Consider the following 56056-nt stretch of genomic DNA (forward strand, 5'->3'; position numbering starts at 1 on the left):
GGCCCCGCGCCCGCCCTCCCGGGGGGCCCCGCCCGGCGGCCCCGGGGGGCGCGCCCGGCCGGGTGGGGGGGATGTGGGGGCCGGCCGGGGCGCGCGCGGAGGGGATGGTACGAGGGATCCGGGGCCGCGGGTGCGAAGGATCCGCGGCCTCGGAAGTACGGGGGTGAGCGGACTAGCCGAAGGCGCCGAACGCCTTGGTGAAGGCCAGCGGTTCCTGGACGATCGAGCTGCAGGTGGCGTCCGCGGTCGGCTGCGCACCACCCGCGCACTGCACGTCCCGGGTGCCGGACCACATCGCCAGCCTGCCGATGCCCTTCTCCTGGGCGAAGTCCACCAGCTGCTCGGCGTCCTCGACCGTGAAGATCTCGGTGGCGACGTCGTTCACGCCGATCATCGGGGTGACCGCGACCGCCTGCCAGGCCTCCGCGTCCGACAGCCCCAGCACACCCTTGATCTGGGCCTGGGTGGCGGTGGCCGCCTGGGTGGCGTAGTCGCCCATGTCGCCGCTGTAGGAGGCGCCGTAGTCCATCGCCATGATGTTGACCGCGTCGACGCGCACGCCGTTCTCCTTCGCGTCCACGATCAGGTCCACGCCGGGCTGGGTCAGGCCCTCGGGCATGACCGGCAGCGTGAAGGACACGTCGAGTCCGGGGTGGGCCTCCTGGAGCTGCGCGACGGCCTGCGAGCGGCGGGTGTTGGCGGCGGCGTCGGGCAGCGCCCCGCCCTCGATGTCGAAGTCGACCTTGGTCAGTCCGTAGGCGTCGATGACCTTGCCGTAGGCCGTGGCGAGCTCGGACGCGGAGGAGCAGTGCAGGGCCAGTTCGGCGCCCGCCGCCCCGCCGAAGCTGACCCGCACGTCGCCGCCCTCGGCGCGCAGCGCGTCGATCTGTGCGGCCACCTGGTCGTCGCCCAGCCCCGTGACCCCGCCCCACAGCGGGGTGCAGCTCCCGCCCGAGGTGATGAACGCCAGGTTGAACTCCTTGACGCCGGTCTTCGACGCGGTGTCCAGCAGGTCGTAGGCGGGGTGGAGGGACGTGTCGACGTACGGGGCGAATCCCGCCGGACCGCCGGGCGCCGCGGTCGGCTCGGACGTCGCGCTCTCCGAGGGCGTCGCGCTCTCCGTCGGCGTCGCCGCGTCCGTGGGCGCCGCCGTGGGCGCGGACGTCGGGGTCCCGGTCGGGCGTCCGCTCGGTTCGGGCGCGGTGCCACCGTCCGCGGAGCACGCGGCCTCGTTGATGAGGCAGCCGCGCGGATCGGCGGCCTTCTCCTCGGAGGAGGCGACGAAGCCGACCGTCACGGACCCGCCGGGGGCGATGTCCTTGTTCCAGCTCTCGGGCTTCACGGTCACATGGGTGCCGTCGACGGTGTGCTCGCCGTTCCAGAGGGAGTCGATCCTCGTGCCGGCCGGCAGGTCGAATTCGAGCGTCCACCCGGACTGCGTGCTGCCGGTGTCGTTCGAGACGACGTACTGCCCGGTGTAGCCGCCGGTCCAGCCGCTGGCCCTGGTGTAGGCGGCGCCGACGGCCGCCGCCTGGGCGGTGCCGGTGAGGGCGAAGACCGTGCCGCCCACGACCGCTGCGGCGACGAGGGCGCCGACGGCCTTCGTGCGGGTGCTCGCCGTACGGCGGTGCGTGCTGGTGCCCATCGCGTGCCTGCCTTCGTGGTGCTGCCGGGGGGTGATTGCGCCTGAACGCTAGCCGCCGCGAACCGGGCAAAAGGCACGCATGCGAACCTGGCCGGAGTTCTTAGGGTTCGCTTAAGGAGGACATCGGTACGGGTTAAGACCGGGACGCGGGAGCCGGTCGCGGCCGGGGTGACGCGGCGTCAGCCGTCGGTCCGGCGCTCCGCTCCGGCTCCCCGGGCGCCACGGGGTCCGGGGGTGCGCGTCCGGCCCGCCCACGGCCCCCGTGCGCCGCCGCGGCGCCCGACCCGGTGCCCCCGGCGCGGCCGTTCGGCCGGACCGCCGTCCAGCCCGATCCAGATGCGCACCTCGGTGCCGCCGAGCACCGAGCGCCCGATCCGCAGGTCACCACCGGTGGACTCGGCGATCCTGCGGACGATGTCGAGTCCCAGCCCGGTCGATCCCACCCCGCCGCGCGCCCCGCCCCGCCCGCTGGCACCCCGGGCGAGGGCGGACGCCGGATCGGGGATGCCGGGGCCGGCGTCCGAGACGAGCACGAGCACCGCGTCACCGCTGTGGTGCACGTCGACGGCGAAGGCGGTGCCTTCCGGCGTGTGCCGGAACACGTTGCCGAGCAACGCGTCGAGGGCGGCGGCCAGTTCGGCCCGCGCCACCGGGATCCGCACCGTGCGGTCCACGCCCGCCAGCCGTACGGTGCGGCCCTCGTCCTCGGCGAGTGCGGACCAGAACCCCATGCGCTCCCGGATGACCTCGGACGCGTCGCACCCGGCGCCCGTCTGCCCGCCCTGGGTCTGCGGGCGCTGCTCCCGCGCCGTGCGGATGATGGTGTCGACCTCGTGCTCCAGCTGCTGGACGGCCGCCCTGGTCTGCTCCGCCGCCGGGCCCTCGCCCAGCGAGGCCGCGTTGAGGCGGAGCACCGTCAGCGGGGTGCGGAGCCGGTGCGAGAGGTCGGCGGCCAGCTCGCGCTCGTTGGCCAGGAGCTGGACCACCTGGTCGGCCATCGAGTTGAAGGCGACGGCCGCGGAGCGGAGTTCGGTGGGACCCTCCTCGGGGACCCGGGTGCCCAGGCGCCCCTCCCCCAGGTTCTGCGCGGCGCCCGCGAGCTGCCGGGCCGGTCCCACCATGCGTACGCCGAGCCGGTCGGCCACGGCCACCGAGCCGACGATCAGCGCGACGCCGACCCCGGCGAGCACCAGCCAGGCGGTGCCGACCCCGTGGGAGACGTCCTCCTCGGCCACGAAGACCTCCACGACCGCGGTGCCCCGGGAGCCCAGCGCGGTGGGCTGGAGCAGCACGGAGCCGCCGGGGACGTCGGCGATGGAGGCGCGCCCGGACGTCCGTACGGTCTCCAGGTCGTCCTGGGTGGCGCGCCGGGTGCCGATCTCCAGCCGGGGGCCGCCGGTGCCGGCCGCGGGCACGTGCACCGCGAGGCGGCCGCGGCCGCCGGGTTCGGTGGACAGGACGGCGCGGGTCAGTTCCTCGCGGTCGGTGGTGATGGTGAGGGTGGGGCCGATGGTGGCGGCCTGCCGCTCGGCGTCGGAGAAGGCGCGGTCGCGGGCCATCTCCTTGATGACGAGCCCGAGCGGGACCGCGAAGGCGATCACGACCATGGCGGTGACGGCCAGGCAGACCTTGACCAGGGCCCATCTCATGCGGTGGGGTCCGCGGCCGGTGGCTGGAGCTTCACGCCGACCCCGCGCAGGGTGTGCAGATAGCGCGGCCGTGCGGCGGTCTCGCCCAGCTTGCGGCGGAGCCAGGAGAGGTGGACGTCGATGGTCTGGTCGTCCCCGTAGGACTGCTTCCAGACCTCGGCGAGCAGTTCGCGGCGGGGGACGACGACCCCGGGGCGGCCCGCGAGGAAGGCCAGCAGGTCGAACTCGCGGCGGGTCAGGTCCAGTACGGTGCCGTCCAGTTCGGCCCTGCGGCGCAGCGGGTCGATGGAGAGTCCGCCGACCTGGAGGACGCGCGGCGGGGGCGCCTGGGCGCCGGCTCCCCGGGTGCGGCGCAGGACGGCCGCCATGCGGGCGGAGAGGTGCTCCACCGAGAACGGCTTGGTGAGGTAGTCGTCCGCCCCGTCGTTGAGGAGCCGGACGATCTCGGCCTCGTCGTCCCGCGCGGTCGCGATGATCACGGGTACGTCGGTGATGGAGCGCAGCATCTTCAGCGCCTCGGCGCCGTCGAGGTCGGGCAGCCCGAGGTCGAGGACGACGACGTCGAAGCGGAAGTGCGCGACCTCGCGCAGCGCTTCGAGGGCGGTGCCGACACTGCGCACCGTGTGCGAGGCCTCGGTCAGGTGGCGGATGAGGGCGGAACGCACGAACTGGTCGTCCTCGACCACGAGCACACTAGGCATGCGCCGCACCGTAACCCATCCGGAGGAACGGGGTCCCCTCCAGGACAGGGCCGGTGCGGGTGGTGCAGGATGTGCCCGATGCAACGAGGACTCGTACACGTGATCGCGTGGTCGCTCGCCACGGGTGGGGCGGCCACCCTGTCCTGGTGGGGCGTGCACACGGTCATGTCGGGCACCGTGTACGACCCTCCCCGCGCGGTTCCGATCACGGTGGGGACCGGGGGCGGGCAGGGCACGGAGGAGCCGGTGTCGTCCTCGACGCAGCGCTCGCTGCCCTCCGCCTCACCGAGCGCGACGGCCTCCCGCGCCGCCCCCACGCCGTCGCCCGAGCCCTCCCGGCAGCCGTCCTCCCGCGCGCCGGAGCGGAGCCCGGTTCCGGCGCCGTCCTCGTCGCCCCCGGCGGACACGGGCGAGGTGAAGAGCTACCCGACGCGCGGCGGCAGGGTCGTCCTGGAGTTGGCGGACGACTCGGCGAAGCTGGTCTCGGCGACCCCGGAGCCGGGGTGGTCGATGCAGGTGTGGACGAATCCGGAGTGGATCCGGGTGGACTTCAGCGACGGGGCCGGCGCGACGGTCTCCGTCTTCTGCACCTGGAACGGCCATCCGCCGGTGGTGGAGACCGTGGACCCGTAGCCCGGCGACCTCGCGACCTGGCGACCCGGACCTGACGGAACGGACGGCCCCGGCGACCCGGCGACCCGGCGACCCGGCGACCCGGCGACCCGGCGACCCGGCGACCCGGACCGAAACGTCCGGCCCGGACCTGACGGAACGGGCGGCCCGGGCGGCCCGCGGCGGGGGCCTCAGCGGAAGAGGCCGGACGCCGGATCAGAAGAAGGCACCGGGCGGCGGGACTTCAGGAGAAGGCACCCGGTGGCGGGACCTCAGGAGAAGGCGTCGGGGCCTCAGGAGAAGGCGTCGGGCGGCGGGGCCGGCGAGGCCTTGGCCGCCGCGTCGGTGACGACGGCGGCCCCGCCGGTGAAGTCGGCCAGCGCGCGGCCCTGTTCGACGCGCCCGGGGTGCGGGTCGCTCGCGACCCGCCGGGTCAGTTCGGCGACCGCGATCGGCAGGTCGGAGGCGACCAGGACCGCGTTGCCGAAGCGGCGCCCGCGCCAGACGGTCGGATCGGCGGCCAGGGCCAGTTCGGGGAAGAGCGAGGCGGCCGTGGCGACCTGGCCGCGCAGGTGGGTCAGCGGCGGGCCGTCGGCGAGGTTGGCGGCGTACTGCCCGCCGGGCCTCAGCACCCGGCGCACCTCCGTGAGGAACTCGGCGGAGGTGAGGTGCGCGGGAGTGCGGGCGCCGCTGAAGACGTCGGCGATGACGAGGTCCGCCCAGCCGTCCTGGATCCTGCCGAGTCCCTCGCGGGCGTCCGCCGAGCGGACCCGTATCCGGGCCTGCGGGTCCAGGGGCAGTTCCCGCCGGACCAGTTGGACGAGCGGCCCGTCGATCTCCACGATCTGCTGGGTGGAGCGGGGGCGGCTCGCGGCGATGTACCGGGCGAGCGTGAAGGCGCCGCCGCCGAGGTGGACCGCCTGGACCGGCCGGCCGGGCGGAGCGGCGAGGTCGATGACGTGGCCGAGCCGGCGCTGGTACTCGAACGACAGGTGCGCGGGGTCGTCCAGGTCCACGTGCGACTGCGGGGCGCCGTCCAGCAGCAGGGTCCAGGCGCGCGGGCGTTCGCGGTCGGGGACCAGCTCGGCGGTGCCGCCGTCCACCGTCGCCGTGACGGGCTCCGGCCGGCGCTCGGAACGCCTGCGGTCGCCCGCTCCCCGGGTCGCTCCTCGACGTGCCACGCGCGCTCGTCCCCGCTCGTCTCTCGGGCCGGTCGCACGGTGCGGCCGGCTGCGGCGGGACCTCCGCCCACCCGGCCATTATGGCCTCAGCGGCAGTTGTCGGCCGCCTCGATGAGCCGGGCCGCCTGGTCGAGGGCGGCCCGCAGCACGGCCGGGTCGGTGACGGGGGTCTCCGCCGCGGGCGGCAGGAGCCAGCCGCCTCCGACGGCGGGCGGCTCGGCGGGGATGCGCAGCCCGCGGCCGTCCGTCCGGGTGCAGGCGCTGCCGGGGACGTCCCACGCCTCCGCCGTTCCGGGCGGCACCAGGAAGCCGAGGACGACGCAGGCCCCGTCGTGCAGGACCGGGCCGACGGGCTCGCTCTCGGCCCGCCTGCGCAGGATGTCCACGGCCTCCAGGCCCTGCCGCGCGGGGACGGTCACCAGGTCGCACGGCGCGGTCTCCGGTCCCCTGTGAGGTACCTGGGGCAAGGGAACCCCTCCTCTCGTCTCGCCGGGTCGGGGCCACGCCCCGTCTCCGTATGGACCAACGCGCCGACGGCGTCAAGGGCTACGGCGGCACGCCGCCGCAAGGGTGGCATTTCATGGCGGATCGGAGGCGAGATGCCCCCTTTGCCGGGAAACGCTGGGTGTGCACATCGTCACGGCAGGTACCTTCTTGCTCCGTCGGGACACCGGAAGCACGAGCCCGGCCGCACCAGAGAGGGCCCCGCCATGGTGTCGACACCGGCCGTTCCCAACCTCGCGTTCCGTCGGCTGCGCGGCCGGCGCTCCGCCGGTGAGTTCGCTGCCGCGGTCCGCCGGGCCGCCCGCGAGATCGGTGAGCAGGTCGCGTGCGACGCCCGGTACGTCGGGCGCGTGGAGTCCGGCGAGATCCGCTGTCCCAACTACGCCTACGAACGGGTCTTCCTGCACATGTTTCCCGGGGCGAGCCTCGCGGACCTGGGTTTCTCGGACCGCGAGAGCGTGCGCGGCCGGAGCGCCAGGACGGCATCCGCGCCCGCACCGGCCCCGGCCCCCACGCTCGACGGCGACACCCACGAGGAGAGCGACGTGCTGCGTCGCGTGTTCATGACCGGCGGCACCGTCACGGTGGCCGCGTCCCTGGGCCTGGGCGGCCGTTCCGCCGCCGCCGGCCCGCCGGCCGTACCCGCCCGGCGCCGGGTCGGCGAGGCCGAGGTCGGCGCCGTGGAGCAGGCGGTGCGCCGGATCCGGCTGCTGGACGACCGGCACGGCGCGGACGGCCTCTACCGGCAGGCCTCGCAGCCCCTGCGGGCCGCCTACGCCCTGCTCGACTCCGGGGCGGCGACACGGGGCAGCACGGCGGACCGGCTGCACGCGGGCGCCGGTGAGCTGTCGATCTCCGTGGGGTGGCTGGCCCACGACTCGGGGCGCTTCGACGACGCGCGGTCGCACTACGCGGAGGCGCTGGCGACGGCGCGGCTGGCCGGGGACGCCGCGCTGGAGGCGCACGCGTTCTGCAACGCCTCGTTCCTGGCCCGCGACACCGGGCGGGCCCGCGAGGCGGTCCGGGCCGCGGAGGCCGGGCAGCGGGCGGCCCGGCCACTCGGCTCGTCCCGGCTGCTGGCGCTGCTGTCCCTGCGCGAGGCGGGGGCGCGGGCCTGGCTCGGGGACCGCACGGGATGCGAACAGGCGATCGGGCGCGCCCGGGCGGCCTTCGACCGCGGGTCGTGCGACGCCGACCCGGAGTGGATGTCCTTCTTCCGGGAGGCCGAGCTGGAACTGCTGGAGGCCCAGTGCTGGTCGGCGCTGGGCGAGTGGCCGCGCGCGGCCAGGCACGCGCTGCGCGCGACCCGGCTGCAGGACCCGCACTTCACCCGGAACCTCGCGCTGTACCGGGCCCAGCTCGCCGGTGACCTGGCGCGGGCGGGCACGGCCGACGAGGCCGCGGCGGCGGGGCACCAGGTGCTGGACCTGCTGGACCGGGTCAGGTCCGCACGGATCCGCGGGATGCTGGCGGGTGCCGTACGGGTGCTCCGGCCGCGGGGCGGCCCGGAGGTGACGGCGCTCCTGGCCCGCTACGAGGAACTGCCGGCCGACGTCTGAGACCGGCCCGCCGGGCCGGGGGGCAGCGCCCCGGGGCGGGCCGGCCCCGGGTCAGCGGTCCAGGTGGCCGGTGTCGTTCCAGCGTTCCAGCGCCGGGAGGCCGTAGGCCCAGCCCAGCACCGAGAGGGACGTGGGTTCCAGGCGGATCCGCGCCGCGAAGGACACGTCCTCGCCCAGCCACCGTGCCCCCAGCGCGCGCAGGATGTGCCCGTGCGCGAAGACCAGCACGTCCCGGTCGGCGGACCGGGCCCACGCGACGACCTCGTCCGCACGGGCGGAGAGCTCGGCGAGGGTCTCGCCGCCGGGGACGCCGTCGCGCCAGATGAGCCAGTCCGGCCGGTCCGCCTTGATCTGGGCGGGGGTGAGGCCCTCGTAGTCGCCGTAGTCGAACTCCATCAGCGCGTCCCACGGCTGCGCCCGCTCGCCGAAACCGGCGAGCGCGCAGGTCTCCGAGGCCCGGACCAGCGGACTGGTCCGCACCTCGACGCCGGGCAGGCCGCCCCAGGGCTCCCGGTGCAGCCGCTCGCCGAGCAGCGCGGCGCCCTCGCGGCCGGCGTCGAGCAGGGGGATGTCGGTCCTGCCGGTGTGATTGCCCTGGACCGACCACTGGGTCCGGCCGTGCCGGGCGAGCAGGATTCGCGGTGCCATGACGGCTCTCCCTGGAGAATGACGGGGATCCGGGAATCCGAGGAGACGGAGGCCCCGGGATCCGGTGGGTCCGGGACGGCGGTGTCCGGGACGGCGACGGGACGGCGGACGCACCGGCCGGGGTACCCGCCCGGGCCCTGGCCCGGTCTCCATCATCCCGCACCCGTCCCCCGCGCAACCCGCGGGGCTTCTCCGGCGTCCCTCCGTGCGCACCACCCGGGGCGTCCGCGGGGGAATGCCCCGGCGGAGAACGAGGCATACGACCACCGTACGGTTGAACGCCCGCCGTCGACCGAATGAACATGGGGAGAGCTGCCGGATGCCGCACGCCATCGCCGCGACACCGTCCTCCGGCCACCGCCCACGCTGGTGGACGGAGCTTCCGCTGATCGCGGTGGTCTACGGCCTCTACTCGATGGGGCGGCTGCTGGTCCACGAGAACATACCGGCGGCCGTCGACAACGGCCTCGCGATACTCCGCCTGGAGAAGGCGCTGCACCTCAACGCGGAGCACCCCCTCAACCGGCTGCTGACCGCCCACCCGTCGCTCGGCATACCCGCCGACTTCGCGTACGCCTCCCTGCACTACCTGGTCACCCCGGCCGTCCTGGTCTGGATCTTCCGGCGCCGCAGCGCCGCCTACCGGGCGGCCCGCACCTGGCTGATGACCTCCACGCTCCTCGGGCTGGCCGGCTTCACGCTGATGCCGACCTGTCCGCCCCGGCTGCTCGACGCCCACCACGGCTTCGTCGACACGATGGCCCAGTACAGCTCCTACGGCTGGTGGGGCGCGGGCGCCAGCGCACCCCGCGGCCTCAGCGGGATGACCAACCAGTACGCGGCGATGCCGAGCCTGCACGTCGGCTGGGCGGTGTGGTGCGGCGTCCTGATGTGGCGCCACGGCCGGCATCCGCTCGTCCGCGCGGCGGGCGTCGCCTATCCGCTGATGACCGTCCTCGTCGTGATGGGGACCGCGAACCACTATTTCCTCGACGCCGTGGCCGGCACCGCGGTGATGACCGTGGGCGCCCTGCTGACCAGGCCGTTCATGCGGCTCGCGGACCGCGTCAAGGACCGGGTGCGGACCGCGTCCGCCCCGGCGCCGGCGCCCGTCGCCCCCGTGCGGTCCCCGATTGTCGGTGACGGGTGCAAGACTTCCGCGGGTGAGCGAATACCCGGCCAGCGGACCGCCTCCGCAGATTCCAGCGACACGCGCGCCCGCTCCGTCGCGGAAGCCGGCGACGACACTCCGGCAGCGGCTCGCTGAGCTGCGCGGCCCGTCCGTCGCACCGCATCCGCTCGACGCCCGCGCACTGGCGGCGCTCGCCGCCAACCCGGGGTGCAGGCGGCGCGCCCTGCTCGACGGCGCGGGTGTCGACAAGGCCGGGCTGGCCACCGCGCTCGGCTCCCCCTCCGGGTTCGGCCAGAGCCAGTTCGCGCTGATCCGGGGCAACGTCTTCGAGGCGAAGGTCAAGGCCGACGGCGGTACGGAGCTGCTGCGCCTGCTGGTCGAGCGGCTCGGCGGCGGCGCCGAGGCCCCCGCGCGGGCCGCGGTGCCCGATCTGACGGCGGCCGGTCCCGAGGGCCGCGCCGCGCGCACGGCGCTGGCGCTGCGCGAGGCCACCGCCGCGGGCGGCTGGGCGCTGCTCGACCACCCCATGCTGGCCCTGGAGGTCGCGGGCTCACCCGCCTACCTGGAGCCGGACGCCGTGGTGGTGCACCCCGACGGCACCTGGACCGTCGTCGAGATCAAGTCCTTCCCCATGATCGACGGTTCCGCCGATGCCGCGAAGGTCGGCGCCGCCGCCCGCCAGTCCGCCGTCTACGTCCTGGCGCTGGAGCGGGTCGCCGCGGTGACCGAGGGCGCCGAGGTCGACCACCGGGTCCTGCTCGTCTGCCCGAAGGACTTCTCCAACCTGCCGACCGCCTCCGTCGTGGACGTACGCAAGCAGCGTGCCGTGACCGCCCGCCAGCTGACCCGGCTGGCCCGGGTCGAGGACATCGCGGCGGCCCTGCCCGAGGGCACGACCTTCGACCCGGACCGCTCCCCCGAGGAGCTCGGCTCCGCCGTCGAGGCGGTCCCCGCCGCCTACGCCCCCGAGTGCCTGGCCGCGTGCGAGCTGGCCTTCCACTGCCGGGGCCGGGCCCGTGCGGAGGGCGCGGTGGAGTCGCTGGGCCGCAGTGTGCGGGGCGAGCTCGGGGGCCTGACGACGGTGGCCGGGGTCCTGGCCGCGGCGGCAGGCAAGGAGGGCGACCCGGCCGATCCGACGGTGGCCGCGCTGCGCCGGGCCGCCGCGCTGCGTGCCGAGGCGCTGGCCGCGGTGAGCGGCGGTGTCCCGTGTCGCTGATCAGCACCCTCGCCCGGCTGGAGGCGGTCGACAGCGGCCGCGCCCAGCCGCTGGCCACGGTCCGGCACCGGCATCTGACCGGTCGGCCCCTCGTGCTGGTCCCGCTGACGACCGCGGGTGAGGCGGGCGCCCCGCTCGGCGCGCTCGTGGGCACGGACCGGGCGGCTCCGCGGCTCCTGACGGTGCCGCAGCCGCGCGACCGCGATCTTCGGTTCGCCTTCCTCGCCGAGCTGGCCGAAGCCGTGCTGCCGCACATCGAGTCGTACGCCGACGCCGTCGAGCCGGCCGAGCGCAACGAGGTCGACCCCGGGACCGGCAAGAAGGTCAAGGTCGAGGTGGAGCTGTGCGCGGACGCGGCCCAGCTGATCGTGCCCAGCAGGGCCGGTATCGACTTCGTGCGCCTGCTCGGGCGTTCGATGCGCTTCCGGCGGACCGCCGAGGACGACCCGGACACCCCGTTCCCCGCTCCCGCCCGGGTGCCGCTGCTCGGCCGCTGGCTGACGCACTACGCCGAGCGGGCCCGGGTGCCGGGTTCCTCGCTGCTGCTCGCCGCGACGGATCTGCTGAACCGCCACTGGGCGACCGGGCAGAGCAGTCTGGAGGACCAGCACCTGGGCGCGCTCCTCGCGTGGATCGACCCGCCGGCCGGCAGCTCGGGTGCCGAGGCGGCGCTCCGGGCGGAGCTGGAGCGGGACGGTGCGGGCGGGCTCGTCTGCCCGCCGGCGGGTCCGGCCACGGACCCCGCGTTCGACAACAGGCTGCTGGCGCCCGCGATCGAGCGGTACGACCGGGCGCGCTCGGCGCTGGCCGCGGCGGAGGACGGTCTCGACGCCGACACCCGGCTCGGCGCGCTGGGCGACGCCGAGCGGGAGATCGGGTCGCTGCTCGCGGGGGTGCTGCTGCCCACCTGGGACGCGGTGTGGCGGGGGCTCGACCTGCTGCGGGAGCTGCCGGAGGGGACCAGGGCGCAGGACCGGTGGACCCGGGACCGCTGGTCGTTCACCGGGCACCGGGACCGGTTGCGGGCGGGCGAGCCGCCGCAGCCGCGCCGGGACGACGCGGTGACGGCGGCGCAGAAGCTGGCCTCGCGGGAGGCGGCCCAGGCGCAGCTGGACGCCCAGGAGGCACTGGACGATCCGCTGGTGCTGGCGGGGCGCAGGCTGGCGGGCGAGGCGTTCGTCGGGGAGGTGACGGCGGTGGAGATGGCGTACAGCGAGTCGAAGCGGCCCTCGCCGCGCCCCCTGGTGACGGTGCGGACCGAGGAGCGCCCGCACCTCGGGGAGCGGACCAAGGTGTACCGCTCGCTGGACGCCGGTCCGGGCCGGTCGCAGACGGCGGAGTTCGTGGCGTACTCCGTGAACGGCGCGGACGGCGGGGACGGCGGGGAGGCCGCAGACGCCGGAGCCCTCACCGACGCGGTGGCGCCCGGGAGCGAGGGGCCGGTCGTCCTGGTCCTGCGGATCATGGACAAGATGGGCCGGGGCAAGGATCCCGCGCCAGGATCGGTGCCCGAGCCCGGCGACCGTATCGCCTGGACGCTGTTCGAGCACGACCAGCGCGGCGGTCCGAAACTGCCCGACCGGGACGACACTCCGTGGACCCACGGCGGCCCGCCGGGCGCCGGCGGGACCGGACCGGCCGAGCAGCCCGACCCCGTGACCCCGGAGGACCTCCTGTGACAGCCGTTCCGGACCCGGGGGCCGCGGCGGCCCGGGCGACCGACGCGATCCTCGGCGACACCCTGCACGGGACGGCGCGCGGCATCGTGGTGGACTCGCCGCCGGGCGCGGGCAAGTCGACGCTGGTGGTGCGGGCCGCGCTGGAGCTGGCCGCGGCGGGCCGTCCGCTGATGGTGGTCGCGCAGACCAACGCGCAGGTGGACGACCTGGTGGTGCGGCTGGCGGAGAAGGCCCCCGAGCTGCCGGTCGGCCGGCTGCACAGCAGCGACTCCGACCCCTACGACAAGGTCCTGGACGGCCTGGACCACGTCCGGACATCGGCGAAGGCGGCGGATCTCGCGGGTCTGGACATCGTGATCTCCACGGCCGCCAAGTGGGCGCACGTGAAGAACGTCGAGCCGTGGGGCCACGCGATCGTCGACGAGGCCTACCAGATGCGGTCGGACGCCCTGCTGGCCGTGGCCGGGCTGTTCGAGCGGGCGCTGTTCGTCGGGGACCCGGGCCAGCTGGACCCGTTCTCGATCGTGGGCGCCGACCAGTGGGCGGGCCTCACGTACGACCCGTCGGCGAGTGCCGTCTCGACGCTGCTGGCGCACAATCCGGAGCTGCCGCAGCACCGACTGCCGGTGTCGTGGCGGCTGCCCGCGTCGGCGGCGCCGCTGGTGTCGCACGCGTTCTACCCGTACACCCCCTTCCGCAGCGGCACCGGCCACGGTGACCGGAGGCTGTCGTTCGGTGTGCCCTCGGACGGTTCGGGTCCGGACCGGGTGCTGGACGAGGCGGCGGAGTCCGGCTGGGGGCTGCTGGAGCTGCCCGCCCGCCACACCCCGCGCACGGACCCGGAGGCGGTGCGGGCCGTGGCCATGGTCGTCCGCAGGCTGCTGGACCGGGGCGGCGCGGCGACGAGCGAGCGCGCTCCCGGTCCGGTCCCGGTGACGGCGGAGCGGGTCGCGGTCGGCACGGCCCACCGCGACCAGGCCGCCGCGGTGCGGGCCGCGCTCGCGGAGCTGGGGGTGAGCGGTGTGGCGGTGGACACGGCGAACCGGCTCCAGGGCCGCGAGTTCGACGTGACGGTGGTCCTGCACCCGCTGTCGGGCCGTCCCGACGCCACGGCGTTCCACCTGGAGACGGGCCGTCTGTGCGTGCTGGCCTCGCGGCACCGGCACGCGTGCGTCGTGGTGTGCCGGGCCGGGGTGGCCGATCTGCTGGACGAGCACCCGTCGACGGAGCCGGTGCAGTTGGGCGTGACGGTGAAGTTCCCTGACGGCTGGGAGGCGAATCACGCGGTCCTGGCCCATCTCGCCGAGCATCGCGTGCATTGGTCGCCCTGATCCTGGGCAGCGCTCTTGCGCCGGGCTGGACAATGGAAGGTGGCCGTCCGGCCGTACGAGGAGGGAACGACCCCATGGCACAACCCGAGCGGAACGAGCGGCAGAGGCTGCGTCCGGCACCGCTGCTCTTCGAGCCGTCGGAGGCGGCGGCCGATCCGGAGCACTTCTTCGACCTGGAGTCGATGGAGGACCCGAAGGAGCTGTTGGCCCGCGCGACGGAGCTGACGCTCGCGTTCCGGGCGGCGACCGACCGGGCCGTGGAGTTCCAGGCCCTGGCCGCCGCCCAGCTCGCCGATCCGCGCCGCTTCGACCGGCTGACGGCCGCGGAGATAGCCGAGCGTGCGGAGTGGACCGAGGACTACACGAAGAAGATGATCGAGTTCGGCCGCTCCCTGATCGACGCCCCCGCTCCCTGACCGGCGCCCCGCGCCCGGACCGGAGGCCCGGCTGCCGTCCGGAGCGCGCCGACGGATCCGTCAGGGGCGGTGACACGGGGACGAGCGGTGCCGCAGGGCGCCGGCCACGGGGACGAGGTGCCGCGGGGCTCCGGTCACGGGCCGGGATCCGGGGCGCCGGTCACGAGCGGGCCCGCGCCCAGGGCACCCGCGGCGCCTCGGCAGCGGGCGCCCGCGGGATCTCCGCACCGGCCGCCACCGCGGCGCTCCCGCATCCGCCGCCCGCGGGACCCCGCAGCGCCTCACCCGTCCCGTACGTCGCACGACCGTGCGTCCGTCACTACGGGTACACCCCTGGCATATGCCGCCGGACAAGATACTCCGTCGACGTGCGTCCTGTCCGGCTTTCGCGAACTCTGCGGAACAGCAGCGTCACAGCCGGTAGACATGACGCCATGAGCGCCTGGCTGAACGACGAAACGACCCTGCGGACCGGCACCGCCCCCGCCGCGCACGGCGGTGTCGACCTCTTCACCCTGCTGCGCGACCGGGCCGAGACCCGGGCCGACGACCGGGCCGCCCAGGTCACGGCGTCGGGAGCGGCATGGCTGGCGGGCGCCGCCCCGTACCCGCGCGGCACGCTCGCCCAGTGGGAGGCCCGCCCCTGTGCCCCGGGCGTGCTGCCGTGCGGCTCCTCGTTCGACGTCGTGAGCGTCCCGGCGCTGTTCGGGAGGCGCATGCTGGAGCACCTCTGGGCGGCCGGCCCCGGATCGGGCCCGGTCGCCACCCACCGGGGCCGGATGCTGCTGTTCGCCTCCCCGGGCACGGCGCAGCGCCTGCCGTCCCTGCTGGCGTGGGAGGAGTGGGGCACCGGTTCCGCCGACGACTTCGCAGGGCACCAGGGCGCGCTGCCCCCGGTGCTCTGTCATGGCACCGGGGACGCGGTCACCGTCCCGCCCCTGACCGGCGGCACGGACGCCGGCGGACCCCGCTGGGTGGTCGCCCCGGACACCCGGAACCCCTGGCTGCCGGGGCCGGACGTGCTGCTGTGGGCCTGTGTGCGGGTGAGCAGGTCGGCGACCCCGTCGACCACCGGGAATTCGATTTTTCCTCCCGCCGATGCGGGTGCTAATGTCTACGACGTCACCAGGCGCCGTTAGCTCAGTTGGTTAGAGCAGCTGACTCTTAATCAGCGGGTCCGGGGTTCGAGTCCCTGACGGCGCACAGACAGGAGAGGCCCCCTCGCGGAAGCGAGGGGGCCTCTTGCGTGGGCGTGTCTCCGCAGGTCAGGCGCCGGTGGTGACGCGTACGGTCCAGGCGCCCGAGCGGGTCCGGTCGGCGACGTCGATGCGGATGCGCTCGCCCGGCACGGTGTAGCGCTCACCCTCCCGGAGCGGGGCGTCGGCGAGCGGCGGGTAGACCGACCGGTCCCAGCAGGCGTCCGACCCGGGGTGGGTGTCCAGCACCTCGACCGGGCCGCCGCCGGACGGGGTCGCGTTGCGGATGCGGTAGACGAGCACCCCCTCGGTGCAGGTCGTGCGGTCGTTGCCGGTGGCGCTGCGGGCCTCGATGGCCACGGCGCTGTCCGTGCCGGTCCTGACGACCGCGAGCCGGGTCCCGACGGACTCGCCGGGGCGGGGCACCTCGGCCATCGGCTGCAGGGTGAGGTCGGCCGCGCCCTGGACGCAGACGACCTCGTCCCCCGCCAGCCAGCCGAGCTTCCACTTGTGCCAGCCGAACAGGTCGGGGGCCAGTCCGAACTGGCTGCCCATCACGTCCCAGTCGCCGACGTAGGTGTCCCAGTCGCCCTTCCCGTCCTCCGGCCGGTGGTAGAGGTCCGCGAGGTCGAAGACGTGCCCGGTCTCGTGCGCGAGGACGTTCCGGTCCGGCGGGTGCTCCTCGAAGACGGTGACCACCCGCCTGATGTCCGTGCCGTCCGCACGCACCGGCCGGTCGAAGTTGACGACCTTGGTGGCGTCGGAGTCGACGCCGGGGGCGTCGGGGTCGGCGACGAGGTAGACGACGTCGTACGCGGAGAAGTCGGTCTGCGCGTCGGCGGCCCTGATCGCGTCGCGGAGGTAGGCGCTGCGGTGCTCGGAGCCCCAGTCGCGCTGTATGCCGTACCAGGTGGAGGGGTGCGGCATCGCGGTCCACCGCGGCTGCGGGTGGGCGCGCAGGGTGAACTTCCCGTACGACGCGCGCTGGAAGAAGCGGGTGGTGGAGGGGAAGTAGTCGGCGGCCAGGGCCCGCGGCGGGACGACGGGGTCGGAGTCGGGGAACGAGAGGAAGATCATCACCGCGTCGAGCGCGCGTGCGGGGCGCGGGTAGGCGCCGTTCCAGGTGTCGAGGCCGAGGGAGTGGTGCGCCCCGGTCCGGGGCAGTGCGCACGGGCCGCCGTCGCGCGAGACCGCCACGGCGGGTCCGGCGACCAGCCCCGTGGCGGCGAGCGCGACGAGGGAGGTGAGGACGGCCGCAGCTCTGCGCAGTCTCGCCCGCTCCGGTCCCCCGGGTCCGTGCTGACGCGGCACATCTACCTCCGGGTGGCGAGTGCGGGGCTTCTCCTCACCCTGGGCAGATTCGGCGGCGCACGCCCTGTTGTGCTGCCCCACACGGGTCAGCGGAGACCGGATGACTCACCCGGACAGAGCCGATCAGAGATACGGACAGTCACATTCGCTCACACAGAAATCCGAAAGAACCACATCGACTCAAAACTGATCATCTGCGACCAAAGAATCGGGAACACCGCACACTCGGGACGGCCTTCGGGCAGGCCCGGGCCGTGCGCGAATCCCGGTCGCGAAACGGTGGACACGCTGGAAGGGCCGACGCCCGACCCTCTATGCTTCACCTCGCTTTCCTGCGTGGTTGCCGCCCCTGGCACGGCGCCCCACTCCACGCGCCTGCCCGGCCACACCTGTTCACGACAATCTGCACAGCGGGAGCGAGCGGTGAGCGGAACCGACGAGGGGCCGATGGCCCGGGCGCGCACGGGACCCGGCACGGGACCGGCGGACGTCACGCAACGTGATCATCAGAAGCCCGGCCTCTCGGAGCTGCGGGACTACCGTGCGGCGTTCGCGGCGGCCGCCCTCCCGATGGCCGTCGTCGACCTGCGCGGCCGGATCGTGATGCCGAACGAGGCGCTGGGCGGACTGCTGGGCACCGACCCGGCGTCGCTGGCCGGGCAGCCGGCCGCGGATCTCGTCGGCCTCTCCTCGGACGGCCCCACCTGGCGCGCGTACGACGAGGTGCTGCGCGGCACCCGCGCCCGGCTGAGATGCACGAGACGGCTCAAGCACGCCGACGGACGCACACTGTGGGCGGAGGTCACCGTCGTACCGATGGGCGGCTCCGGCGCCGGGACCGAGCGCGTCCTGCTGTCCGTCGCCGACGTCAGCGACCGGCGGGAGCTGCGGGAGCGGCTGCGCCACCTGCGGATGCACGACCCCGTGACCCGGCTGCCCAACCGCACGCTGTTCTTCGAGCGGCTGGCGGGCGCCCTGGAGGGAGCGGCGGACGGGGAGGCGCCGGAGACCCGCCGGCCCCAGGACGGGCCGGCGTCCCCGGCCGGCCGGATCGGCCTCTGCTACCTGGACATCGACGGCTTCCAGGCGGTCAACGACACCCTGGGGCACCACATCGGCGACCGGCTGCTGGCCGCCGTCGCCGGTCGTCTGACCGACTGCGCCGAGGCCGAGGGCGGCCGCACCGGCGACCGTCTGGTGGCGCGGCTCGGGGGTGACGAGTTCGCGATCCTCGTACCGGACTCCTCGGGGACGCACCAGCTCACCGCCCTCGCCCGCTCGGTCCTGGCCGCGCTCCAGCAGCCCTTCGAGGTGTCCGGGCACCGGCTGTCGGTGTCGGCGTCGATCGGGGTGGTGGAGCGGCCGTCCGCCGGCACCTCGGCGACCGCCCTGATGCAGGCCGCGGACACCACGCTGTACTGGGCCAAGGCCGACGGCCGGGCCCGCTGGACCCTGTTCGACCCCGAGCGCAACGCCCACCGGACGACCCGGCAGGCGCTCTCCTCGACGCTCCGCCCGGCCGTCGAGCGCGGGGAGTTCACGCTGGAGTACCAGCCACTGGTCGGCATGGCGGACGAGGTCGTGCGGGGCGTGGAGGCCCTCGTCCGCTGGAACCACCCGCGGTTCGGGCTGCTGCCGCCGAGCCGGTTCGTGCCGATCGCCGAGGAGGACGGCACCATCGTCCAGCTCGGCCGCTGGGTCCTGCGCACGGCCTGTGTCCAGGCGCGCCGCTGGCAGCTCGAACACCCGGAGGACCCGGCGTTGTTCATCAGCGTCAACGTCGCCGTGCGGCAGCTCCGGGACTCGGACCTGGTCGCCGACGTCGCGGAGATCATCGCCGAGACCGGGCTGGAACCGGGGCTGCTGCAACTGGAGCTGACCGAGTCCGCGGTCATGGGCTCGTCGGGCCGCCCGCTGCGGGTGCTCCAGGCGCTCAGCGACATGGGGATCCGCATCGCGATCGACGACTTCGGCACGGGCTACTCCAACCTCGCCTACCTGAGCCGGCTGCCCGTGTCCGTGCTGAAGCTGGACGGTTCCTTCGTCCGGGGTTTCCGCTACGAGGGCGGCACCCACCCCCGCCCGGCCGACGAGACGATCGTCGAGGCCATGGTGCAGCTGGCGCACCGCCTGGGCCTGACGGTCACCGCGGAGTGCGTGGAGACCTCGGGCCAGGCGGAGCGGCTGCGCCGGATCGGCTGCGACACCGGTCAGGGGTGGCTGTACTCACGTGCGGTGGCCCCGGAGCGGATCGCCGAGCTGATCGGCACCAGGGCACCGGAGGGCTGACCGGGTCAGCCCGTCCGGGGCAGGCCGTAGGCGTCGGCGATGAGCTCGTAGGAGCGCAGCCGGGCCTCGCCGCCGTGCGCGTTAGCCGTGATCATCAGCTCGTCCGCGCCGGTGCGCTTGGCCAGGTCGTCCAGGCCCGTGCGGACCTCGTCGGCGGTGCCGTGGACGATGTCCTTCAGCCAGCCGTCGACGAACTCGCGCTCCATGGGGCTGAAGTCGTACGCCTCCGCCTCCTCGGGGCTCGGCACGAGGCCGGGGCGCCCGGTGCGCAGCCGGACCATGGACAGGGCGCCGGTGAGCACCTGGCGCCGGGCCTCGCGCTCGTCGTCGGCGGCCAGCGCCGCGACCCCGATGAGGGCGTAGGGGGCGTCGAGGACCGCGGAGGGCTTGAACGACTCCCGGTACAGGTCCAGGGCCGGGACGGTGTTCCGGGCCGAGAAGTGGTGGGCGAAGGCGAAGGGCAGGCCCAGGACGCCGGCCAGCCGGGCGCTGAAGCCGGAGGAGCCCAGCAGCCAGACGGGCGGCCGTCCGGGCGACTGGACGCCGCCGGGCGAGGTGGCCTGCACGGGTCCGGGCACGGCGTGGATACGCGCGTAGGGGTGCCCGTCCGGGAAGTCGTCGTCCAGGAAGCGGGTCAGCTCGGCCAGCTGCTGCGGGAAGTCGTCGGCCCCCTCGTTGAGCCGGTCCGTGCGGCGCAGGGCGGCGGCGGTGGCACCGTCGGTGCCGGGCGCCCGGCCCAGGCCGAGGTCCACGCGGCCGGGGGCCATCGCCTCCAGGGTCCCGAACTGCTCGGCGATCACCAGCGGGGCGTGGTTGGGCAGCATCACCCCGCCGGAGCCGAGCCGGATGCGCTCGGTGTGGGCGGCCAGGTGCGCGAGGATCACGGCGGGGGACGAGGAGGCCACACCGGGCATGGAGTGGTGCTCGGCCACCCAGAAGCGGTGGAAGCCGCGACTCTCGGCGAGCCTGGCGATGTCCACGCCGGTGCGCAGGGCCTGGGTCGCCGTGCGGCCCTGGCCCACGGTCACCAGGTCGAGCACGGAGAGCGGCACGGGAGCCGTACCGCCTGCCGTGCCGCGAATCTGGTCGCCTCGGTTGTCGTCCACGTGTTCGGCCTCTCCGGTGCTGCGTCTGGGTACCGGGACACTCAACAGGAGGATGGCTCCGCTTATTCCCGGGGCGCCCGGGACACGGGAACATCTCTTCCCGGCCGGCCGCCGCCGTCCCGTGCGGGCGCGCCCTACTCCCGCACCTCGATGCCCCGGGGCGCGGAGGCGCCCGGCGGGGGTTCGCGGGTGGCGAAGAGGGCGCCGAGGGCGGGGGCCCAGATGTGGCGTTCGGCCAGCCGGAGCCCCTCCCAGACGGCCACCTGGTTGGCGGTGAGCACCGGCTTGCCGACGGCCTCCTCCAGCTCCGGCACGCACGCGGCGGTGTGCAGGGCGTTGTCGGGGAGCAGGACCACCTGGGCGTCCGGGTGGTCCCCGGCCACGACCAGCTCCTTCACGAGCTCGGCGTCCGCAGCCGCCGCCTCGGACGCCGCGATGATGCCGCGCCCGCGGGAGGCGGTGACCTCGACGCCGCCGGACTCCAGGAAGCCGGCGAAGAGCGCGGCGACGTCCTCGGAGTAGGTGGCGGCGACCGCGACCCGGGACGCGCCGAGCTCGCGCACCGCCTGGACGAAGGCGACGGAGGTGCTGGACGCGGGGAGTCCGGCGGCCCTGGCCAGCCCGGCGGCCTGTGCGTGCGCCCCGTCCCAGCCGTAGGCGAAGCTGCCGCCGGAGCAGGCCCAGACCAGCGCTTCCGCGCCCGCCATGCGCAGTTCCTCGACGCCGGCGCCCAGGCGCTCGGGCGTGCCCGCCTCGCGGAGGTTCCCGACCCGGCGGTCGTCCTCGTCGATGTCGGTGTGGAAGAGCGGCACCCTGATGTCGCTGTCGAGCATGACCTCGATCCGCGGGAAGTCGTCCTCCGCGGCGTGGCCCGGGTAGAGAAGTCCTACGGTCGTCATGTCCGTCCTTCCCGTGCGTTCCGGAGGGTGCCGCAGGTGCTCGCGGCACCGCCGCCCCCGCTGGGACAAGTATTCCGCTCCGGCCCCGCGCCGTCGCCCGCAACCGGCATGACCTGGGGTTCCTCCCGCAAGGGCGAAGCCCTGTTGACGGGCGTGTGCCCCGGTGCGAGCGTGGGCATTCCTGATGACCGCTCCCGTGATCCTCGTCCTGGACTCCGACCCGCCGCCGCGCCTGGGCCGGCTGACCGGCCGTGCCGTCGTCCGGCACGCCGACGAGCGGACGCTGGCCGCGCGGCTCCCCGAGGCGGACGTGCTGCTCGTCTGGGACTTCACCTCCGACGCGGTCCGCGCGGCCTGGCCGGGCGACGGGCCCCGGCCCCGCTGGGTGCACACGGCGAGCGCCGGGGTGGACCGGCTCCTCTGCCCGGAGCTGGCGGCCTCCCCCACCGTCGTCACCAACGCCCGGGGCGTCTTCGAGCGGCCGATCGCCGAGTACGTCGCGGGGCTGGTCCTGGCCTTCGCGAAGGACCTGCCTCGCACACTGGACCTCCAGCGGCAGCACCGGTGGAGCCACCGGGAGACCCGGGGGCTCGCCGGCACCCGTGCCGTGGTGGTCGGGGCGGGCCCCGTCGGCCGGGAGATCATGCGGCTGCTGAACGCCCTCGGCGTCCGGGTCGCGCTCGTCGGACGCACGGCGCGGCGCACGATCCACGGGGTCGAGGACCTGGACCGGCTGGCGGCGAGCGCGGACTGGGTGATCGCCGCGGCCCCGCTGACGGAGGCGACGCGCGGCATGTTCGACGCCCGCTTCTTCGGGCTCCTCCAGCCCTCCGCGCACTTCGTCAACGTGGGGAGGGGCCTGCTGGCCGTCGAGGAGGACCTGGTCGAGGCCCTGCGCCGGCGGTGGATCGCGGGCGCCGCGCTCGACGTGTTCCAGGAGGAGCCCCTGGACCCGTCGAGCCCCCTGTGGGACGTGCCCGGCCTGCTGGTCTCCCCGCACATGAGCGGGGACACGGCCGGCTGGCGCGACCGGCTGGGCGAGCAGTTCGTCGCGATGTACGAACGCTGGGCGGCCGGCGAGCCGCTGCCCCACACGGTGGACCTGCGGCGCGGTTACGTACCGTCCACCGACATCCCGGACTGACGGACGGGCATGACGGGCCGTCATCGGGGAATCCGCAGCGGGAACACACCCTGCGATCCGTCCGTCGCCCTCCGCCGACGACGAGACACGGGAAGGTCACCCTCCGGCCACCGTTCGATCACCATGGCGGGGCCCGCTGCATAGGTGTCCCGGATCGGGCAGGTGCTCAGCCTGTCCGGACCGTTCGACACCCGATTTCCCCAGGAGACCGCGAACCATGGCTGACGTCCCTCACCTGTCCCGTCGGAGCTTCCTCAATCGATCCGCGGCCGTGGGAGGTCTGCTCGTCGTTCCCGGCCTCCTCTCGGCGTGCAGCAAGACCGACGCCGGCGCCGCGGACGGCGCGGGCGCGCTCGACACGCTGCGCAAGCAGGGCTTCGTCCGGGTCGCCTACGCCAACGAGGCGCCGTACGGCTACATGGAGGGCAAGGAGCTCAAGGGCGAGGCCCCCACCCTGCACCGGGAGATATTCAAGGCGCTCGGCGTCGACGAGCTGAGGCCGACCCTCTCGGAGTGGGACGGTCTCATCCCCGGCCTCCAGGCGGGCAAGTACGACGTGGTCAGCGCGGGCATGGCCATCACCCCCGAGCGGTGCGCCAACGCCCTCTTCTCCGAGCCGGAGTTCATCTCTCCCACCGCCCTGATGGTGAAGAAGGGCAACCCGAGGAAGGTCACCGACCTGGCGTCCGCGAAGGCCGCGGGGATCACCGTCGGTGTGATGTCCGGCGCGGTCGAGGCCTCGTACGCCAAGGGCGCGGGCATCGCCGAGGGGAAGATCAAGACGCTGCAGAAGCCCCAGGACGGCGCGGACGCCGTCAAGGGCGGCCGGATCGACGCCTTCCTGCTCACCGGCATCTCGCTGCGCTGGCTCGCCAAGACCAACCCGGACACCGAGGTCACCGAGGCGTTCGTCCCCGAGCTGGACGGCACGAAGCAGTTCTCCCCGGGCGGCGCGGTCTTCCGCCAGGGCAACGAGGACCTGCGGGACTCCTTCAACCGCGAGCTCAAGAAGATCGTCGCGGACCGGAACCGCTACGTGGAACTCCTCCAGGACTACGGCTTCGGCGCCACCGAGATCCCGCCGGCCACGCTCAAGACGGCCGATCTGTGCAAGGGCTGACGAGGGCGGACCACACCGTATGAGTGACTTCTTCTCGACCCTTCTCGACGAACTGCCCCAGGTCGGCGCCGGCCTGTGGGTGACCGTCCAGGCCACCGTCCTGGGCTCGCTGCTCGCCCTGCTGCTGTCGTTCGCGCTGGGCCTCGCGGCCGGGAGCAGGCTGCTTCCGGTGCGCGGTGTCTCCCGGACCGTCGTGGAGTTCTTCCGCGGCACCTCGCTGTACATCCAGCTGTTCTGGCTCTACTACGCCATGCCCCAGCTGACGGGCTACGAACTGACCCCGCTGCTCTGCGGCGTCGTGGCGTTCGGCCTGAACTACGGTGCGTACGGCTCCGAGATCGTGCGCGGCGCGATCAACTCCGTGCCCCGCGCCCAGTACGAGGCGGCCGTGGCGCTCAACATGACGCCGCTGCACCGGATGCGCAAGGTGATCCTGCCGCAGGCCTGGGTGCAGATGATCCCGTCGTTCACCAATCTGCTGATCCAGCTGCTGAAGTGCACGCCGCTGCTGTGGCTGATCTCCGCGGCGGACTTCATGACCACCGTCGAGCACATCCGCAGCCTGACCGGTGAGACCCTCACCGCGTATCTGCTGCTGCTCGCCGTCTACTTCGTGCTCGCCTACGCGCTGACCCTGCTGATGAACCTGCTGGAGCGGTCGGCGAAGCGCCGGCTGGGACTCGGCACCGGCGGGCGCAGCCTGTTCAGGACCCGTACGGCGGAAGCCGTCACCACGGCCGGAGGTGCCCGGTGAACCAGACATTCGACTGGGACGCCGCCGGGGACGCCCTTCCCCTGCTGCTCGAAGGATTCCGGGTCACCCTGCTCGCGACCGTGCTCGGCACGCTCGTGGCCGCGGTGCTCGGGCTGGCCGTCGCGGTGGCCGGCCGGGCCCCGTCCCGGCTGGTCACGGTGCCGGTGAAGGCGGTGACGGAGTTCGTGCGCGCCACCCCGCTGCTGGTCCAACTGGTCGGCGCGGCGGCGCTCTTCACCTCCGTGGAGCCGCTGACGATCGGAATCGTGGTCCTCGGCGTCCACTACGCCGCCTACACCTCCGAGGTGTACCGGGCGGGGATCGACGGCGTCCCCAAGGGCCAGTGGGAGGCCTGCCGGGCGCTCTCGATGTCACCCCGCCGGACCTGGCAGGCCGTGATCCTGCCGCAGGCGGTGCGCAACGTGCTGCCCGCCCTCGGCAACTACGCGATCTCGATGTTCAAGGAGACCCCGTTCCTCGCCGTGATCACGGTGCACGAGATGGTCTTCGAGGCGCGTGCCTACGGCGCCGACCACTTCGCCTACACCGAGGCGTTCACACTCGCCGGACTGGTCTTCCTGGTCGCGAGCTACCCCACGTCGCTGCTGATGAGAAAGCTGGAGAAGCGCCTTGGCCACTGAACCCGCCCCCCTGGAGAAGCCCGCGACCGGGGACGCCCTGCTCACCGGTACCGAGCCGCTGGTCCGCTTCGACAAGGTCGTCAAGCTCTACGGCGACCACGTGGTCCTGGACGAACTGGACTTCAGCGTGCGACGCGGCGAGCACGTCACGCTCATCGGCCCCAGCGGCTCGGGCAAGACCACCATCCTGCGGCTGCTGATGACCCTGGAGAAGGTCAGCGACGGCGTGATCTGGGTGGACGGCTCACCCCTCTCGCACGTGCGCCGGCCCGACGGTTCGCTGAAGCCCGCGGGCGAGAAGGAGCTGCGCGCGTCCCGGAAGAAGATCGGGATGGTGTTCCAGCAGTTCAACCTCTTCCCGAACATGAAGGTCCTCCAGAACATCACCGAGGCCCCGGTCAACGTCCTCGGCATGGACAAGGACGAGGCGGAGGCGCGGGCCAGGGAACTGCTCGACCTGGTCGGGCTCTCCGGCAAGGTCGACGCGCATCCCTCCCAGCTCTCCGGCGGCCAGCAGCAGCGCGTCGCCATCGCCCGCGCGCTGGCCATGCGGCCGGAGATCCTGCTGCTCGACGAGGTGACGTCGGCGCTGGACCCCGAGCTGGTGGCCGGGGTGCTGGACCTGCTGAGCGACATCGCCCGGTCCACCGACATCACGATGCTCTGCGTGACCCACGAGATGAACTTCGCCCGGGACGTGTCCGAGACGGTCCTGATGTTCGACGCGGGCCGGGTCGTGGAGTCCGGTTCGCCGGAGAAGATCTTCACCGACCCGGAGCACGAGCGGACGCGCGAATTCCTCAACGCGGTGCTGTGACCTCGCCCCGGACACGGTGATCGTGACAATGGCATATGCCAGACGAGTGCGCCCCAGCTGACGGAGCCGGGGCGCTCCGTCAACTCCTCCGCAGGGCCTGTAAATCGGCCATCTGGCGACTATCGTGGATCGTGAGCGTGCGGTCACAACCGGTAGAGGCCCTGGAGGGAACCGTGGTGTTGAAGCCGGAGCCGAAGGCGCCGTTCCTTTCGGTGCAGTACGCGCTGCGGGTGCTGGAGTCGGTGTCCACGCACGGCGGCGGGGTGACCGAGGCCAGGATCTCGCGGGAGACGGGCCTCCCCTCCGGACACCTCACCCCGCTCCTGACGACGCTGCGCCGCGAGGGGTACGTCGAGCGGATCACGGACGGCGCGTACGTCGTCGGCTCCTCCCTCCTGGAGCTCGGCTCGGGCGCCGCCCGCAGGCGGGCCCTGGAGAACAGGCTCCAGCAGACACTGGTGCAGCTGCGGGACTCGGTCGGCGCGGCGGTCTACGTGAGCCGCTACGTCGACGGGGAGATCCGGGTCACGCAGGTGGCCGACGGGCCGCGCACCCCGGCCGTCAACGAGTGGGTGGACTTCCGCTCGGCCGCGCACGCCAGCGCGATCGGCAAGTGCCTGCTGACCCAGCTCGACCAGAACGGCCGCCGCGACCACATGGCACGGCACCGCATCGCGCGGCTCACCTCCCGGACGATCACCAGCGAGAAGGTGCTGTTCTCCAAGCTGGACAGCCAGCCGGCGACCGTGCCGGTGCTCGACCTCCAGGAGTACGCCGTCGGCACGGTGTGCGCGGCCGTCCCGCTGACGGCGGGCTCCTCGGCCGGCTGCCTGGCCCTGTCCCTGCCGATCGAGCACGCGCACCGGCTCCGGGCCGCCGCCGACACCCTGAACCGGCGGGCGGCGCCGGTCCTCCTCTCGCTGGCCCTGCACTGAGCGACCGGGCCGCGCGCTTCCGATCCGCCCCGGGTCCGGCCCGCGCCCGCCCCGGACCCGGGCACACGCCGAGGACCGCTCGGCACCGGGCTGCGGGGACCCCGCCCGACTCCCGCCCGACTCCCGTCCGGCCCGCATCACCGCAGGTCAGGAGCAGTGCGGCACCGGCGGGCGGGCACCGGGGGCCCACCGGCGGGCAGGTGTCATCAGCACCCCTGGGAACCAGGTATTATTTTCGAGTCAGCAGGCGCCGTTAGCTCAGTTGGTTAGAGCAGCTGACTCTTAATCAGCGGGTCCGGGGTTCGAGTCCCTGACGGCGCACCGACATCACAGTGGGCGGTCCCCTCCGGGGGACCGCCCACTGTGCGTTGCGGGGGCGTTCGGTCAGAACTGCACGTCGGAGCACGCGTAGAACGCGTTGCTGGTGTCGGCGACGTTCCAGACGGCCAGGATGATGTGCTTCCCGGTCTTCCCGGTGGGCATCGAGCCCTGGTGCGTCAGCGTCGCCGGGGGCTGCTGGTTCCCGTACGGCACCGTCAGGAAGGGCTGCGAGTCCAGGGCGGCCCGGGTGAGCGGCTTGCTGGAGTCCCAGCCGTTCTTGGTGATGTAGTAGCGGAAGTCGCTGGTGGAATGCCGGGCGGTGAACTGCCAGCGAAAGCCGTAGCCCTGCCCCGCACTGACCTTGGTGGCGGGCCAGGCGCCGCCCCGCGGGTCGTCGAGCTGGGCGAACTGGCTGTTGCCGCCGGAGCAGATCTTGCCGTCCGCCGGTCCCGCCGCCGGGAAGCCCTTGGGCCCCTCGACGCTCTGCGGCTCCCACTGGATGTTGCCGCAGTTGGCGACGGTGCCGTTGGCGCAGAGCTTCTGCCGGCTGAGGGGGGAGTCCGTGTAGCCGTGACTGCTGGCACTGCTGGTCGCGAACATGGAGACGCCCGCTATCGCCAGGCCGATGACGGCCGCGCTTGCCCTTTTCCGCATGGTGTGTCGCTCCTCGAGAACGTGGGGGATGTTCTGGGGATGATCCGAGCCGTGCTGCGCATCACTTGTGCGGTCTAGACCAAGTCCAGATTATTGACACGCCATGGACATGTCCAGACCAATGAGGGTCGGGTTTTCGGGGGTGTGTCCGTGCGACCGAGGACGGTCACCCCTTGTCCCCGCCGCTCCGGCCGGTGTAGAAGGCCACCGTCAGATCCCTGACCAGCGCCTTGTGTTCGTAGGCGTCGAGCTCGACGATGCCGCGCGCGGTCAGCCGGCCGACCGTGTCGTCCACGGCGTCGACCACGGAAGTCAGCACGCCGTCCCGGTGCCGGGCGTCGATGGCCGCCACCCGGCGCCGCTGCATCGCCGCCGCGATCTCGGGGGCGTACTCGATACCGGTCGGCTGCGCGGAGTACACCTCGATCCCCACGGGCACGCAGTCCGCCTTCAGCATCCCCGTCAGCGCGTCCCCCACCGCCTCAGCGTCGCGCAGGGTGTGGGTGTCCTCCTGGAAGGCGTCGGCGGGCAGCTGGGAGAGGACCCGGGCCAGGGCCGCCTCCACCTGGTCGCGGAGATAGCACTCGTGGTCGGCGACTCCGAGCGTGGCGCGCGCGGTGTCCTTCACCCGCCACACGACGAGGACCTCGACCCGCAGCGCGGTGCCGCCGGCGTCCACGGCCGACAGCGGCTCACTGCGCCAGTGCCGCAGGCGTACGTCGATCCGGCGGCGCCGCAGCAGCGGGGAGATCCACAGGAGACCGGTGCGGCGGACGCTGCCCCGGTAGTCGCCGAAGAGCGTCAGCACGGAGGCGTGGCCGGCCCGCCCCCGGCCCAGACCGCAGCAGATGAACAGCACCACGACCGCCAGCAGGGCGAGCAGCGCCCAGGCCACGGCGCCGATGCCGTCGTACGGGCGCACCCCGAGCCCGAGCCGGCCGGTCACGGCGGCGGGGAGTGCGCCCTGCCACCCCAGCACGGCGAGTCCGGCGGCCGCGCCCGCGGCCACCGCGGTCAGTGCGGCCCAGCCGGGTACGACGGGGCCGGGCCGCTCGGCGATCCGGGGATCGGCGAGCGGCGCGGGCCGGGTGGGAGCGTGCGCCCGGGGCGACCGCGGCACGGGCGGACGGCGGTCGCCGTTCCGCAGCGCGCCGCCGTTTCCGGGGGCGGTCCCGGAGCCGTTCACCGGGCCGTGCTCGCGTGCGGTCGCGGGGGCGGCCCCGCCCGGGCCGGCGGGGGCGGCAACGGGAGCGTCGTCCCGGAACAGCAGGTGCACGGGGATGGTCGCGGTGGTCTCGGTGGCGATGACCGGCTGCCGCCGTCCGGCACCCCACCAGGCGACCGGGTCCGCGGCACCGACGGTGAGCGCCACGGGGGCGCGCCCCTCGTCGCCCGCCGGCCGGGGCGCACCGGGGACCCGCTGACGGGAGTCGGGCGCCGCGCCCCTCCGGGCCACCGGTCCCGGGCCGGCCGCCACTCCCTCCGGCACGTCCCCCACCCGGCCGGGCCACGCCTCCCCCACCGGCTCCCCGCCCGCCGGACCCGCAGCCTCCAGCGGCTCCGGCGCCACTCCTTCCGGAATCACGGGGTCGGGGAGTGCACCGTCCGGCGCTGCCCGACCGGGGAGCTCAGGCTCCGGCGCCACTCGTTCCGGAATCACGAGGTCGGGAAGCTCACGGTCCGGCGCCACTCGTTCCGGCACCACCGGATCGGGGAGCGCACGGTCCGAAGCCTGTCCTTCCGGAACTACCGGGTCGGGGAGCTCACGGTCCGACGCCCTCACTTCCGGCGCCACCGCTTCCGGAACCATCGCTTCAGGCACCGCCGGATCGGGGAGCTCAGGCCCGCGCAGGGCCGGCCATGTCGGCGTCGGCCGCTCCTCCGGAGCCGGCGCGGGCCGCAGGTCCGGGGCGCTCGGGCCGGGTTCCGGGCCCAGGTCGAGGTCGAGCTCCGCCGGGGCGGCCGGTCCTGTCACCGCCACCGCGTCCAGGGCGGGGCCCAGGTCGGCCGGGATGTCCGGATCGCCAGTGCCGGCCGGGGGTACGGGCTCCGACGAGGGGCCGGCCGGCACCGGGGGCACCTCCTCGGCGAGGGGTCCGCCCGCCCCGGGCACCGCATCCGCCATATCCGCCGCCACATCCGCCCCCGCCGCCGCACCCACCGCCGCCGCATCGACCGGACCCGCATCGACCGGACCCGCCGCGGGGGCCGTCAGCGGATCAGGGGCCGGTGCCCCGCCGGGCTCCGGCCGCCCGGCGCCGTGACCCTCCGGGGCCGCCCGGCCCGGCGCGTCCCGTGGACCGGGTCCGGGCACGACGACCCGCGTGACCCGCTCCCCCAGCTCGTCCCACTCGCCCCGTACGTTCTCGGTGGATCGCATTCCCGCCTCCGTCATGTCCGTTCCGCCGCTTCAGCCGTCACGCGAAGAGCCGTCGCCATGTCTCCGGCCCCGGATAACCGTCCGCAGCGTTTCCGCTCCAGCCCTGGGCGCGCTGGAACGCCTGGACGTTGCGGCGGTCCGCCTCCGTCCACCTCGGGCCCGGCCCCGAGGTGTAGTACCTGCCGTATCCCTTCTTGACCAGCCGGGCGCCGAGCTTCCGGACGTGGTCGTTGGACTGCCCGGGGGCGAAGAAGCGTTTTCCCGGGTACGCGGCCGAGCCGCCGGTGGTGCTGCCGCTCCCCGCCGCGGGGATCCGGTGTCCGGTGCCCTTGACCAGCAGGCTCCAGGTGCCCGGGCCCGGGATCCCGTCCGCCTCCTTGCCCTTCCACCCCTGCGCCAGCTGGAACGCCCGCGTCGCCCGCTTGTCCGCGTCGCTCCAGCGGGGTCCCGCGCCGGTCGCGTAGAAGCGCTTGCCGCCCTGGGCGATGAGCATCTGCCCGAGCCGGGTCACGTGCGCGTTGTTCGCGCCGGGGCCGAACTTCGCGGTCCCGGGGAACGCGGTGGCCGAGCCGCTGCCGCCCGTGCCGCTGACGATGCCCTTGTAGCGGTAGGCGACGTACTTGGAGGAGTTGTTCCAGTACGCCATGGGCGTGGTCGCCTTCCTCGCGTGCGGGCTGGTCTGCTCGTACGCGAGGTAGTGGGTGTGGGTGTGGTCGGTCCAGCCGCCGAAGACCGTGACGTGCGAACCGGCCGAGGGGTCCGCCGGGTTGTGGAAGAGGAGGATGTCGCCGGGCCGCAGGTCGGCCCGGGCGATCTTCGTGCCGAAGGCGGCGAGGCTGCCGGTCCACTGGTTCGTGCCGAGGTTCCACACCATCGACACGAAGCCCGAGCAGTCCTGGCGGTAGCCGTCCGACCAGTACGCCCCCATGTTGTAGGGCACCTTGGCCGTCACCCATTTCTGGGCGCGGTTGATGATGTCGGTCCGGGTCGTCGCGCGCAGCGTGGTGGCCGGGGCGGCGGGCGGGCCCGAGGCTCCGCTGTCGCTCAGGGGTCCGACCGTGCCCTGCGGGGTGACCGGCTGGGGGTCCACCGCGGTGTCGGTGCGCGCGCCGCGGCCGGCGGCGGTCGCGGCGGCCTGGCCCGCCCCGCAGGACAGCACCACCCCGGCCGCGGTGACCATGACCAGCGCCCTGCGCGCGCCGTGGGCGGCAGGGTGGCCGCCGTGGCGTACGGGCAGCGCCGCAGCCGTACGGCGCTGCTGGGCACAGCCCGGACAGCCGCAGTCGGCGGGGGGTTCGTACTCCTCGAAGACCGGCACAGTCATGCGACTCCTCTTCCCTTCGGCAGTCATCCAGATCGTCCATAGATCACATTGACGGCATCACTCATGTTGACTGACTAAAGGGAAAAAACGACCATCCGACAGGCCGTGCCGCAAAGGAATTGGTCGGGAGCACGCCCGGACATCGGGTAAAGTTCTCCAGGTCAGCAGGCGCCGTTAGCTCAGTTGGTTAGAGCAGCTGACTCTTAATCAGCGGGTCCGGGGTTCGAGTCCCTGACGGCGCACGCGAATGCGAGGCCTCCTCACCGAGTGTGAGGGGGCCTCGCTGCTGTGCGCCACGGCGCGGGGCTCGCCCCGGGGGCGCCTTTCGCCCCCCTCGTACGCCGTCTTCACGGTATTCACCGAAATCGCACATACGGCTGGTGAAAAGCCTGCTCAGCCCTTGCGTCCAGGCCCCGCACCGAGGACCCTGGCCTGGTGCCGCCCCGGGGTCGCGCTCCCCCGGGACCGGGTGCGCGGAGCGGCGCCGCGGCGGGCGTGGACCCGCCGCCCGCCCACCGGGCGCCCTCACGCAGAGTCGCCGGGGACGGAGCACCACCCCGGGATCGCCGCCGCCCGGTCGGCCGGCCTCCGGCACCGCACCGTGGATGATCCAGTTCCGTTTTCTTCACATCCGCGCGCCGGGCGGGAGCCGGGGGACGGATGTTCGGGCGTGGGTCAGAGCGGCGCGGACGCCACTGCCGGGCGGCGACGCGCTTGCCGCCGCGGTCGGCTGCCCGGGGTCCGCTGGCGCCGGCGGTCGGCTTCCGCCCGGTTCCGGACATCCTGCCGCAAGCGCCCGGAGCACCGGGCGCCGTCGCCCTACAGTGGCGTCCCGGTGCGCGCCCCGACCTCCCGCGCCGTGCCCGGGTCACTCCCGCGACCCCGGGCACCGCGGTCGAGGACCGGCCCGGCCGGCGACTCCGAGGGGGAGCGGACGCCGACCGGGCCGGATCGTCCCCGGCACGGGCCCGTGCCGGGCACGGCACCTCGGGCCCGGTGCCTCAGAGGTGACTTCCCGCCGCCGCACCCCTCGCCTCCGCGAGCGCCCCCGAGGAGCGCCCCGCGGAAGCCGCCGCGGAGTCCCCGGCGGGTTTCCGCCCGGGCTTCTCCGCCGTCAGGTACGCGGAGACGACCACATTGGCCGTGTACGCACGCGCGTCACGGTCGTAGCGTCCACCGCAGGTGATCAGCCGGAGCTCCGCGCGCCCGCCCTCCCGGGGCCCGTACGCCTTCTGCGCGTCGAACCGCTCCCGGGTGAAGACCTGGACGTCGTCGATGGTGAACTCGGCGACCTTCCCGTCGGACCTGCTCACCCGGACCTTCTCGCCGGGCTTCGCGGCGCTGAGTCCGTAGAACACGGCGGGCTTGGTCTCGGTGTCGACGTGGCCGACGAAGAGGGCGGCGCCCTCCGAGCCCGGCTCGGTGCCGTCCGCGTACCAGCCGACGGCCTTCGGCGTCGCGAACGGCGGGGGCTCGATCGCCCCGTCGGCGTCCAGTCCGCGCCGCACCACGGTGGCGTCGATCCCGACGGAGGGGATCTCGACCCGCTGCGGCGCGGCGCCGCCGAGCGGGTCGTGGGCCGGGGGCAGCGGTGCGCCCAGGGGGCGGCCGACCGCGGCGACGTCACCGGTCGTGGGGGCCGAGTTGCCGGCGGTGGCGGCGCGGCCCCACAGCCACAGGCCCAGCAGGACGACGGCCCAGGTGACACCCGTCAGCAGGCGGCCGGTTCCGGCGGGGCGGTCCGGGGCGGACATGTCAGTGGAGAGCCGAGCGGCGGCGGCGCACGCTGCGGAACGCGACGGCGACGGCCGCGACGGCGCCCAGACCGAGGCCGATCACCGCGTGCCGGGTGCCGGGGCGTCCGTCGGCCGCGGCCTCCTCGGCGAGCACCGCGGTGCCTCCGCCGCCCGCCCGCACGGGGGCGACGGGCGAGGGCCGGCCGTGCGAGGCGACCGTGACCGTGCCGGTGGCCCTGCCGTGGCCGTCCTTGCAGGTCACCCAGACCTCGTAGTCGTCGGCTGCGGCGTCGGAGCGGATCCGGGCGTGGGCGACGAGCACCGAGCCGTCGGCCGGCTCGAAGTGCGCCTCGGAGGCGAACGCCTCGGAGTTGCCCCGGGCCGACCGGTCCTTGCCGCAGACGTCCACCCGGAGCTCCACCTCCCCGCCCGGGGAGACACGGGACGGGCTGACCGAGACCGTTCCGGAACGCTGCTCGTTCCTGGGGTCGCCGGCTTTCGCGTGGGCCGCCGCGGCGGACGCGGGCAGGGCTATCGTCCCGGCCGCGATCGCGGCACAGAACGTGAGGGACAGTGAGCGCATCGTAAACCTCCTGAACGAAGATTCACGCCCGGGAGGCCGCCCCGCATCCGCTGTGACCCGCTCGGGTTACGCCGTCGGCAGGTCCACCAGGTCGACGAGGTCCGCGATCGAGTCGACCACCGTGGAGGGCCGGAACGGGTAGCGGTCCATGTCGGCCTCCGTGGTCAGACCGGTGAGGACGAGGAAGGTCTGCATCCCGGCCTCCAGCCCGGCCAGCACGTCGGTGTCCATCCGGTCGCCGATCATGGCGGACGTCTCGGAGTGGGCGCCGATGGCGTTGAGCCCGGTGCGCATCATCAGGGGGTTGGGCTTGCCCGCGAAGTACGGGGCCTTGCCGGTGGCCTTGGTGATCAGCGCGGCGACGGAACCGGTGGCGGGCAGCGGGCCCTCGGCGGACGGGCCGGTCTCGTCGGGGTTGGTGCAGATGAAGCGGGCACCCCCGTTGATCAGCCGGATCGCCTTGGTGAGCGCCTCGAAGCTGTACGTACGGGTCTCTCCGAGGACGACGTAGTCCGGCTCGTGGTCGGTGAGGACGTAGCCGATGTCGTGCAGCGCCGTGGTGAGGCCCGCCTCGCCGATGACGTACGCCGTGCCGCGCGGGCGCTGGTCGTCCAGGAACTGCGCGGTGGCCAGGGCGGAGGTCCAGATGTTCTCCACGGGCACGTCCAGACCCATGCGCTTCAGGCGTGCGTGCAGGTCGCGGGCGGTGTAGATGGAGTTGTTCGTGAGGACCAGGAAGGGCAGTCCGGAGTCCCGCAGCCGCTTGATGAAGGCGTCGGCCCCCGGGATCGGTGTGCCCTCGTGGATGAGGACGCCGTCCATGTCGGTCAGCCAGGATTCGATCGGCTTGCGCTCTGCCATGTGACGGGCTCCTGCCGTACGCGCTGTGCACCCGGGGGTGCTGGACGCCGGCGGCACCGCGCTGTGCAGCGCCGACGCACCCGATTTTAGGCTGCCCGCTCCGGCGCACGGAACCGGTCGGTCGCACGGACCTGCCGCACCGGATCAGCGGCGCCCGCCGCGCAGGCGCCGGGACCAGAGCACGGCCGCAGCCCCGGCGAGGACCAGGGACACCGCGGCGAGGCCCGCCCGGAGCGTGCGGTCGTGGCCGGTGCGGGCGAGTTCGGGCACGGGGTCGCCCTCCGCGTCCCTCGTGACCCCGTCCTCCCCGGCCGCCTCGTCGCCCCCGTCGACGACGACGAAGGTGTACGCCGCCGACTCGCCCACCCACTCCCCGTCGCCGCCGGCCCGCTCCGCCCCGTCGTCGGCCGCGGCGGTGCGCCGCTGGACGATGGCGGCGTGGGCCGTGACCGTGCCGGGCCGGGTGTCGGAGGTGAACGCCATCCGCACCCGGACCGTCACCGTCTTCCTCGCGGGCACGGTGAAGCCGGCGAAGTCGTCGTCCTGCTCCCCGCCGCCGAAGACGCCGATCTGCTCGTCGCGGTCGGTGGACTCCCAGCTCACCCGGTGCTCCTCGGCGGGGTGCGCCCGCTCGGTGAACTCCAGCTGGATCTGTTCGGCCGTGAGCGTGCGGTCCTCGTCGGTCAGGACCAGCACGGGGTGGATGGAACGGCACGACCGGGAGGTGGTGTTGGTGAGGTCGAGGAACCAGGTGCCGTAGCCGCCGCCGGAGGCGTAGGTGTCGGGGCCGCCGTGGATGCGCGTCTCGATGGGGAAGTCCTCGCCGTCCGGGTCGCCGCAGCCGGGAGACTCCGGGGCGGCGACGAGTGCGGTGCCCGCCGCGGCGCTGGTCGCGGCGGGGACGGTGACCGGGATGGCGACGGCGGCCGGTACGCCGAGGAGGCTCACGGGCACGACCAGCCCGGCGGCGAGTCCGAGGCGGGTGAGGGCACGGCCGTCGCGCAGCCGTGCGGGGGGTCTGCTGGACATGGTGGATCACCCTTCGCTGCTCGCGAACGGCCGGGGGCGGGGGCCGCCGGCGCTGCCGCACGGGCCGGACGTCCGGCCATGGCGATGCGTTTCCGTGCGTGACGCTGTCACGCACGCGCGAGGGGTGGCCACCACCCGGCGGCGTACACCGCCCGTTCGGGCGTCATGGTCCGCTCGATCGGCCCTGCCCCACGGCGCGCCTGCGCGGGTTCCCCCGGTGTGCCCCTCGGGGGGGCTCCCGCCGGGGACGAGCAGCCGGGGCGGACGGCCCGCGGTCCGGGGGCCGTCCGGGCGGGCGTTCCGGTGGGGGTGGGGGCGGCCCGCGGCACCCGGTCCGGGCGCCGGCCGTCCGGGGCGGGGGGCCCTCAGTCCGGTGCGCCGCCGTCCTCGCCCGCGCGGCCGAAGAGCGGGGCGAGGACCAGCTGGGCCGCGCCCTCCGCGACGGGGCGGTCGCCGCCGGCCACGGTGACCGGGACGGCGGTGACGGCGCCCTCGCGGCGGGCGCGTTCCTCGACGACGGCGCGCACCCCGCGGAGGTAGGCGTCCTCGTGGGCGGCGACGGTCCGGCCGCCGAGGACGACCCGGTCGATGTCGAGGAGCCCCACGAGATTGGCGGCGCCCGCCCCCAGGACCCGGGCCGCCTCGGCGATGTCGCCGCGGGCAGCGGCGGCCAGGCAGAGCGCCTCGACGCAGCCGCGCCCGCCGCAGTCGCACGGGGGGCCGTCCAGCTGGAGCGTCTGGTGGCCGAACTCACCGGCGCCGGTGCGGGCTCCGCGGTGCACCGCTCCCCCGAGGACGAGCCCGGCGCCGAGGCCGGTGCCCAGGTGGAGGTAGACGAAGTCGGAGTCCGCCCGCTCCCGCAGGGCGAGGCCGAGCGCGGCGGCGTTGGTGTCCTTGTCGACGACGACGGGCAGCCCGGTGCGCTCGGCGAGGGCGTCCCGCAGCGGGTAGCCGTCCCACTGCGGGAAGCCGGTGACCCGGTGCAGCACTCCGCCGCGGTGGTCCAGCGGGCCGGGCAGGGCGGCGCCCACGCCGAAGACCGGCCGGATCGCGTCCCCGGGGGCGTCCGCCCGGACCGCCCGGACCGCGTGGGCGGCCGTGGCGAGGACCTCGTCGGCCGGGGCCCCGAGGTCGAGCGGGAGGGTGCGGGCCGCGACCGTGGTGCCGGCGAGGTCGGCGAGGACGGCGGTGAGCTCGTCGCGGTCCAGGTGGAGTCCGACGGCGTGTCCGGCGTCCGGGACCAGGCGCAGGACGGTGCGGGGCTTGCCCCCGGTGGAGGCGAGCCGGCCGGCTTCCGCGGCGAGCCCCTCGGCCCGGAGCCGGGTGGTGATCTTGCTGACGGCCTGCGGGGTGAGCCCGGTGCGCTCCGCGAGCTCCAGCCGGCTGATGCCCCGCTCACCGGCCACGCGCAGCAGATCGAGGACGAGCGAGGCGTTGTGGTGGCGCAGGGCCGGGAGGTTGGCCCCGCCGCTCCTGCTGCTGCTCCTGTTCACCACACCATTGTCCCCATCGCTTGCACTTTGGCAACAGCGTTGCTTAAGTGGGTCGCATGACTGCCAACGCTCCTCTGCGCGTCGGGCTCGTCGGCTACGGCCTGGCGGGTTCCGTCTTCCACGCCCCGCTGGTCTCCGCGACCGCGGGGCTCGTCCTCGACACGGTCGTCACGTCGGACGAGGAGCGGCGGGCGCAGGCCCGCGCCGAGTTCCCCGATGTGCGTCTGGCCTCCTCGCCCGAGGAGCTGTGGCCGCGCGCGGACGAGCTGGACCTGATCGTGATCGCCTCGCCGAACAGGACCCACGTACCGCTCGCGAGGGCCGCCCTGGAGGCCGGGCTCCCGGTCGTCGTCGACAAGCCGCTCGCCGGCACGGCCGCCGAGGCGCGTGAGCTGGCCGCGCTGGCCGCGGAGCGGGGGCTGCTGCTCTCGGTGTTCCAGAACCGCCGCTGGGACAACGACTTCCTGACCCTGGCCGGCCTGATCGAGGACGGCGAGCTCGGCGAGGTGCAGCGTTTCGAGTCCCGTTTCGAGCGGTGGCGTCCGCAGCTGAAGGGCGGCTGGCGGGAGTCGGGCGACCCGGAGGAGATCGGCGGGCTGCTGTACGACCTGGGGAGCCATGTCGTCGATCAGGCGCTCACCCTGTTCGGCCCGGCGGTGCAGGTGTACGCGGAGTCCGACGTGCGCCGCCCCGGCGCGGCGGCCGACGACGACACGTTCCTCGCGATCACCCACGTCAACGGGGTGCGCTCGCATCTGTACGCGAGTGCCACCACGGCGCAGCTCGGCCCGCGCTTCCGGGTGCTCGGCTCGAAGGCCGGCTATGTGAAGTACGGCCTGGACCCGCAGGAGGCGGCGCTGCGCGAGGGGGCGCGTCCGACGGCCGGCGAGCCGTGGGGCGAGGAGCCCGCGGAGCTGTGGGGGCGGGTCGGTTCCGGTGAGTCCCCGCTGACCGGCGGCGGCGACCCGGTCCGCACCCTGCCGGGCGACTATCCCGCGTACTACGCCGCGGTGGCCTCCGCCCTGCGCGGCGAGGGTGAGAACCCGGTGACGGCGCTGCAGGCGGCCGCCTCGCTGGACGTCCTGGAGGCGGCACGGCGCTCGGCCCGCGAGGGCGTGTCCGTGACCCTCCTTCCGCACCACGACGAGGAGGGCCACGCATGAGCACCGGCGCCCCGAGCGTTTCCGAGCTGATCGCGCAGGAACGGCGGCTGACCCTGCCGCACTTCGGCTACGACGACGCGTACGCGCTGGGCGGTCTGCTGGTCGCGCTGGCCCGCGAGCGGCACGCCCCGGTCGCGATCGACATCCGGCGGGGCTCCCAGCAGCTGTTCCACGCGGCGCTGCCGGGTTCGAGCGCGGACAACGACGCCTGGATCGACCGCAAGCGCAGGGTCGTGGAGCGGTACGGGGAGAGTTCGTACCTCGTCGGTACGCGCTTCCGGGCGAAGGGCACGACGTTCGAGGAGTCCTCGCGGCTCGACCCGGACACCTACGCCGCGCACGGGGGTTCGTTCCCGATCGCCGTGGAGGGAGCCGGCGTGATCGGTTCGGTCACGGTGTCGGGCCTGCCGCAGGCCGAGGACCACGCGCTGGTCGTGCAGGCGCTGGAGCAGTTCACGGCGCGCCCCGAGGCCTGAGGGCGACACCCGGGGGCCGCCTCCCGGCCGGGCGGACCGGGCGGACCGGGCGACCCCGCCGGGCCCGCTCCGGAGCGCCCGGTCGACCAGGTCCGCCCCGTCCGCGCCGTCCGCCTCGTCCGCCCGGGAGAGGCGGTCTCCCGGGCGGACGAGGCGGTCTCCCGGCCCTACGCGTCCTTGAGCTCCTGGCGCTGGCGGCCCAGCCCCTCGACCTCCAGCTCGACGACGTCGCCCGCGCGGAGGTAGGGCTTCGGCTCGGGGTGGCCCATCGCCACTCCGGCCGGGGTGCCGGTGTTGACGACGTCGCCCGGGTGGAGCGTCATGAAGTGGCTGAGGTAGCGGACGATCTCGCCGACCGGGAAGATCTGCCGGGCGGTCGTGCCGTCCTGCTTCAGCTCCCCGTTGACCCACAGCCTCAGCCGCAGGGCCTGCGGGTCGGGCACCTCGTCGGCGGTGACGAGCCAGGGGCCCAGCGGGTTGAAGGTCTCGCAGTTCTTGCCCTTGTCCCAGGTGCCGCCGCGCTCGATCTGGAACTCCCGCTCGGAGACGTCGTGCGAGACCGCGTATCCGGCGACGTGCCCGAGCGCCTCCTCGGCGGAGTCCAGGTAGCGGGCGGTGCGGCCGATCACCACGGCGAGCTCGACCTCCCAGTCGGTCTTGCGGCTGCGGCGCGGCACGAGCACGGTGTCCTCCGGGCCGACGACGGTGTCGGGGGCCTTGAAGAACAGGATCGGCTCGTCCGGGACGGCCGCCCCGGTCTCGGCCGCGTGGTCGTGGTAGTTCAGCCCGATGCACACGATCTTGCCGATCCGCCCGAGCGGCGGCCCGATGCGCAGGCCGTTCGCGTCGAGCGGAGGCAGGACCTCGGGCGTCCGGGCCGCCGAGCGCACCCGGTCCAGCGTCGAGGCGTCGGCGAGGAGTTCACCGTCGATGTCGGTGACGAGGCCCGAAAGGTCACGCAAGGTCCCGTTACGGTCGAGCAGTGCGGGGCGCTCCGAGCCCGCCGTGCCCACGCGAAGAAGCTTCAACGGTCCATCTCCTCCTGATCGAGGTCGAGCCCGTCGGTGGGTTGCGGCCAGCGAGAGGCTCGTTCGATCCTCCAAGACACCGGATCACTCCGCAAGACCCTGTTCACACCCTGGGACCCGCCGCGCCGTGGCGCCGTGCTCAGACGGCGGGGGCGACGGCGGCCTCGGCGGCCGGGGCCTCGCGGTAGAGCCAGGCCCGCTCGACGGCGGTCCAGGTGGTGCTCGTGACGACGTACAGGGCCGCCGCGAGCGGCACGAAGGCCACGGAGAAGAGGGTCAGGAAGGACATCAGCGGCATGACCTTAGTCATCGCGCCCATGCCGGGGACGGGCTGTCCGTCCGGGCCGGTGGCCGGGACCACCGGGTTCGCGGCCATCTGCCGCTTGGTGCGGCGGTAGGTGAAGCCGGCGACGACGGCGACGATCGCGAAGAGCGCGAGGTAGACCAGCCCCTGCGCGCCGAACGGCCCGCCGTCGGCGAGCGCGTCGTGCCAGCGCTCACCGAGCGGGGCTCCGAGGAGCTCGTGGCCGAGCAGCGCGTTCGGGTCGCCGCCGATCCGCCGGCTGGAGAAGAGGTGGTAGAGCAGGAAGAAGGCGGGCATCTGGAGCAGGCTCGGCAGGCAGCCGGAGAAGGGCGAGACCTTCTCCTTCGCGTGGAGCTCCATGAGCGCCTTCTGCATCCGGTCGGGGTTCTTCGCGTGCTTCGTACGCAGTGCGGTGATCTGCGGCTGCAGCCTGGTGCGGGCCTTCTGCCCGCGGGCCGCCGCCCGCGCGAGGGGGTGGACGGCGAGCCGCACCAGGGCGGTGAACAGGATGATCGCGGCGGCGGTGGACGCGTTCTGGAACAGGGGCTGGAGCAGGTCGGCGAAGGCGCCGACCAGGCTCGCGAAAGCGGACATGAAGGCGGACATGGGTGAGCCCTCCGGGGGTCTCGTCGTGCCGGGGAGTGAGGCGGACCGGGAGATACCGGTCGGCTCGGGGAATCGGCAGGACGACCCGCGCAGGGGGCGTGGCAGGTGCTGCCCGCTACGCGGCCGTCAGGAGGGCGGCCCCGGGCGCTCGGGGCCTGGTGCGTCCGCGGGCGTCGGGGTCGCGTTGCGGGAGGAACGCGGTGCGCTTCTCCCGGTCCCGGATGGCCGTGCGCACCCTCGTACGGGGCACGGGGGCCGCGCAGCGGGCGCTGAGGACGGAGCAGACGAGGAGCGCCGAGCCGGCGGCCGCGGTGGCGGCGAGCGCGACGGCGGCGGAGAGGCTGCCGCCTTCGGCGAGGAGGACCTCGGTGAGGAACAGGACGAGGAAGGCCGCGGGACGGAAGAGGCGGACGAGCGCCCGGCGGACGCGGTTCATGTCGTCGTTCACCGGCCCTCCCCCCTTCGTCTGCGGTCGTGTCCGGTCGTGAGGGCGCGATCGCGCCCTCCAGCCGTTATACACGATCGGCGTCCGGTGTCCGCCGGGGCCGCCGCGGTCTCCGGGGCCGCCCCCGGCGACCCGGGTGTTCAACGCGTCGCCGCCCGCCCTTCACCGGCCCTCCGGCACGCGCCCTCTCCCCGCACCCCCGTCCCGCAGTACCGTGTGGCCATGCGCCCCGACACGCCTGCCGACCACATCACCGAAGCCGAGCGCCTGCTCCGCACCGCGGCGCAGTATCCCGAGGACCACGAACCGCTGTTCCTCCAGGCCGCGGCCCATCTGGAGCTCGCCGGAGAGCGCGCCCGCGCGAGCAGCCTCTACGACGAACTGCTGGGCTCCACCGGCCCCGCCATCGAGAACCCGCACCGGATCAAGGCCCTCAAGGCGTCCAACCTGTGGGAGTACGGCCACGAGGCGGAGGCCCGCGCGATCATCGACGGCATCCGCGCCGCCGGTCCGCTCGACCCGGCGCCGTGGGAGATCGCCGCGGAGACGCTGGAGGCGCACGACGAGCTGGAGGCGGCCCACGACTTCTTCTCGACCGCCCTGACGCTCCTCCTCGCACCGGGCGAGGACGTCCCCTACGCCACCGAGTCGCTGCTGATCGGGCGGCACCGGGTGCGCAGGCTGATGGGCGTCGCGCACGACGCCTGGGACGAGCTGGCCGACACGCTCCACACGGCCGCCGTCCCCCTCGACGAGCTGCACGACCCGAAGCGGCTGTGGGCGCTCGGCTCGTCCGACCCGGGCGAGCTGCAGGCCGAGATCAACCGGCTCCGCGCCGAACTGGGCACCTACCGCAGCGCGTTGTCCCGCCCGTTCCCCGTCGCCGTCCTGCACTGGCCGGAGGGCGAGCTGCGCGAGCTGCTCACCGGCTACCCGGAGCTGGCCCAGGAGTACGTCTCGCACGCGGACCATCTGGCCCGTCTGGAGGCTGCGTTGCGGGATCTGCATGCCGCGGGCACGCCCAATCTCGGCATCGTGACGGGCACGGTCCCCTCCTACGAGGCGTTCGCCGCCTCGGAGGCCGCGTCCCCCTCGGACCCCGACCTGCTCCCGCAGTACGCCACGACGCTGGCGGCCCGCGGACGCGCCGTCCCGTGGCCCCCGGCGCGCAGCGCGGCGTGCTGGTGCGGTTCGGAGCGTCCGTACCGCGAGTGCCACGGGGCCGGCTGAGCGGGTCCGCCCCGCACGGGTGGGAGGGGCCCGGCCCCTCTCACCGGCCCGCGAACACGTCGCGCAGCGCGCGGTCGAGCTGTGCGGCGGCCTCCGCGGTGTCGGGTCGCTCGGCGGCCAGCAGCGCGTGCACGTGGGACTGCAACTCCTGGGTGAACGCCCCGTAGTAGGGGGTGCGCGGACGCTGCACGGCCTGGGTCAGGGCCGCGCCGAGCAGCCGGACGTACGCGGCGCGGGCCTCGGTCCCCTGCCCCTTCGGGGTGCCCTCCCCGGTGTCCTCGGCCCGCGCCGGGTCACCGGTGGGCCGGAGCGCGGCGGCGACCCGGGGCCAGCAGGGCTTCGGGGTGCTGCCGTACACGGAGGCCCGGGTCGCGGCGAAGCCCGCGTCGAGCAGGCAGCGTTCGCTCTCCCGCGAGGTCAGGAAGGCGATGAGGGCCCGCGCGTTCTCGGCGCGCGGGGAGTCGGCGGTGACGGCGAGATTCTGGCCGCCGAGGACGGCCTTGCCGGGCAGCCGGTTCACGGCGTAGTCCGCGGGGTCCATCAGGCCCTCCAGGGCGCCGTAGGCGTAGGGCCAGTGGCGCAGGAAGACGGCGCGGCCCTCGGCGAAGTCGGTGAGGGAGGCCGTCTCGTCGGAGGTGAGCGCGGCGGGCTGCACGCGTCCCCGGCCGACGCGGTCGAGGAGGGAGTCCAGCCCCTTCTTCAGCTGTCCCGGGTCGGAGCTGTACCGGCCCTCGCTGTCGGTGAGCTGGACCCCGGCGTCGGCGAACGCCTCGACGGTGTTGACGGTCAGCCCCTCGTACTGCTTCAACTGCGTGGTCCAGCCCGCCCGTTCGTCGCGGCGGACCGGGTTCAGGCCGAGGGTCTTGACGGAGGAGTACAGCTGGTCCCACGTCCAGTCGGCGGTGGGCTGCTTGTCCGCCTCGATGTCGGCCGCGGTCAGGAGGTCGGGCCGGTAGTAGAGCAGTCCGACGTCGGTGTTGAACGGCAGGGCGTAGGTACGGCCCTTCCACACGGTGGTGGCGTGGACCTGCCGGATGAAGTCGGTGTCGCCGGCGGTGCCGCTCTCTTCGGCGGGCAGCGGACTGATCAGCCCCGCCTCGGCGAACTCGGGGATCCAGGTGATGTCGAGGTTCACCACGTCGTAGCGGGCGCTGCCGGACTGGAGTGCGCCGAGGAGCTGGCTGCGCTGCTGGTCGGCGGCGCCGGGCAGCTCGACGAGCTCGGCCTGCCGGTCCCTCGATCCGGCGTGCCGGCGGTTCCACTCCTCTATCAGCTGCTGCCGCACACTGCCGGAGCCGGTGACGTCGAGCCCGCTGGCGACGACGACGGGTCCCGTCGGCGCGTCCGTCCCGTCGGGCTCCACCGTGTCGCCGGATCCGCCGGTGCAGGCGGCGGAGGCGAGGGCGAGCAGGCAGCCGAGCGCCACCGCCGCTCTGCCCCGCCGGTGACCGGTGCGACGGCCGTCCCGTGTCATTCCGCGTCCCCCGTACCCGCCTTGGCGACCTCCGCCGCCAGTCCGGCCGCCAGGTCGTCGCCGGGATCCAGGCAGCGTCCGCCGCTCGCCGCGGCGAGCCGGTCGCCGAAGCGGCCGGACGCGCAGGCGCCGTCCTGGAAGGAGACCGTCACGATCCTGACGAGCGGGGTCCGCCCCGCCTGCCCGACCAGCTTCTCCTGTTCGTCCTCGCCGACCTCCTCGAAGTCCTCGCCGTCGGTGACCAGGACGAGGAGCCGCGGCTGTTCCACCGCCGCGGAGTCACCGCGCAGGGCCGTGAGCGCCGCGCCGAGCCCCGCCCCGACACGTGCGTCGTAGGCGGCCGTGGCCGCGCCGGTGACGGCCTTCCGGACACCGGACCCGGTGTGGGTGCCGAGCTCGACGAGCTCGGCCATCGGTTTCCCCGCGGCGACCGCGGCCGTCCACACCCCGTACGCGTCCCGGGCGCCCAGCGAGCCCATCGAGCGGGCCACGAGCTCCTTGGCGCCGCCGGTGCCGTCCCAGAGCCGCCGGTCCGCCACCGAGGTCGAGTTGTCGAGGAGGTAGAGCACCCGGCCGGGGCCGAGCGCCCCCCGGTAGCGGCTCAGGGTCGTGTTCAGCGACGCCGACGCGTCGGTGTCCGGGCCGGTCGTGGGGATCCGCGCGCGCACGGCCGTCGTGTTGTCCTCGGCCCGCAGCACCGAGCCGTCCCCGGGCTCCGCGGGTCCGCCGCCGTCGACACCGCGGAAGCCGTCGTCGGTGAAGCACCTCTGCGCGTCCGGGTCCGTGGTCAGCCATGCGTGGAAGTCCTCGACGGCGGCCTCCCGGGCGTCGGCGTCCCGGTCGGCCCCGGCCCAGGTGACGCGGACGAAGGGCACGTCCAGCATCGGCACGTCGGAGGGGTAGTGGGCCACCCGGTGCGCCAGGGACTCCGTCGCGCAGGCGGGCCGGCCGGCCTCACCCGCCGAGAGGTTGAACTGCGCCAGGGTCTGCTCCGGCACGAGGACCGCCGCCCGGTCGTCCAGGTCGTGGTGCGTGCCGTCGGACAGGGCGCACATCAGCTCCCGCGCGGTGGAGGGCATGGGCCGCAGCGCGCCCGCCATGCCTTGCTCGACCGAGGAGGCGTGCCCCTCGGCGGAGGTGGCGTAGAGCGCGTCGGTCGCCAGCAGCGCGGCCTCGGTGCCCTCGGGGTCGGGGCGCAGGATCTCGACCCGCTGGGCGTCCTCCAGCCCCGTGATGATGGCGCCGAGCGGATCGTCGGTCTGCAGGCTCTGCGGCAGGGACATGGTGTCGGGCACCCCGAGGACCATCGGCGTGTAGGCGACGGACCCGAGCCGGTCGAGCTTCACGACGCTCCTTCCCGGCTGCGCGGACGGCTCCCCCGCCCCGGCACCGCCGTTCGCCTCCGGGGCCGTGGCCCGCCGCCACGCGCTGCCCGCGGCCGGTATCCAGACGTCGGGCTGCGCGCCGACGTCCCGCTGCGGCCTCGGGCACGCGCCGGAGGCCGGGCAGGTCGCGGGCGGTTCCTGCCAGAGCGAGGAGGACCGGAACGCCGAGACCGCGTCGGTGGCCTTGGCGTCGTACACGTTGATGCCGACGGTCCGGCAGCCGCGGGCGTCCCTGCGGGGGTAGGCGTCGGCGGCCTTCTGCACCGTGGGCCGCAGATCGGGGTCGGTGAGCACCCGCAGTTCGAGGGGCGAGGCGCACGCGCCCCCGGCGGACGCGCCCAGGAGGTACCAGGCCCCTCCCGCGGCCAGCGCGACGGCCCCCGTCAGCACGAGGGCGGTCGTCCGCGTCGTGCGGCGGGCGAGGAGGACCGTGCGGGCGAGCGCGGCGGTCCGTCCCGCACGGCGGGCGAGGGCCGGGAGCAGGCGGTGCGGGAGGGCCGGCGCGGGATGCCGCGGCGGACGCCCGGTGGGCCCGCCGGCCGCGTCGTCCTGCCGGACCTGCGCGGAGGGCCCGGGCCCCGTGGCGAGCGCGGGTGCGGAGGGCTCCGGCGCTGCGGCGAGCGCGAGCACCACGTCGTCGCCGTGCCGCCGTTCGTCCGGCACCCACCGGTGCTCGTCGACGGCCTTGTACGACTCCATGGCACGGCGCACACCGGTGACGATCCGGGTGAAGGTGACCGGCTCCGCCCTCTCCGTGGTCAGCAGCCGGTGCAGGGCGGCCGTGAACTCCGTGCCGGTGTCGGGGTCGCCGGGCGGGATCTCCACCCCCGGTTCGGCCGCGGTGAGCAGGGCGAAGTTCTGCCCGGCGGCGGGGCTGAACGCCGCCAGGGCGTTGCCGGCGAAGCAGCAGTCGAGGATGACGACGACCCAGTCGGCCCGGGCGTAGCGCAGCTCGGGCATGATGTCGTCGCGCCAGGACAGCGTGTCCACGAAGGGGTGGCGCCGGTCCCTGGTCACCCGGGAGCCGGTGAACATCAGGTTGAGGTCCATGCCGTCGGTGCGCACGATGCCGTGCCCGGCGAAGTAGACCACCAGCAGCCCGGTGACCTCCTCGCGGGCCGCGGTCAGGGCGGCGCGCACCCGGAGCGGGTCGACGGCCGGGTCCGGTCCGCCGGCCGCGGAGACCTCCACGAGGTCGCCCGGGTCGAGCATGCCGGTGTGTTCGGCGGTGAGTGCCTCGCGCATGAGGCGGAGGTCGGTGGCGACGGCCGGCAGGTCGTTCCGGGCGCCGTCGTAGTGCTGCACCCCGATGAGCACGGCCCGGTGCCGCTTGGCTCTGTTCCCCTCGCCGCGCGCGTCGTACGGCGGCACGGCCCCTAGCCCTGTCCGGGCTCGTCGCCGCCGCGTGGTCGGGCGGTCCCGCCGCCGGCGGGACCCGCGTCAGGACCGCCGTCGGGAGTCCCGTCAGGACTCCCGTCACGGCCGGTGCCGGTGCCACGGTCACTGCTGTTGCCGCTGTTGCCGCTGCCGCGGTCAGCGCTGTCGCTGCCGTCGCCGGTGTCGCGGTTCAGGCCTGCTCCCGGTCCTTCGGACGGCCCGTCGAGGGTGACGCGGGGCGACTCCTCCGGATCGGCGAACCGGCGCCGGTTGCGCAGCCAGGTCTCCACGGACCGCCATGCGTTCTCGGCCACCGAACGCGCGACCTCGACGGACACGACGAGGATGATGTCCTGGATCAGCTCCCCGCTCATCGCCTCGGTCTGCGTGAGCGAGTCCTTGCGCGCGAGTCCCGCCTCGCCCCGTTCGAGCGTGCCCTCCAGGACCGGCGCGTTCTTCAGCCAGGTGCTGAGGGCTTCGAGGTCGTCACGCCGGGTGTGCGTCCCGCTGACGGTGATCCGCAGCTCGATCCTCTCCTGGTCCGGTTCACACGCGCCCGTGTCCGCCCCGTACGTCATGCCTGCCCCCATCGGCCCCGCCGCCCTCGCCCCGCAAGGGACTGGTCACTGAACACAGAAGTATTTCACGGGCTTTGACACCAGGCACCCCTTTGTTCCGGGTCCGCTGAAGGTCCTTGCGCTCGTACCGATGAGTGTTGCCCCCGGCCGCGGTCATATCTCCTGACAGACTCTCGACCGCCTCGTGGCGCACGCCACGGCGCACCTCCACGACGGGACGCGACGACATGACCGAAGCAGTGAAGGGCCCTGCGAGCTACTTCCCTTCGATCGAGAAGAAGCACGGACGCCCGATCGCGGAGTGGAAGGACCTCATCCGCTCCTCGCCGCTGACCGGGCACATGGAGATCGTCTCCTGGCTGAAGGCCGAGCACGGCCTGGGTCACGGCCATGCCAACGCCCTGGTCGCCCACACCCTCGCCGAGGACAAGGCGGCCGGATAGGCACCGGCTCGGCTCCCCGGCCCGAGGCTCCACGAGCTCGGATACCCCGGCTCCGGCCTCCACGCGCTCGGGTCCCCCGGCTCAGTGCCTCCACCCGGGGATCGTCTGCTCCGACCAGACGGTCTTGCCCTCGGGGGCGTAACGGGTGCCCCACAGCGAGGCGAGCTGGGAGATGATGAAGAGCCCGCGCCCGCCCTCGTCGACCGCTCCCGCGTACTTCATGTACGGGGCGGTGGTGCTGCCGTCCCGGATCTCGCAGGTGAGTCCGCGGTCGAGGATGAGGCGCAGCTCCACCGGCGGACTGCCGTACCGCACCGCGTTGGTCACCAGCTCACTGACGATCAGCTCGGTCGCGTCGCCGGTGTCGCCCGCCAGGTCCCAGTCCGCCAGCGTCCGGGACGCGAGACGGCGCGCGGTCGCCGGGGCCGACCGGTCGTAGGGCAGCTCCCAGGCGGCGTACCGGTCCTCGGGCATGGCGTGCGTCCGGGCCAGCAGCAGGGCGGCGCCGTGCAGCTCGGGGGTGTCCGGCAGGGCCCGGGCGACGGCTTCGCACAGATCCCCCATCGGCCGGTCGGTGGGCAGGAGCGCCTGGCGCAGGGCCCCCGAGCTGGGCTGGGCCTGGCTGCGGAGCGCGTGGCTGTGGAGCACGACGAGGCTGCCCTCCCTCAGGGACAAGGAGACGGCCGCGACGGGCGCCCGTTCCCTGGCCCCCAGGGGCGGGCCCACGGGCAGCCCGACGACGTAGGCGGTGCCGTCCGGTTCGACGACCAGGGGTGCGGGATGGCCGGCCGACGCGACGGTGCACTTCTCGGTGAACGGGTCGTACACCGCGTACGCGCAGGTCGCGGCCAGTGGCTCCTGGTGCAGCGGATCGTTCCTGGGCAGCTGGGCCCGTTCCTCCGCGAGCCGGGCCGCCGTGTCGTAGAGGCGGGCGAGGAGTTCGTCGGGCTCCAGGTCCAGGGCGGCGAGCGCGTGGACGACGGTGCGCAGCTGCCCCATGGTGGTGGCCGCGTGGATCCCGCGCTCGGACACCTCCCCGATGACCAGGCCGGTGCGGGCCCCGGACAGGGCGATCGTGTCGAACCAGTGGCCGGCGTCCCTGCCCGGCAGCAGCAGGTGGTCGGTCTCGACGGCGGGCTGGGGGGCGGCACGCTGCGGCAGCAGCCGGCGTTGGAGGGCGCTGGCGATGGTGTACTCGTGCACGTAGCGGCGGGCGTTGTCGATGCCGAGGGCGACGCGGGAGGCCATGGCGGACACCACGGGGACGTCCGCGTCGGTGAACGGCTCGGAGTCACCGCACCGGTAGAGGCTGACCAGCCCGAGGACCGCCCCGTGCACCGTCAGCGGCGCGACCAGCAGGCTGTGCGCGTCCATGCTCCGGATGGAATCCGCCCGCGCGGCGTCGGCGTCGGCCCAGGGGGCGTCCCGCAGCGGATGGACACGCACCCGGAGGTCGGAGAGCGCCCGGTGGTACGGGGTCCCGGGGGCCACCGTCCGGATGTCCCCCACCGGGTGGGCGGCCTTCCTCAGGCCCTCGTACGCGGCGCGCCTGAGCGGCACGTCCAGGCCGAGCGGCCCCGGCTCGGGCGTCTCGCCGCGCAGCACCGCGTCGACGACCTCGACGACCGCCATGTCGGCGTAGTCGGGGACCAGGGCCTCGACGAGCTCACGGCAGGTGGCGTCGACGTCCAGCGTGCTGCCCACGCCGTCGCGGACCGCGTCGAGCGCGGTGTCCCTGCGCAGACGGGCGACCTGTTCGCTGATGTCGACCACGGACACGGCGACCCCCAGCACCGCGCCGTCGGCCCCGGGCCGTGTACCGCCGCCCTCCTGGAGCCTGGACGCCGTCAGTGCGAGGATGCGCCGCCTGCCCGACCCGTCGCCCCGGGCGGCGCGGAACGGCCGGTCGACCCCCGGCACACCGGTGCGCAGGACCTCCCGGACGAAGTCCTCGACCCGCTCCGGCTCCTCGAAGGCGCACACCTCACGGAAGGGCCGTCCGCGCAGCGCCCCGGCCGCGTCGGATCCGGGGGCCCGGGGCGGGCCGCTGATCCGCAGCAGCCGGAGGCCGGGGTCGAGCACGTGGACCCGTACCCGTGCCTGCGAGAACATCAGGTCCAGCAGGGCCGCCCCGATCGCGTCGTCGTCCCGCCCCGGCCCACCGCTCCCGCCGGCCGCCCGGACGGCCCACCCGGACCCCGCGAGGGGCTCCAGCCGCAGCCCGCCGGGCGCCGCGCCACCGTGGCCCGCCCGCCGGGTCTCACCGGCCAGGACCTCCGTCAGGGACAGGCCGAGCGCGTCGGCGGCGGCCGGGCCGAAGCGCCGTTCGGCCGCCCGGCTCCACCCGGTGACCACTCCGGCGCCGTCCACGACCATCAGGGGCGCATCAGCCATGAGCGCAGCTCCTCCGCCCCGCACGGGGCCAGGACCGGGCCTCGGTGCCCGCGACCCGGAACCGGGCCCACGCACACGTCGGCACGTACGCAACCAGCATCGGCCCCACGCCCCCGGCCCGCGACCGGAGGGGGAGGTGCGGTGGGGGCGGGTGCCGGAGGGAGGGCGGGGCGGTGGATTCGCACGCGTACTCGGTCAGCCCGTCGGCCCTTGATACAACTGCTCCTGTACGTGACGACGAGGGGGACTCGGCCATGCCCAGCGACGACTCAGAGCTCGCCCCCGTGGCCGGGCTCTACGAAACGCTCATCACGCACCGGCTCGGCGAGCGGATGAAGCAGGCGAACGCGGCAGGTCGGCATTCCGTCGACGACGAGGTCGGAGCGGAATCCTCACCCCACGTGCTCGCCCGCCACATCGGAGACACGGTACGGCGAGTCCTCCAGGGGCTGTCCCCCGCGGAGCGGGTAGGCGCGGCCAATCACATCCTGGAGTCCGTCAACACCCTTGAGGGCGCGGCTCAGTGGATCGATCTCGTCACGGACGGCCCACGCCGGCTGATGTCGATCGCCGAGCAGGAAGCTCCCGGTGTGTACGCCATCCGCCCGGCGACTCCGCTGTCCGACACGGCTCTCCTCACCAACTCGCCGGAGGATCCGAGTCTCGGCTTCGAGCTTCGGGCCGAGCTGGCCACGGCCGACCGCGTCGATCTCCTCTGCGCCTTCGTGAAGTGGCACGGGCTCCGCGTCCTCGAAGAGTCGCTCGCCTCCGCACACGCCCGCGGTGTCCCCATCAGGGTCTTGACCACCACGTACATCGGGGCCACGGAGCGACGCGCGCTGGACCGTCTCGTCCGTGACTTCGGTGCGGAGGTCAAGGTCAACTACGAACTCCGCTCCACCCGTCTGCATGCGAAGGCCTGGCTCTTCCGCCGCGCGAGCGGCTTCGACACCGCCTATGTGGGCAGCTCGAACCTGTCCAGGGCCGCGCTCCTCGACGGACTCGAATGGAACGTCCGTCTCTCGTCGGTCGCCACGCCGTCCGTTCTCCGCAAGTTCGAGGCCACATTCGACGCCTACTGGAACGAGCAGGCGTTCGAGCCCTACGACCCGGACGCCGACGCGCAGCGGCTCGACGAGGCGCTGTCCCAGGCGGGCGGTTCGCACCGGCAGGACCGCGGCCCGATCACCCTGTCGGGCCTGGAAGTCCGCCCCTATCCGCACCAACGCGACATGCTGGAGCGCCTTGAAGTCGAGCGAACCGTGCACGACCGTCACCGCAACCTGCTGGTGGCGGCGACGGGCACGGGGAAGACCGTCATGGCCGCGCTGGACTTCAAGAGGCTGCGCACGGCACTCGGGCGAGATCCCCGCCTCCTGTTCGTGGCCCATCGCAGGGAGATCCTGGAACAGTCCCTGCGCGTCTACCAGAACGTGCTGGTCGACGCGAACTTCGGCGAACTGTTCCACGCCGGCCGCATCCCCGACCACTGGACCCATGTCTTCGCCAGCGTCCAGTCCCTGAACGACCGCGCCCTGGAACGCATCGCCCCCGACCACTTCGACGTCATCGTGATCGATGAGTTCCATCACGGCACGTCACCCACGTATCGCAGGCTGCTCGACCATGTCAGGCCCAAGGAGCTGCTGGGCCTCACGGCGACCCCGGAGCGCGCGGACGGGCTGAACATCCAGGACGCCTTTTTCGACGGACGCATCGCCGCGGAGATGCGACTCTGGGAAGCCCTGGAGAACGAACTACTCAGCCCCTTCCACTACTTCGGCATCACCGACAACACCGACTTGAGCGCGGTCTCCTGGAAGCGCGGAGCGTACGACTCGACGGCCCTCAGCAACCTGTTCACCGGTAACGACGCGCGCGCCCGCCTCGTCGTACAGGCGGTGATCGACAAGCTGACGGATCCCGGCTCCATGCGCGCTCTGGGCTTCTGCGTCTCGGTGGCACACGCCCGCTTCATGGCCGACTTCTTTCAGCGTGCCGGGCTCAACGCCCGTGCTCTCTCCGGCGAAACCCCGGGCCCTGAAAGGAAGGCCGCCCTCGACGACCTACGAGCGGGCAGGCTCCAGGTCATCTTCTCGGTGGACCTGTTCAACGAGGGGCTCGACGTCCCCGATGTCGACACCCTGCTCCTGCTCCGCCCCACCTCCAGCGCCACCGTCTTCCTCCAGCAGTTGGGACGCGGGCTCCGCCGCACCGAGGGCAAGGCCGTGCTCACCGTCCTGGACTTCGTCGGCCAGCACCGCAAGGAGTTCCGCTTCGAGCATCAGTTCCGCGCCCTGACCAACCTCACCCGGAACCGTCTTCGGTCGAGCATCGAGCAGGGCTTCCCCCAGCTCCCCTCCGGCTGCCAGATCATCCTTGAGCCGAAGGCCAGGGACCTGATCATTGACAACATCCGTCAACAGATCAGCGTCAATGTGAAACAACTCGCCAGGGAGGTAGCCGAGTACGCCGAACCGCGCCTCGCCGGCTACCTCAGAGAGAGCGGCCGGGACCTTACGGAGCTCTACCGAGGTCAGGGGAACTCCTGGACCGGATTGCTGCGCCGAGCGAAGATCCTGAAGGGCGAAGCTCCTCCTGGTGAAGCAGCGCTCCTGAAGCGGATCTCTGCGTTTCTGCATGTGGACGACCCCCTGCGGGTGGCCGCTTACAGCAAGCTACTCACCGACGACGCCCCGGCCTACGATCAGCTCTCCGCGCACGACCAGGCGTATGCGCGGATGTTCTTCTTCTCGCTCTGGCCTTTGGGCGGCTTTTCGAGCTACGAGGAGGGTTTCGCTACCCTCCGGTCTCAGCCGGCCTTCCGTGACGAGCTTCACCAGGTACTCGTCCACGTCCTCGACCGGGCGGACCATCTTCCGCTCCCCCTGCTCGACACCCATGCCGGTCTTCCCCTGACCGTTCACGCCTCGTACAGCCGCGAGGAGATCCTGCCCGCCCTCGGCCAGTCCACCGTGGGCGGCTTCATGCCCGGGCATTTCCGCGAGGGGGTGAAGTGGTGCGAGGGCATCCAGACGGACGCCCTCCTCATCACGCTGGAGAAGGACGAGAAGGACTTCTCACCGGAGACCCGCTACAAGGACTATGCCCGCAACGACTTCCTGTTCCACTGGGAGTCGCAGAACCAGACGTCGGAAACCTCGCCGACGGGTGTCCGCTACCGCATGCACAAGGAGCGGGGATCCCATGTGCTGCTCTTCGTCCGCCGCTACAAGAAGACGGACACCGGTGGCCCCCAGCCGTGGATGCTGCTGGGCCCGGCCGAGTACGTCGAACACGAGGGAAGCAAGCCCATGGGGATCGTATGGCGGCTGCGCCACCAGATCCCTGCGGACGTACTGACCTACTCCGCCATCGCAGCCGGCTGAACCGCTCCCGAGCGGCGCGGCCGGGGACAACACCACCGCGTCGTCCTCCCCGGCCCCCGCAACGCGCCTCGCCGCGGCCGAGGTGCCGCGGCGGGCGGGAGGCGTCGCCGGGTCGTGGCGGTGGGGGCGGCTCTCAGGGGGTGAGGTAGGGGTCCGCGGCCATCCGCCGGTAGGCGTCGAGCGACTCGGGTGAGGAGTCGATCTGCCAGTGCCGCTCCTTGTCGACGTCGAACCACACGAGGGCCTTGATGAGGGGGAATTCGTCCTTGAGGCCCGGGACGATCTCGTCGATCCAGTCGGCCTTGCTTCCCCCGGCCTCGTCGGACGCCGTCTCGCCGATGATGATGGGCTTGCCCGTCTCGGCGAGCGTGCCGTAGATGTCGCGGAAACGGTCGGTGAAGCTCTGCCACTCGAAGTCGGGGTCGGACGTTCCCCAGTTGTATCCGTCGACGCCCGTCCAGTCCACGTACCGGTCGCCCGGGTAGTACGCCATGGTGTCGGGAGCGTCGGGGCTGTCGGTGACGTTCGGCGCCCAGACCCAGACGACGTTCGAGGCGCCGCGCTGTTCGAAGATGTCGTGGATGTGGCGGTAGGCGGCGATGTACAGCTCGGGGTCGTGCCCGCCCCAGCCCTCCTCCTCGTTCATCTCGGCGGCGAAGTCGAGGAAGAACGGTTCGCCCAGCTCCTTCGCTCCGTCGGCCTGCTTCTCGATCGTCGCGTCCAGCGATCCGTCGACGATGTCGTCGAAGTCGACGTCGAAGGGCTCCCAGTTCACCAGCGGGATACGGTCGTCGCCGAGGTCGTCCCGGGTGGTTCCGGAGGCGGACCAGTCGTCCTCCCACCCGTAGTAGGTGAGGTGGATCTTGGGCGTGGTGCCGATACGGGCGTCCGTCTCCTCCACGGTGCCGTTGCCGTAGTAGTGCCCCAGCCAGGCACCCTCCGGCGGCACGAGCGGGGCGGCCGGCTTCGCGTCGGCCACCTTCTCGGGGGCGGTGGAGCAGGACGTGGCGGCGAACGCCACCGCCGTGACCAGCGCCGTGCCCGCCAGGCCGGTACCGAGCCGGCGGAGGGCCGGCCTGAGCCCGGCGGTGCTCACGTCGCCGCCCGGGCTCGTCACGTCCTGGGCACGTCCCCGGCGCCACGGCCGGCCGGACGAGGAACCCCTGTCTGTCATGCGGTCGCCCCCATGCCGCGCGACCGGCTGCCGCTCGGTCCCGGGCGTTCACGAGTGGGCCCGTTCAGCCCGTGGTCGGATCGGTGAAGAGCGCGACCGGGGCGCGGTGGGGGACACGTCGAGGGTCCTGCCGACCGCGCGGAAAGAAGCCCTCTCCAGGTGAGGAAGCGTAACGGGTCGTACGCGCCCGGCCGCACCGCGGACGGACGGCCGGGCAGGCCTCGGCCCCGCCGCGCGGGCCCGGGGGGCGGGGGGGCTCAGGTCGTCCCCCGAGGAGCCAGCATCGCCGTCCTTCCCTCCGTTCGGGTCCGCAGGGAGTGGGTGCGCGTGCTCAGGGGACGGGGGTTCTCCCGGTGACGCCGGCGCCGGACCGGCCGCACCCCCGCGGCATCCGGAGGCCCGTCACAGCCACCCCCGCTCCCGCGCCGTACGCGCCGCCACGTGGCGGTTCTCCGCGCCGAGCTTCATCGCGGCGGAGGAGAGGTAGTTGCGTACGGTGCCGCTGGACAGGGAGGCGCGGGTGGCGATGTCGGCGACCGGGGCGCCGTCCTCGGCGTAGGAGAGGAGTTCCGCTTCGCGGGGGGTCAGGGGGGATTCGCCGGCGGCGATGGCGTCGGCGGCGAGTTCCTGGTCGACGTAGCGGCCACCGGTGTGCACCGTGCGGATGATCTGGGCCAGTTCGTGCGCGGACACCGTCTTGGGCACGAAGCCGCGCACCCCCACGCTCAGGGCGCGTTTCAGGGCTCCCGCCCGGGCGTGGCTGGTGACGATCATCGAGGCGCAGCCGGGCAGGGACGTACGCAGCCGGGTGGCGACCGCGATGCCGTCGAGGCCCGGCATCTGGAGGTCGAGCACGGCGACGTCGGGGTGGTGCGCGGCGGCCATGGCCAGGGCCTCGTCGCCGGTTCCGGCCTGTGCGACGACGGTGATGTCGTCCTCCAGGGTGAGGAGCGAGGCGAGCGCGCCGCGGATGAGGTGCTCGTCGTCGGCGAGCAGGACCGTGATCATTCGCCTTCCTCCCAGGGGATGCGTGCGGTGAGGCGGAAGATCCCGCCGGGTTGCAGTTCGGTGGTCAGCGTGCCACCCGGGCCGGTCAGGCGTTCCCGCAGCCCGGCCAGCCCGGTGCCGGCGCCGGGTGGGGGGTCGGGTGCGCCGTCGTTCTCGATCAGCAGCAGGGCCGTGGTGGGGCCCGCGGTGCGCAGCGCCATCATGCAGCGGGTCGCGCCCTGGGCGTGGCGCAGGACGTTGGTCGTCCCCTCGCGCACCACCCAGCCGAGGGCGGACTGGATGTCGGGAGGCAGGCGGTCCGCGGGACCGTACTCGATGCGGCAGTCGATGCCCGCGGCCTCCAGGACGGAGCGGGCCCCGACGAGTTCGGTGTGGAGGTCGGCGGTGCGGTAGCCACGCACCACCGACCGGATCTCGCGCTGCGACTCGCGGGCGATGCGCTGCACCTCCACCATGTGCTCCTCGGCCTCGGGCAGCCCGCGCCGGGCCAGTTGGGCCGCGAGTTCGCTCTTGAGGGCGACGACGGCGAGGTTGCGGCCCAGGACGTCGTGGAGGTCGCGGCCGAAGCGCAGGCGTTCCTCGGCGACAGCCAGGCGGGACTGGGTCTCGCGTGCGGCGGCCAGTTGCTCGATCAGGCGGACGCTCCAGCCGGACGCCCGGGAGGCGGCGGCCATGAACGGCACCATGAAGGCGCTGGCGCTGACGGCGAGGACCAG

The 56056-nt window shown here is 73.9% G+C and carries 47 protein-coding genes and 3 tRNA genes (1 of these 50 cut by a window edge); 23 read left to right on the forward strand and 27 right to left on the reverse strand.

The window, feature by feature from the left end; all coding sequences use genetic code 11:
• Positions 1-172: 172 nt before the first annotated feature.
• The 3 genes from ABZ172_RS21625 to ABZ172_RS21635 all read right to left on the reverse strand — a co-directional run bounded on the left by ABZ172_RS21625 (position 173) and on the right by ABZ172_RS21635 (position 3995).
• A complete protein-coding gene (locus ABZ172_RS21625) occupies positions 173-1645 on the reverse strand; it encodes a cellulose binding domain-containing protein (RefSeq protein ID WP_356885378.1) in 1473 nt (490 codons plus the stop codon).
• Positions 1646-1824: 179 nt separating this feature from the next.
• Positions 1825-3294 carry a HAMP domain-containing sensor histidine kinase gene (locus ABZ172_RS21630; RefSeq protein WP_356885380.1) on the reverse strand — a complete coding sequence of 490 codons (1470 nt, stop codon included), beginning with the start codon at positions 3292-3294 and terminating at the stop codon, positions 1825-1827.
• Complete coding sequence (locus ABZ172_RS21635) at positions 3291-3995, reverse strand: response regulator transcription factor (RefSeq protein WP_356885382.1); 705 nt, start codon at positions 3993-3995, stop codon at positions 3291-3293. The genes ABZ172_RS21630 and ABZ172_RS21635 overlap by 4 nt, the downstream gene beginning before the upstream one ends.
• 78 nt (positions 3996-4073) lie before the next feature.
• On the opposite strand from ABZ172_RS21635, the gene ABZ172_RS21640 reads away from it, so the two are divergent.
• Complete coding sequence (locus tag ABZ172_RS21640) at positions 4074-4628, forward strand: hypothetical protein (protein ID WP_356885384.1); 555 nt, start codon at positions 4074-4076, stop codon at positions 4626-4628.
• Between the two features lie 272 nt (positions 4629-4900).
• Here the strand turns inward: ABZ172_RS21640 and ABZ172_RS21645 are convergent, their stop codons facing one another.
• On the reverse strand, positions 4901-5788 hold the full coding sequence (locus ABZ172_RS21645; RefSeq protein WP_356885386.1) for a fused MFS/spermidine synthase: 888 nt from the start codon (positions 5786-5788) through the stop codon (positions 4901-4903).
• An 86-nt stretch (positions 5789-5874) separates the two neighbouring features.
• Positions 5875-6255, reverse strand: a complete 381-nt coding sequence (locus ABZ172_RS21650; protein WP_356885388.1) for a hypothetical protein — start codon at positions 6253-6255, stop codon at positions 5875-5877.
• Positions 6256-6498: 243 nt separating this feature from the next.
• Here ABZ172_RS21650 and ABZ172_RS21655 point away from each other — a divergent pair, with 243 nt between their 5' ends.
• Positions 6499-7851, forward strand: a complete 1353-nt coding sequence (locus ABZ172_RS21655) for a tetratricopeptide repeat protein (protein ID WP_356885390.1) — start codon at positions 6499-6501, stop codon at positions 7849-7851.
• Positions 7852-7902: 51 nt separating this feature from the next.
• On the opposite strand, the gene ABZ172_RS21660 is transcribed toward ABZ172_RS21655, so the two are convergent.
• Positions 7903-8499, reverse strand: coding sequence for a histidine phosphatase family protein (locus ABZ172_RS21660; protein WP_356885392.1), 597 nt, complete (start codon positions 8497-8499; stop codon positions 7903-7905).
• 319 nt (positions 8500-8818) lie between these two features.
• Here ABZ172_RS21660 and ABZ172_RS21665 point away from each other — a divergent pair, with 319 nt between their 5' ends.
• The 7 genes from ABZ172_RS21665 (at position 8819) to ABZ172_RS21695 (ending at position 15476) form a co-directional block, all read left to right on the forward strand.
• A complete protein-coding gene (locus tag ABZ172_RS21665; protein WP_356885394.1) occupies positions 8819-9766 on the forward strand; it encodes a phosphatase PAP2 family protein in 948 nt (315 codons plus the stop codon).
• The gene (locus ABZ172_RS21670; RefSeq protein WP_356885396.1) at positions 9663-10847 is read left to right on the forward strand and encodes a hypothetical protein; all 1185 of its coding nucleotides are present in this window, start codon (positions 9663-9665) and stop codon (positions 10845-10847) included. Before ABZ172_RS21665 ends, ABZ172_RS21670 begins: the two co-directional genes overlap by 104 nt.
• Positions 10838-12526 (forward strand): hypothetical protein, encoded by a 1689-nt coding sequence (locus tag ABZ172_RS21675; protein ID WP_356885398.1) that lies wholly within the window; start codon positions 10838-10840, stop codon positions 12524-12526. Before ABZ172_RS21670 ends, ABZ172_RS21675 begins: the two co-directional genes overlap by 10 nt.
• On the forward strand, positions 12523-13857 hold the full coding sequence (locus ABZ172_RS21680) for an AAA domain-containing protein (RefSeq protein ID WP_356885400.1): 1335 nt from the start codon (positions 12523-12525) through the stop codon (positions 13855-13857). Before ABZ172_RS21675 ends, ABZ172_RS21680 begins: the two co-directional genes overlap by 4 nt.
• Before the next feature lie 74 nt (positions 13858-13931).
• Positions 13932-14273 (forward strand): hypothetical protein, encoded by a 342-nt coding sequence (locus tag ABZ172_RS21685; protein WP_356885402.1) that lies wholly within the window; start codon positions 13932-13934, stop codon positions 14271-14273.
• A gap of 434 nt (positions 14274-14707) precedes the next feature.
• Positions 14708-15412 (forward strand): hypothetical protein, encoded by a 705-nt coding sequence (locus ABZ172_RS21690; RefSeq protein ID WP_356885404.1) that lies wholly within the window; start codon positions 14708-14710, stop codon positions 15410-15412.
• Positions 15403-15476, forward strand: a tRNA-Lys gene (locus ABZ172_RS21695). Before ABZ172_RS21690 ends, ABZ172_RS21695 begins: the two co-directional genes overlap by 10 nt.
• Positions 15477-15538: 62 nt before the next feature.
• Here the strand turns inward: ABZ172_RS21695 and ABZ172_RS21700 are convergent.
• Entirely contained in the window at positions 15539-16780 is a 1242-nt protein-coding gene (locus ABZ172_RS21700; protein WP_356885406.1) for a M6 family metalloprotease domain-containing protein, read from the reverse strand.
• A gap of 423 nt (positions 16781-17203) precedes the next feature.
• Between ABZ172_RS21700 and ABZ172_RS21705 the strand changes: the two genes are divergently transcribed.
• Complete coding sequence (locus ABZ172_RS21705; RefSeq protein WP_356885408.1) at positions 17204-19069, forward strand: EAL domain-containing protein; 1866 nt, start codon at positions 17204-17206, stop codon at positions 19067-19069.
• 5 nt (positions 19070-19074) lie between these two features.
• Here the strand turns inward: ABZ172_RS21705 and ABZ172_RS21710 are convergent, their stop codons facing one another.
• Positions 19075-20175, reverse strand: coding sequence for an LLM class flavin-dependent oxidoreductase (locus ABZ172_RS21710; RefSeq protein ID WP_356885410.1), 1101 nt, complete (start codon positions 20173-20175; stop codon positions 19075-19077).
• A gap of 134 nt (positions 20176-20309) precedes the next feature.
• Entirely contained in the window at positions 20310-21074 is a 765-nt protein-coding gene (locus ABZ172_RS21715; RefSeq protein WP_356885412.1) for a decarboxylase, read from the reverse strand.
• 184 nt (positions 21075-21258) lie between these two features.
• Here ABZ172_RS21715 and ABZ172_RS21720 point away from each other — a divergent pair, with 184 nt between their 5' ends.
• The 7 genes from ABZ172_RS21720 to ABZ172_RS21750 all read left to right on the forward strand — a co-directional run bounded on the left by ABZ172_RS21720 (position 21259) and on the right by ABZ172_RS21750 (position 26806).
• Positions 21259-22218 (forward strand): D-2-hydroxyacid dehydrogenase, encoded by a 960-nt coding sequence (locus ABZ172_RS21720; protein ID WP_356885414.1) that lies wholly within the window; start codon positions 21259-21261, stop codon positions 22216-22218.
• A 217-nt stretch (positions 22219-22435) separates the two neighbouring features.
• Positions 22436-23338 carry an ectoine/hydroxyectoine ABC transporter substrate-binding protein EhuB gene (ehuB, locus tag ABZ172_RS21725; RefSeq protein WP_356885416.1) on the forward strand — a complete coding sequence of 301 codons (903 nt, stop codon included), beginning with the start codon at positions 22436-22438 and terminating at the stop codon, positions 23336-23338.
• Positions 23339-23357: 19 nt separating this feature from the next.
• Positions 23358-24092: an ectoine/hydroxyectoine ABC transporter permease subunit EhuC gene (gene ehuC / locus ABZ172_RS21730; protein ID WP_356885418.1), complete on the forward strand. Its 735-nt coding sequence runs from the start codon at positions 23358-23360 to the stop codon at positions 24090-24092.
• Positions 24089-24733, forward strand: a complete 645-nt coding sequence (gene ehuD, locus ABZ172_RS21735; protein ID WP_356885420.1) for an ectoine/hydroxyectoine ABC transporter permease subunit EhuD — start codon at positions 24089-24091, stop codon at positions 24731-24733. The genes ehuC and ehuD overlap by 4 nt, the downstream gene beginning before the upstream one ends.
• Positions 24723-25550, forward strand: a complete 828-nt coding sequence (ehuA, locus tag ABZ172_RS21740; protein WP_356885422.1) for an ectoine/hydroxyectoine ABC transporter ATP-binding protein EhuA — start codon at positions 24723-24725, stop codon at positions 25548-25550. Before ehuD ends, ehuA begins: the two co-directional genes overlap by 11 nt.
• A gap of 173 nt (positions 25551-25723) precedes the next feature.
• Positions 25724-26485 carry an IclR family transcriptional regulator C-terminal domain-containing protein gene (locus tag ABZ172_RS21745; RefSeq protein WP_356885424.1) on the forward strand — a complete coding sequence of 254 codons (762 nt, stop codon included), beginning with the start codon at positions 25724-25726 and terminating at the stop codon, positions 26483-26485.
• A 247-nt stretch (positions 26486-26732) separates the two neighbouring features.
• Positions 26733-26806, forward strand: a tRNA-Lys gene (locus tag ABZ172_RS21750).
• 63 nt (positions 26807-26869) lie between these two features.
• Here ABZ172_RS21750 and ABZ172_RS21755 read toward each other — a convergent pair.
• The 3 genes from ABZ172_RS21755 to ABZ172_RS21765 form a co-directional block, all read right to left on the reverse strand.
• A complete protein-coding gene (locus ABZ172_RS21755; protein WP_356885426.1) occupies positions 26870-27460 on the reverse strand; it encodes a lytic polysaccharide monooxygenase in 591 nt (196 codons plus the stop codon).
• A 166-nt stretch (positions 27461-27626) separates the two neighbouring features.
• A complete protein-coding gene (locus ABZ172_RS21760; protein ID WP_356885512.1) occupies positions 27627-29474 on the reverse strand; it encodes an SPFH domain-containing protein in 1848 nt (615 codons plus the stop codon).
• 403 nt (positions 29475-29877) lie between these two features.
• Positions 29878-31164 carry a peptidoglycan-binding protein gene (locus tag ABZ172_RS21765; RefSeq protein ID WP_356885428.1) on the reverse strand — a complete coding sequence of 429 codons (1287 nt, stop codon included), beginning with the start codon at positions 31162-31164 and terminating at the stop codon, positions 29878-29880.
• A 168-nt stretch (positions 31165-31332) separates the two neighbouring features.
• Between ABZ172_RS21765 and ABZ172_RS21770 the strand changes: the two genes are divergently transcribed.
• A tRNA-Lys gene (locus ABZ172_RS21770) sits at positions 31333-31406 on the forward strand.
• 759 nt (positions 31407-32165) lie between these two features.
• Here ABZ172_RS21770 and ABZ172_RS21775 read toward each other — a convergent pair.
• The 5 genes from ABZ172_RS21775 to ABZ172_RS21795 all read right to left on the reverse strand — a co-directional run bounded on the left by ABZ172_RS21775 (position 32166) and on the right by ABZ172_RS21795 (position 36866).
• A complete protein-coding gene (locus tag ABZ172_RS21775; RefSeq protein ID WP_356885430.1) occupies positions 32166-32918 on the reverse strand; it encodes a class F sortase in 753 nt (250 codons plus the stop codon).
• Position 32919: 1 nt separating this feature from the next.
• A complete protein-coding gene (locus tag ABZ172_RS21780) occupies positions 32920-33483 on the reverse strand; it encodes a hypothetical protein (RefSeq protein WP_356885432.1) in 564 nt (187 codons plus the stop codon).
• 66 nt (positions 33484-33549) lie between these two features.
• Positions 33550-34344 carry an HAD-IIA family hydrolase gene (locus ABZ172_RS21785; protein WP_356885434.1) on the reverse strand — a complete coding sequence of 265 codons (795 nt, stop codon included), beginning with the start codon at positions 34342-34344 and terminating at the stop codon, positions 33550-33552.
• Positions 34345-34488: 144 nt separating this feature from the next.
• Positions 34489-35373 (reverse strand): hypothetical protein, encoded by an 885-nt coding sequence (locus ABZ172_RS21790; RefSeq protein ID WP_356885436.1) that lies wholly within the window; start codon positions 35371-35373, stop codon positions 34489-34491.
• A 365-nt stretch (positions 35374-35738) separates the two neighbouring features.
• Positions 35739-36866 carry an ROK family transcriptional regulator gene (locus ABZ172_RS21795; RefSeq protein WP_356885438.1) on the reverse strand — a complete coding sequence of 376 codons (1128 nt, stop codon included), beginning with the start codon at positions 36864-36866 and terminating at the stop codon, positions 35739-35741.
• 56 nt (positions 36867-36922) lie between these two features.
• Between ABZ172_RS21795 and ABZ172_RS21800 the strand changes: the two genes are divergently transcribed.
• Together ABZ172_RS21800 and ABZ172_RS21805 are read left to right on the forward strand one after the other, a co-directional pair.
• Positions 36923-38029, forward strand: a complete 1107-nt coding sequence (locus tag ABZ172_RS21800; RefSeq protein WP_356885440.1) for a Gfo/Idh/MocA family oxidoreductase — start codon at positions 36923-36925, stop codon at positions 38027-38029.
• Complete coding sequence (locus ABZ172_RS21805; protein WP_356885442.1) at positions 38026-38505, forward strand: heme-degrading domain-containing protein; 480 nt, start codon at positions 38026-38028, stop codon at positions 38503-38505. The genes ABZ172_RS21800 and ABZ172_RS21805 overlap by 4 nt, the downstream gene beginning before the upstream one ends.
• A 167-nt stretch (positions 38506-38672) precedes the next feature.
• Here the strand turns inward: ABZ172_RS21805 and ABZ172_RS21810 are convergent, their stop codons facing one another.
• From ABZ172_RS21810 to ABZ172_RS21820, 3 genes are all read right to left on the reverse strand, one after another.
• Positions 38673-39533: a fumarylacetoacetate hydrolase family protein gene (locus tag ABZ172_RS21810; protein ID WP_356885444.1), complete on the reverse strand. Its 861-nt coding sequence runs from the start codon at positions 39531-39533 to the stop codon at positions 38673-38675.
• A 139-nt stretch (positions 39534-39672) separates the two neighbouring features.
• Positions 39673-40443 carry a YidC/Oxa1 family membrane protein insertase gene (locus ABZ172_RS21815; protein WP_356885446.1) on the reverse strand — a complete coding sequence of 257 codons (771 nt, stop codon included), beginning with the start codon at positions 40441-40443 and terminating at the stop codon, positions 39673-39675.
• 115 nt (positions 40444-40558) lie between these two features.
• A complete protein-coding gene (locus ABZ172_RS21820) occupies positions 40559-40879 on the reverse strand; it encodes a DUF6412 domain-containing protein (protein ID WP_356885514.1) in 321 nt (106 codons plus the stop codon).
• A 231-nt stretch (positions 40880-41110) separates the two neighbouring features.
• Between ABZ172_RS21820 and ABZ172_RS21825 the strand changes: the two genes are divergently transcribed.
• Positions 41111-42118: an SEC-C domain-containing protein gene (locus tag ABZ172_RS21825; RefSeq protein ID WP_356885448.1), complete on the forward strand. Its 1008-nt coding sequence runs from the start codon at positions 41111-41113 to the stop codon at positions 42116-42118.
• A 40-nt stretch (positions 42119-42158) separates the two neighbouring features.
• Here the strand turns inward: ABZ172_RS21825 and ABZ172_RS21830 are convergent, their stop codons facing one another.
• The 3 genes from ABZ172_RS21830 to ABZ172_RS21840 are packed head-to-tail and all read right to left on the reverse strand — an operon-like array spanning position 42159 to position 46932.
• On the reverse strand, positions 42159-43592 hold the full coding sequence (locus ABZ172_RS21830) for an extracellular solute-binding protein (protein ID WP_356885450.1): 1434 nt from the start codon (positions 43590-43592) through the stop codon (positions 42159-42161).
• Entirely contained in the window at positions 43589-46348 is a 2760-nt protein-coding gene (locus tag ABZ172_RS21835; RefSeq protein WP_356885452.1) for a caspase family protein, read from the reverse strand. The genes ABZ172_RS21830 and ABZ172_RS21835 overlap by 4 nt, the downstream gene beginning before the upstream one ends.
• Positions 46349-46353: 5 nt before the next feature.
• Positions 46354-46932 carry a hypothetical protein gene (locus ABZ172_RS21840; protein ID WP_356885454.1) on the reverse strand — a complete coding sequence of 193 codons (579 nt, stop codon included), beginning with the start codon at positions 46930-46932 and terminating at the stop codon, positions 46354-46356.
• A gap of 227 nt (positions 46933-47159) precedes the next feature.
• On the opposite strand from ABZ172_RS21840, the gene ABZ172_RS21845 reads away from it, so the two are divergent.
• Positions 47160-47375 (forward strand): DUF4287 domain-containing protein, encoded by a 216-nt coding sequence (locus ABZ172_RS21845; protein WP_356885456.1) that lies wholly within the window; start codon positions 47160-47162, stop codon positions 47373-47375.
• Between the two features lie 81 nt (positions 47376-47456).
• Here ABZ172_RS21845 and ABZ172_RS21850 read toward each other — a convergent pair whose 3' ends face one another.
• Complete coding sequence (locus tag ABZ172_RS21850) at positions 47457-49769, reverse strand: SpoIIE family protein phosphatase (RefSeq protein ID WP_356885458.1); 2313 nt, start codon at positions 49767-49769, stop codon at positions 47457-47459.
• Between the two features lie 254 nt (positions 49770-50023).
• On the opposite strand from ABZ172_RS21850, the gene ABZ172_RS21855 reads away from it, so the two are divergent.
• The gene (locus tag ABZ172_RS21855) at positions 50024-53158 is read left to right on the forward strand and encodes a DUF3427 domain-containing protein (RefSeq protein ID WP_356885460.1); all 3135 of its coding nucleotides are present in this window, start codon (positions 50024-50026) and stop codon (positions 53156-53158) included.
• Between the two features lie 133 nt (positions 53159-53291).
• Here the strand turns inward: ABZ172_RS21855 and ABZ172_RS21860 are convergent, their stop codons facing one another.
• The 3 genes from ABZ172_RS21860 to ABZ172_RS21870 form a co-directional block, all read right to left on the reverse strand.
• A complete protein-coding gene (locus ABZ172_RS21860; RefSeq protein WP_356885462.1) occupies positions 53292-54332 on the reverse strand; it encodes a glycosyl hydrolase in 1041 nt (346 codons plus the stop codon).
• Between the two features lie 402 nt (positions 54333-54734).
• Complete coding sequence (locus tag ABZ172_RS21865) at positions 54735-55340, reverse strand: response regulator transcription factor (protein ID WP_356885464.1); 606 nt, start codon at positions 55338-55340, stop codon at positions 54735-54737.
• On the reverse strand, positions 55337-56056 hold the 3' portion of the coding sequence (locus ABZ172_RS21870; RefSeq protein ID WP_356885466.1) for a histidine kinase. It continues 498 nt past the right edge of the window; the window shows 720 of its 1218 coding nt (coding positions 499-1218); its start codon lies off the right edge, out of view; it ends in the stop codon at positions 55337-55339. Before ABZ172_RS21870 ends, ABZ172_RS21865 begins: the two co-directional genes overlap by 4 nt.

This window comes from Streptomyces sp. NPDC006296, assembly GCF_040613235.1.
Taxonomy (GTDB): Bacteria; Actinomycetota; Actinomycetes; order Streptomycetales; family Streptomycetaceae; genus Streptomyces.

Coding starts and splice junctions, on each gene's coding strand:
- ABZ172_RS21720 (WP_356885414.1), top strand. CDS start 21,259: ATGACCGCTCCCGTGATCCTCGTCCTGGACTCCGACCCGCCGCCGCGC.
- ABZ172_RS21635 (WP_356885382.1), bottom strand. CDS start 3,995: ATGCCTAGTGTGCTCGTGGTCGAGGACGACCAGTTCGTGCGTTCCGCC.
- ABZ172_RS21715 (WP_356885412.1), bottom strand. CDS start 21,074: ATGACGACCGTAGGACTTCTCTACCCGGGCCACGCCGCGGAGGACGAC.
- ABZ172_RS21845 (WP_356885456.1), top strand. CDS start 47,160: ATGACCGAAGCAGTGAAGGGCCCTGCGAGCTACTTCCCTTCGATCGAG.
- ABZ172_RS21805 (WP_356885442.1), top strand. CDS start 38,026: ATGAGCACCGGCGCCCCGAGCGTTTCCGAGCTGATCGCGCAGGAACGG.
- ABZ172_RS21785 (WP_356885434.1), bottom strand. CDS start 34,344: ATGGCAGAGCGCAAGCCGATCGAATCCTGGCTGACCGACATGGACGGC.
- ABZ172_RS21800 (WP_356885440.1), top strand. CDS start 36,923: ATGACTGCCAACGCTCCTCTGCGCGTCGGGCTCGTCGGCTACGGCCTG.
- ABZ172_RS21685 (WP_356885402.1), top strand. CDS start 13,932: ATGGCACAACCCGAGCGGAACGAGCGGCAGAGGCTGCGTCCGGCACCG.
- ABZ172_RS21660 (WP_356885392.1), bottom strand. CDS start 8,499: ATGGCACCGCGAATCCTGCTCGCCCGGCACGGCCGGACCCAGTGGTCG.
- ABZ172_RS21860 (WP_356885462.1), bottom strand. CDS start 54,332: ATGACAGACAGGGGTTCCTCGTCCGGCCGGCCGTGGCGCCGGGGACGT.
- ABZ172_RS21755 (WP_356885426.1), bottom strand. CDS start 27,460: ATGCGGAAAAGGGCAAGCGCGGCCGTCATCGGCCTGGCGATAGCGGGC.
- ABZ172_RS21840 (WP_356885454.1), bottom strand. CDS start 46,932: ATGACGTACGGGGCGGACACGGGCGCGTGTGAACCGGACCAGGAGAGG.
- ABZ172_RS21690 (WP_356885404.1), top strand. CDS start 14,708: ATGAGCGCCTGGCTGAACGACGAAACGACCCTGCGGACCGGCACCGCC.
- ABZ172_RS21630 (WP_356885380.1), bottom strand. CDS start 3,294: ATGAGATGGGCCCTGGTCAAGGTCTGCCTGGCCGTCACCGCCATGGTC.
- ehuB (WP_356885416.1), top strand. CDS start 22,436: ATGGCTGACGTCCCTCACCTGTCCCGTCGGAGCTTCCTCAATCGATCC.
- ABZ172_RS21775 (WP_356885430.1), bottom strand. CDS start 32,918: ATGTCCGCCCCGGACCGCCCCGCCGGAACCGGCCGCCTGCTGACGGGT.
- ABZ172_RS21655 (WP_356885390.1), top strand. CDS start 6,499: ATGGTGTCGACACCGGCCGTTCCCAACCTCGCGTTCCGTCGGCTGCGC.
- ABZ172_RS21865 (WP_356885464.1), bottom strand. CDS start 55,340: ATGATCACGGTCCTGCTCGCCGACGACGAGCACCTCATCCGCGGCGCG.
- ABZ172_RS21765 (WP_356885428.1), bottom strand. CDS start 31,164: ATGACTGTGCCGGTCTTCGAGGAGTACGAACCCCCCGCCGACTGCGGC.
- ABZ172_RS21790 (WP_356885436.1), bottom strand. CDS start 35,373: ATGTCCAGCAGACCCCCCGCACGGCTGCGCGACGGCCGTGCCCTCACC.
- ABZ172_RS21850 (WP_356885458.1), bottom strand. CDS start 49,769: ATGGCTGATGCGCCCCTGATGGTCGTGGACGGCGCCGGAGTGGTCACC.
- ABZ172_RS21665 (WP_356885394.1), top strand. CDS start 8,819: ATGCCGCACGCCATCGCCGCGACACCGTCCTCCGGCCACCGCCCACGC.
- ABZ172_RS21815 (WP_356885446.1), bottom strand. CDS start 40,443: ATGTCCGCCTTCATGTCCGCTTTCGCGAGCCTGGTCGGCGCCTTCGCC.
- ehuC (WP_356885418.1), top strand. CDS start 23,358: ATGAGTGACTTCTTCTCGACCCTTCTCGACGAACTGCCCCAGGTCGGC.
- ABZ172_RS21820 (WP_356885514.1), bottom strand. CDS start 40,879: ATGAACCGCGTCCGCCGGGCGCTCGTCCGCCTCTTCCGTCCCGCGGCC.
- ABZ172_RS21625 (WP_356885378.1), bottom strand. CDS start 1,645: ATGGGCACCAGCACGCACCGCCGTACGGCGAGCACCCGCACGAAGGCC.
- ABZ172_RS21830 (WP_356885450.1), bottom strand. CDS start 43,592: ATGACACGGGACGGCCGTCGCACCGGTCACCGGCGGGGCAGAGCGGCG.
- ABZ172_RS21780 (WP_356885432.1), bottom strand. CDS start 33,483: ATGCGCTCACTGTCCCTCACGTTCTGTGCCGCGATCGCGGCCGGGACG.
- ABZ172_RS21640 (WP_356885384.1), top strand. CDS start 4,074: ATGCAACGAGGACTCGTACACGTGATCGCGTGGTCGCTCGCCACGGGT.
- ABZ172_RS21825 (WP_356885448.1), top strand. CDS start 41,111: ATGCGCCCCGACACGCCTGCCGACCACATCACCGAAGCCGAGCGCCTG.
- ABZ172_RS21855 (WP_356885460.1), top strand. CDS start 50,024: ATGCCCAGCGACGACTCAGAGCTCGCCCCCGTGGCCGGGCTCTACGAA.